The organism is Streptomyces sp. NPDC050806, assembly GCF_055586425.1.
Genome location: NZ_JBVJIF010000002.1, coordinates 398,034 through 454,569, shown reverse-complemented (window position 1 = coordinate 454,569; position 56,536 = coordinate 398,034). Strand labels below are relative to the sequence as shown.

Here is a 56,536-nt window from a genome sequence, read left to right as displayed (position 1 = left end):
ACGGAACAGCACGGTCACCGAGGCCGGAAAGGTGATCCCGACCGTCGTGGACGGGACCGCCGGCGGCGGTGTACCGGTGTTGCTCGCCCGCCGCGCACTGCCTCCCATCCGGACTTTAACCGTCGGTGCAGGAATTTCACCTGCTCAACCGGCCGCTGGCTGCGGACGGGTCGCGGACTGTAACCGCCGGTTCGGACTTTCACCGACCCCGGAGTGCGCTGCGTATGTCAGTACCCCTCCAGTCTGCCACGTCTGATCGTCGGCCATACAGGGGCACACCTGTGGGCTGACTCACACCGCGTGGCGGGGCGTGTACGCACCGGACCCGGGAGTTCCCCACGCGTTCCCGGGGAGTTCTTACGGTGACAGACCGCGCCCCGGCGCGGTCGAATGACAGAACAGTCTCCGGGAGGAGCGGGCGATGACGACGTTTCTGGTGACCGGCGGTACGGGGACCCTGGGACGGGTCGTGGTGGACCGGCTGCTGGCCGATGGACACACCGTGCGGGTGCTCAGCCGCCGGCCGCACACCCGGACGGAAAACCCCAGGCTGCGCTCGTACGCCGTCGATCTGCGCAACGGTGTCGGGCTCGCGGACGCGACGGCCGGCGCCGAGGTGATCGTGCACTGCGCGTCGACGCCGGCCGGGGGTGACCTGGACGCGGCCGGACAGTTGGTGGACGCGGCGCGGACGGCGGGCGTACGGCATCTGGTGTACATCTCCATCGTCGGCGTGGACCGGGTGCCGTTGCGCTACTACCGCACCAAGCGCGAAGTGGAGCGGCTGCTGGCGGAGTCGGACGTGCCGTGGACGGTGCTGCGGACGACGCAGTTCCACGATCTGGTGCTGCGGCTGGTGAAGGCCGGCGCGCGGTCGCCGGTGCTGCCGGCCCCGGCGGCCGTACGAGTCCAGCCCGTCGACGTCCGCGAGGTGGGCGCGCGGCTGGTGGAGCTGGCGTACGGGGAGCCGGCCGGGCAGGTCCCCGAGATGGGCGGCCCCGAGGTGCTCGACGCCCGTGAGCTGGTCGGTCTCACGCTGCGCGCGGGCGGGCGGCGCCGCCTCGTGCTGCCGGTGCTGCTGCCCGGCGCGACGTACCGGGCGCTGCGGGCGGGCGGCAACCTCGCCCCCGACCACGCGGTCGGCAAGATCCGCTACGCGGACTTCCTGGCCGAACGCGGCGGACACGTACCGGGATTGCGCGTGGTGGGGACGGGCGACGCGTCGGACGGCTGAGCGCCCGGCGGTCAGTTCTCCGACCGGTCGGGTTCCGAGGGCGGCCAGGGCCCCGTGGGGTCGTCGATGACGACAGCCGCGAGGTCGCGCAGGCGTATCTGTCGTGCCCGCGCGTAGGTGCGGAGCATCTCGAAGGCGTCCTCCGTGGAGAGGCCGAGCCGGCCGGAGAGGATGCCCTTGGCCTGCTCGATCGGGATCCGGGACGAGAGGGCCTGCTGGAGCTGGCCGGCCCGGGTGTGGCAGTCGGTGAGCGTCCGCTGGAGCAGCAGTCCGGTGGTGGCGGCGCTGGCCAGGCTCTGGGCGCGCTGCCGCTGGTGCGCGTCCAGCGTCCCCACGTCGCGGCGGTAGAGGTTGATGACCCCGACGGCACCGTTGTGGTGGCGCAGCGGTTCGGCCCACATGGCCCGGTAGCCCGCGGCCCTCGCCCGCACGGCGAGTGCGGGCCAACGGCGTTGCCGGGCGGTGAAGTCCGCGACGTGGTGGGGACGGCCGGTGCGCACGGCTTCCATGCACGGCCCCTCCGCGCTCTCGATCTCGTACAACTCCACGCTGCGGAGCACCTCGTGGGAGGTGGCGGTCACCTCGACGGTCTCCCCCGGGGGGCCGGCACGCCTTCCGTCCTTCGGCGCCGCCGGGGCGACCAGGATGACGCCCACGGCATCGACGGGCAGCAGGGCGAGGCAGTGCGTGACCAGGCGGCGCGAGAGCGGGCCCGGCGTGCCGCCGGCACGCACCTGGATCAGGTTGAGCAGGGCCTGGGCCAGGGTTCGTTCCTGCTCGCCGTGGGAATCGGGGTCGGAATCGGGCATCGGAGAATCCTGGGGGTGAGCAGGGTCCGGGCAGGGGATTGACGGCAGCCTCACCAGATCCCGACGGAGCCCGCTTCCACCCGGTTCAACGTGCTTCATGGTGCCCCTCGTCCTGGCGTGAGATGCTGCGGTCGACAGCACTTCAAAATCCGGTGCTCCAGTGATAGCGCGGCAGGCTGGCCGCCTCCTGCACGCCGGATCAACGCCGGATCAACTCCGCCGAGCCACGCGGGAACGCCGTTGCCGTCACCTTCCGGGCCCCTCCGGTCCAGCGCCACCCCGGGCAGCGTGCCCGCCACGCGCCGGCCGGTGGTCGCGCTGATCGAGGACGAGCCCGACCTGGTCGCGATGTCCCGGGCCTACCTGGAACGCGAGGGCTTCGCCGTGGTGAGCGCGTCCGACGTCCGGACGGCCCGTGCGGTACTGCGCTGCCATCCGGTCGACCTCGCGGTGCTCGACCTGGGGCTGCCCGACGGCAACGGCCTGGACCTGCTGCGCAGTATGCGCGACGAGGACGGGCCGCCGGTGATCATCGTGACCGCGCGCGGCGAGGAGACCGACCGGGTGCTCGGCCTGGAGCTGGGCGCCGACGACTATGTGGTCAAACCGTTCTCGCAGCGTGAACTGGCCGCCCGCGTCCGGGCCGTACTGCGCCGCACCACGCCCCGTGAGGACAAGGGAAAGGCCGAGCGACGGCCCGTCCTCCGGCTGGGCGACCTCATCGTGGACACCGGCGCGCGGCAAGTGCGCAGCGTGGGCGGCCCGATCGCCTTCACCCCGCGCGAGTACGCGCTGCTGGAGTTCCTCTCGGCCTCCCCCGGCCAGACCTTCTCCCCCGGCCAGCTGCTGGCACGGCTGTGGGAGGGCGCCGACTGGCAGGACCCGGCCACCGTCACCGAACACGTCTACCGCGTACGGCGCAAGCTGCTGGCCGCCGGCGTCGGGGCACCGCAGATCACGACGGTTCGCGGGTTCGGCTACCGGCTGGACGTGGTGGACGACCCGCCCCGATGACCCACCCGCACTCCGCACGAGGTGACATGCCATGGCCCAGGGGCCCGACCGGGACGGCGCCGCTCGCGGCGATGCCGCGTCGCCGGACTATCACGCGCTGTTCGACGCAACACCCTCGCCCTACCTGGTCCTTGATCCCGACCTGCGCATCGTCGAGGTCAACCGGGCGTACCTGGCCGCCACCGTCACCGAACGCCGGTCCCTCCTCGGCCACCCGATCTTCGAGGTGTTCCCCGACAACCCCGCCGACCCGTCGGCGGACGGCGTCCGGAACCTGGCCCGCTCCCTGCGCACCGTCCTGGCCACCCGCCGGCCCGACACCATGGCCATGCAGCGGTACGACATCCCGGCCGGGCCGGGCGGCACCTTCGTGGAGCGGTACTGGTCCCCGGTCAACACCCCCGTCCTGGACGACGCCGGGACGCTCACCCACATCATTCACCGGGTCGAGGACGTCACCGAGTTCGTGCGCCTGCGCCGGGCCGGGCGCCGCGAGCGGCAGGCCGCCGCCGCACAGCAGCAGCGGGCCGACCGGGTGGAGAGCGAGCTGTTCGCCCGCAGCCGTGAGGTGCAGGAGGCGAACCAGCGGCTGCGCGAGGCCAACGAGGCGCTGACCACCGCCGGGGCCGCGCTGCGCGAGCAGCAGGACGCCAAGGACCGGTTCATCGCCACCCTCTCGCACGAACTGCGCAATCCCCTCGCCGCCCTGCAGGCCGCCGGCGAGCTGCTCGCCCTGGACGGCCCGCCCGCGCGCGAGGCGCTCGCCGTTCTCCAGCGGCAGATCACGCACATGGCACGGATGACCGACGACCTGCTGGACGCGACGCGGGCGCTGACCGGCCGGCTGCATCTGGCGTGCGAGCGGCTCGACCTGCGCTCCGTGGTCACCACCACGGCCGAGGACATGCTGCCCGAGTACGCCAGGACACGGCGCAGGCTCCTGGTCGTGGTGCCGTCCGGGCCGGTGCACGTCGCGGGGGACCGCGTCCGGCTCGCGCAGCTGACCGCCAATCTGCTCAGCAACGGCCGCAAGTACACCCGGCCGAACGGCAGGGTGGAGGTCGAGCTGGAGACGGTGGCCGACTCCGATACGGCGGAGGCCGGCCACGCCGTGCTGACCGTGCGCGACGACGGCATCGGGTTCGATCCGGCCGCCGCCGACACCCTCTTCGACGCCTTCGTGCGCGCCGTCCCGGCCTCGGACACCACGACCGGCGGGCTCGGGCTCGGCCTGCCGATCGTCCGCGGCATCGCCGAACTGCACGGCGGCACCGTACGGGCGTACAGCGACGGGCCCGGCAGCGGCGCGTGCTTCCGCATCCGACTGCCGCTGGCCTCGCCCACGTTCCTGCCCGAGCGCCCGCCCGACGACGGGGAAGCGGCCCTCCGCCGCCCGCCGCTGCGCATCCTGGTGATCGAGGACAACGTCGACCTGGCCACCGGCTACCGCGCCCTGCTGGAGCGGGGCGGCGACCGTGTGACGCTGTGCCACACCGGCGCGGAGGGGCTGGCCGCCGCCCATGCCCTCCCCTTCGACCTGGTACTGAGCGACCTGGCACTGCCCGACGTGCACGGCCACGACCTCGCCCGCAGGCTGCGGGGGGCGCTGCCGGCCGACCGCACGCGGCTGATCGCGGTATCGGGCTTCAGCCAGCAGGCCGACCGTGACGGGTCGGCCCGTGCCGGGTTCGACGCGCACCTGGCCAAGCCGCTGAGCCTCGCCGCCCTGGATCGCCTCCTCACCGGCTGGGCCGCCGATCCGTCCCCGTGGCCGCAACAGGAAACGTCCGGGCCCCCGCCACCGTGAACCGCCCCGGCACGGTTCAGCGCGCCGCGCCCTCCGGGGCGAACAGATCGTCCTGCGCCGCGTCCTTGGCGGCCAGCACGGCGCCGCGCAGCACGGCACGGCCGCCGACCGTGCCCGCGCGCACCTCGGTGTGCAGCGGTGACATGCCGGCCGCGCGGGCGGCCACCCGCGTGGCGAGCGCCGCGCCGCCCGCCCGGCCGATCTCGCCGCCGAGCACGACGCAGCCGGGGTCCAAGAGGGCGGTCACCGCGGCCACGCCCACCGCGATCCGCCGCGCCAGCGCGTCGAGGAAGTCCGCGCCGGCGGGCCCCGCGGCCACCGCGGCGCGGACGACGCGCTCGGCGGCCGGCGCCTCGTCGTCGGTGCCGGATCCCGGGTCGCTCCCGGCTCCCGGCCCGGCGGGCACGCCGGCGAATCCGTACTCCCCCGCCAGCTCGACGATCGCGCCGGAGGCGGCCAGCGAGTGGAAGCCGCCGTCGCAGCCGGTGGCGCTGGGCAGGGCCGGCGTGCCGGGCACGGGCAGGAACCCGATCTCACCGGTGCCTCCGGAGGCACCGCGGCGCAGCCGGCCGTCGAGCACGACCGCTGCGCCCACTCCGTGGCCCAGCCACAGCAGGACGAAGGTGTCCCGGTCCCGGGCCGCGCCGTCCCGCCGTTCGGCGATGGCGGCGAGGTTGACCTCGTTCTCCAGGAGCAGCGGTACGCCGAGCCGGTCGCGCAGCCCCGCGACCAGCGCTCCGTGCCAGGAGGGCAGCGTTCCGGTGCCGGTCAGCCGGCCGGTGGCGGGGTCCACCAGGCCGGGTGCGCCGACCGCGACGGTGTGCGGCCGGACCCCGCCCGCGCGCTCCAGCGCCCGGTCCAGTGCGGCGTACGCGCAGGCCAGCGCCTCCTCCGGCGCGGCGTCCCCGGCGACCGGCACGGACTCCTGTGCGCGGACGGTGCCGAGCAGGTCGGCCACGGCGACGGTGACGCCGTGCGTGCGGACGTCGATCCCGGCGAGGTGGGCGCGGCCGGCGACGATGCCGTAGAGCCGGGCGTTGGGGCCGCGGCGGTCGGCACCCGCCTCGCCGACGACCTCGATCAGCCCGGCGCCGCCCAGCCGGTCCACGAGGTCGGCGACCGTCGGCCGGGACAGGCCGGTCCGCTCCTTGAGCTGATGGGCCGTCAAGGGGCCTTCGGATTCGAGGAGCTGGAGCGCGAGGCGGTCGTTGATGGCCCGCGCGGTGCGCGGCGACGCCGTACGGGACCGGGCCCGGGGGACGGTTCCGGCCGGCGTACGGCCGGGTCGCGCGGTGGTGTCAGGCATGGCGGAATCCTTCCAGACCGAACTCCCCGAAATATTCGGCGGTTAATAGGCAGGGATCCTGATAGTTTCATCGCCATGCCAGCCAACGGTGGTTCCCCCACGGCAGTCCCGCCTCCTCAACTGCGCCGCGCACGCTGGTCGGTGGCGCTCGTCTTCCTCGTGCACGGCGCGGTGACCGGCAACTTCGCCACCCGCGTCCCCTGGATCCAGGAGCACACCGGGGTCAGCGCGGGGCAGCTCGGGCTCGCGCTCGCCTTCCCCGCGATCGGCGCGTCCCTCGCGATGCCGCTCGCGGGCCGGATCAGCCACCGCTTCGGCGCCCGTACGGCACTGCGCGGCCTCCTGGCGCTGTGGACCCTCTCCCTCACGCTGCCCGCAATCGCCCCGAACCTCTACGCACTGTGCGGCGCACTGCTGGTCTACGGGGCCACGGCCGGAATGTCGGACGTCGCGATGAACGCGCTGGGCGTGGAGACCGAGACCCGGCTGGACAAGTCGATCATGTCGGGGCTGCACGGCATGTGGAGCGTGGGAGCGCTGCTGGGCTCGGCGGCCGGTACGGTCGCGGCGCACGCCGCCGTCGACGCCCGCGTCCACCTCGCGCTCGCCGCGGGCGCGCTGACCGTGCTGGGCGCGGCCTTCTGCCAGGGCGTACTGGACCTGCGCAGCACCCCGGACGAGCATCCGCCGCCGCGGTTCGCGCTGCCGCCGAAGTCCGCGCTGATCATCGGCGCCATCGGCTTCTGCGCCGTGTTCGCCGAGGGCGCGAGCCTGGACTGGTCGGCGGTCTACCTGCGGGACGTACTGGGCACGTCGGCGGGGCTCGCGGCCGGGTCGACGACCGCCTTCGCCTGCACGATGGCGGTGGCCAGGCTGGCGGGCGACCACGTGGTGGCGCGCTTCGGGGCCGTGCGAACGGTGCGGGCCGGCGGCGTGCTCGCCACGGCGGGCGGGCTGCTGATCGTGACGGCCCAGCACCCGGTCATGGCGATGGCGGGCTTCGCACTGATCGGGCTGGGCATCGCGGTGGTTGTGCCACTGGCGTTCGCGGCGGCGGGCCGCAGCGGCCCGGCGCCGAGCCAGGCCATCGCGGGCGTCGCGACGATCACGTACACCTCGGGGCTGATCGCGCCCTCCGCGATCGGCTCGATCGCCCAGGCCACCTCGCTGACCGCCTCCTTCGCCCTGGTCACGACGCTGGCCCTGGGCCTGGTGCTGGGCGCGGGCGTACTCCGCGCACCGGAGCGCCGCGCCTCGGTCAGCTCGGCCACGTTCGACCTGAAGGGGTCCTGACGGGCGGCCCGGGGGTCCTGACGAGCGGCTCAGGGGTCCTGGCGGGCGGCCCAGGGGTCCTGACGAGCGGCTCGGGGCGCGCCGCTCCGCGGACTTCGGCCGGTCCGTGCGGCGCCGTGCGGCGCCGCGGACTGCGGTCGGCCCGAGCGGTGCCGTGCGGCGCTGCTCCGCTCCGCGCCCGTGCCGCGCTCAGCTCGCGTCGGGCAGGGCCTCCGGGCGGGCCAGCTTGCGGGCGACCGCGCGGGCCTCGTCGGTCCAGGGCGCGGGCCGCAGGGTCTGCGCGTCGACGCGGACCAGGATGCGGTGGCCCTGCGCGTACGTGGTCGCGCCGTCCGCCGAGCAGACCCGGAAGCCGTAGGTGAGGCTGGTCCGGCCCAGCTTCTCGACCCACAGGTGGGCGGCGAAGGTGCCGGGACGGGTGATCGGCGCCTCGTAGGAGACGCGCATCTCCTTGATCACGTTCGCCATGTCGCCCGCGCTCGCCCAGTCGCCGGTGAACCCGAAGCCGTGCGAGTGCCAGTACGCGCCCCAGGCCCGCTCGACGAGCAGCGGGAAGCGCGAGTTGTGGAGCATGCCGAGCGCGTCGAGGTCGTCGAAGTGAACCGTCACGGGGACCAGCTCGCCGTACGGGAGGGTCTCGGCGGTATACGGGGCGGCGTCGCTCACGGTCGTACTCCTGGTGCTGCGGTGCGGTGCGGTCGGACGGGGGTGGTCACGCCCGGAACCGGTGCGGCGGGACGTGACCGGCGCGCCCGGAGCCGGGTCGGCGGGCCATGGCCGCGCGCCCGGAACCGAGGCGGTCGAATGCATTCATCGAATGCATTCAAAAGTTGAACCATCTCATCGTAAGCATGCGCTTAGACTGCTTCCGCCCCCGGGCCGCGTGACCGATTCCATGCGCGGCCAATCCGGACCGTAACCGGAGGAAGCGGACCCGGCCCGCACTAACATTGGCCGGTCACCGCCGGTCGGTGGCCTCACGACGACTTGACGAGAAGACGAGAACGGGAGCTTCCATGGGCCTCGGCGTGCGCTGGACCCTCCACGGAGACGGGCGCACCCCCGCGCCGGGAGCCGTGGTCAGACCCGACGAGCGGCTGTCCTGGCCGCGCACCGCCGGCCTCGGCGCGCAGCACGTGGTGGCCATGTTCGGCGCCTCGTTCGTCGCTCCGGTCCTCATGGGCCTGGACCCGAACCTCGCCATCATGATGTCCGGCGTCGCGACGATGATCTTCCTGCTGGCGACGCGCGGCCGGGTGCCCTCCTATCTCGGGTGCAGCCTCTCCTTCGTGGGCGTCGCCGCCGTCATCCGGGCCCAGGGCGGTACGAGCGCCACCGTGACCGGCGCGGTCCTCGTGGTCGGCGCGGTGCTGTTCCTCATCGGGCTGGCCGTGCAGCGGTTCGGCGCGCGGATCATCCACGCGGCGATGCCGCCCGTCGTCACGGGCGCGGTCGTCATGCTGATCGGCTTCAACCTCGCCCCCGTGACCGCGAGCACGTACTGGCCGCAGGACCAGTGGGTGGCGCTGCTGACCATGCTGTTCACGGGGCTGGCCGTGGTCTGCCTGCGCGGCTTCTGGTCGCGCATCGCGATCTTCCTCGGGCTGATCTTCGGGTATCTCGTCTCCTGGCTGTTCGACCTGGTCTTCGGGATGATCCACTCCCAGAACGGCGCCGGGAAGGTCACCGATCACTGGCGGCTGGACTTCTCGGCCGTCGGCAAGGCCGACTGGGTGGGCCTGCCGTCCTTCCACGGACCGAGCTTCCAGTGGTCCGCGATCCTGGTCGCGCTGCCGGTCGTCATCGCGCTGGTCGCCGAGAACGCCGGGCACGTCAAGGCGGTCGGCGAGATGACCGGGGACCCGCTCGACGACAAGCTCGGCACCGCGATCTCCGCGGACGGCGCCGCGTCCGTGCTCTCCACCGCGCTCGGCGGCCCGCCCAACACCACGTACTCCGAGAACATCGGCGTCATGGCGGCCACCCGCGTCTACTCCACCGCCGCCTACTGGGCCGCCGCCTGCTTCGCCCTCCTCTTCGGACTCTGCCCGAAGTTCGGCGCGGTGGTCGCCGCGATCCCGGGCGGCGTGCTCGGCGGCATCACGGTCATCCTGTACGGCATGATCGGCCTGCTCGGCGCGCAGATCTGGGTCCACAACAAGGTCGACCTGCGCAATCCGCTCAACCTCGTCCCCGTGGCCGCGGGCATCATCATCGGCGTCGGCGGCGTCAGCCTGAAGATCTCCGACAACTTCGAGCTGAGCGGCATCGCCCTCGGCACGATCGTCGTCCTCTCCGGCTACCACGTCCTCCGCGCCCTCGCCCCGGCACACCTCAAGACGCAGCAGCCACTACTGGACGAGGGGACGTCGGCTTACGACGAGGAGACGTCGGCCTACGACGAGGAGACGGCCGGGGGCAGCGGCGGGGAGAAGGGCACGGACCAGGGCAGGGACCAGGGCACGGCCTAAGGCAGGGACCAGGGCACGGCCTAAGGCAGGGACTAGGCACGGTCTAGGCACGGACTGGGAGCGGCACGGACAAGGGCACGGCCCAGGAGCGGCGCGCCCGGAATCGCCTCTGCCGGGCGAGCAGCGTCGCAGTGGTTCCTTGCGGGGCGGCGTCGTGGCAGTCCATTGCGGGGCGAACATCGCGGTAGCCCTCATGCGGGGCGGTGTCGCGGAAGTGCCATGCGGGGCGGCGTCGCGGCAGTCCCTTGCCGGGCGGCGTCGTGGCAGTCCCATGCGGGGCGGCGTCGTGGCAGTCCCATGCGGGGCGGCCTCGCAGTAGTCCCTTGCCGGGCGGTGTCGCGGTAGTCCCCTGCCGGGCGGCGCGCATAGAGGTGCAGCTCTCGGAGGCCCCCACCAGGGGGTTACCCAAGCGGGCAGCCGGCGAAGCACACCGGCCCGGCGGACCACATCCGCCGGGCGACGGCCCCGGCGCGGCGACGGCCCCGGCGCGGCGACGGCCCCGGCGCGGCGACGGCGGCGCGGCAGCGGCAGCGGTACGGCCGTGACAGCAGCGCAGCGGCGACGGCGGTACGGCCGCCACAGCAGCGCGGCCGTGACGTGCGGCCGCGTCCCCGCGGCGGCGTCACCCCCGCAGCGGCGTCAGCAGCAGCTGGCCCACCAGGCCGACGCCCGCGTCGAGGCGCTGCGTGAATTCCTCCACCACCTCCGGCAGGCCGCGCATGGTCCACAGCGCGCGGGCCGCCGTCCACGCGCCGTCCCGCGCCGCCTCCAGGCTCCACGAACCGGCCAGGTGGGTCAGCGGGTCGGCGATGTCCAGCAGGTCGGGCCCCGGCATCAGCCGCTCCCGCACCCGTTCCTCCAGGCCGATGAGGACCCGCCCCGCGCGGTCGAAGTCGGCCTCCAGCGCGGCCGGTTCGCACCCCAGTGCCCGGCAGGTGTCCACCAGGGCGAGCGCCAGGTCGTGCCCGATGTGCGCGTTGATCCCGGCCAGCGCGAACTGGAGCGGCTCGACGCCGGGGTGGCAGCGCAGCTGGAACAGCGGGCGCCAGCACGCCGGCGGACGCAGCCCGGCCGTCACGGCGTCCACCGCGCTCAGGTACCGCAGCGCGAACCGCACGTCCAGCTCGGCGGCCGCGCCCGCGTCCCGGAAGCCGCCCGCCCCGATCTGCCGCCCGACCTCCTCGGTGACCTGCAGGTACACCCGGTTGAAGACCGCGACGCCGTCGCGCGGCGGCAGTGTCGCGTCCAGCGCGCGCATCCGCGCCACGATCCGCGCCACGCCCGCCGTCACGCCTGTCGGCTGCATCGTCGTCATGGCGATCAGCCTGGCAGGGGCGGGCGGGCAGCAGGGACGGCGCGGTGGGGCGTGACCGGATCGGGCTAAAGCCCTGGCCGGACCTTCACCGGCCGTGCACGCCGGTGCCACGCGCCATCGCGCCCCCCGACGCCGGAACTCCCGCGCCGGTGGCGGACGTTGATCGCACATAACCCGCCGGCGAACCGGATCCGAAGGAGCACGGTATGACTGTCCGACTCGGACTGAGCCTCCCGCAGATGCGCCAGTACGACCTCGGCCGCGACGTGCCGGACGTGGCGCGCGCCGCGGAACAGACCGGTTACGAAAGCCTCTGGGTCTTCGAGCGCGTGCTCTTCCCCGAGCCCGCCACCCAGGGGCTGTACGGCATACCGGGCCTGCCCTGGCCCGATCAGTACCGCTCGGTGGCCGATCCCCTGGTGACGCTGACGCTGGCCGCCGCGGCCACGGAGCGGGCCCGGCTGGGCACGAGCGTGCTCATCGCCCCGCTGCACGTCCCGTTCCAGCTGGCCCGGAGCCTCGCCTCGCTGGACGCGGCGAGCGGCGGCCGGGTGATCGCCGGGCTCGGCACGGGCTGGTCCCTGGACGAGTACGCGGCGGCCGCGGTGGCCCCGTTCGAGAAGCGCGGCAAGGTGCTGGACGAGCTGCTGGACGTGTGCGAGGCGGTGTGGGGCCCGGATCCGGTGGCCTACGAGGGCGAGCTGACGACGATCGCTCCGTCGGAGGTCGGCCCCAAGCCGGCCCGGCCGATCCCGGTGCTGCTCCCCGCCAACAGCCCCCGGGCGCTGCGCCGCCTGGTGGACCGGGCGGACGGCTGGATGCCGGTGGGCATGGGCGCGGAGAAGCTGGCCGGGCAGTGGCGGCAGCTGCGGGAGCTGGCCGACGAGCGCGGCCGCGAAGCCCCGTTCGAGAACGTCCTGCGGGTGAACACCCAGCACACGGCGAAGGCGTACGAGGGCCAGGACCGCCTCCCGTTCCAGGGCAGCGTCGCGCAGATCGTCGAGGACCTGGCGGCCCATGCCGAGGTGGGCGTCGGGGAGATCCTGCTCGACCTCCAGGGCCGGGCCCGGGACGCGGAGGAGCTGAAGGATTTGGCGGCGGAGGTGTACGAATCGGCGCGCGCGGCCGGGATATGACCGCAGGGGGAGCTGCGCGGCGGCAGCTCCCCCTGTCCCCTCCGTCCCCGGGTCCGGGACTCCCCCGCCGGTCGGCGGCCGGGCGGTCGTCGGGTGGTCAGTCCTCCGGCAGCTCGACCGGGGCGATCTCGTCGTACACGTCGCCGGGGCCCGGGTTGGTGGCGTCCGTGCCGCCGCCGAGGTGGTGCATCACGCCCCACACGGCGTTCAGCGCGGTCTGCACGGCGCCCTCGGCCCAGCCGGCGGTCCAGGAGATGTCGTCACCGGCCAGGAAGATGCCGCGCTTGTCCTCGGGAAGGAGGTCCTGCATGAAGTGCGTGAACAGGCGGCGCTGGTAGCGGTAGTGGCCCGGCAGGTTGGCCTTGAACGCGCCCATGAAGTAGGGCTCGTTCTCCCAGGACACGGTCACGGGGTTGCCGATGATGTGCTTCCGGATGTCGACCTTCGGATAGATCTCCGAGAGCGACTTGAGCATGACCTCCATGCGCTCGTTGGCGTCCAGCGGCAGCCACTTCAGGCTGTCGTCGCACCAGGTGTAGGAGAGACAGATGACGGCGGGCTGGTCGGGCCCGTTGTCGAGGAGGTACGTCCCGCGGGTCATCCGGTCCGTCAGCGTCATCGACATGACGTCGCGGCCCGTCTCCTCGTCCTTGTCCAGCCAGAACGGCCGGTCGACGGGCACGAACAGCTTGGAGGACTCCATGTAGTGAGTGCGCTCCATCGCCGTCCAGTGGTCGATGGGGAACAGTGCGTCGTCGCACTCGATCTTTGACAACAGCATCCAGGACTGCGCGGTGAAGACGGCCGCCCGGAAGGTGCGGATGTCGCCGGAGGCGTCGGTGACGGTGATCCGGTTGCCGGCGGTGCGGTGCAGCCGGGTGACGGCCGGGCGGGGCGCGCCGTCGTGCAGGGAGGACAGCGAGGTGCCCTGCGCCCAGTGCACGATCTTCGCGGGCTCGCGCTCCCACAGTCGCAGCGGGAGCTGCTGGCTGCCGCCGACGATGCCGCGGTGGTGGTCGTCGGCCTCGGTGTAGACGACGCGGAGGATCTCCAGGATGGAGTTGGGGAAGTCGGTGTCCCAGCCGCCGGTGCCGAAGCCGACCTGGCCGAAGATCTCCCGGTGCCGGAAGGACTTGAAGGCGCTGGAGTCGCAGAGGAAGCCGTAGAAGGTCTGGTTGTCGAGCTTCTCGACGAGCTTGGCCCAGATCTCCCGGATGCGCGGTACGTCGCGCTCCCGGAGGGCCTGGTTCATGTCGGAGAAGTCGGCACCCTCCTCCAGGCAGGTGTTCCAGGCCTCGGCCACCTGGCGGTAGACGTCGGGCAGGTCGTCGACGGTCTCGGCGTAGTGCGACTCGCCCTTGAGGTCGACGACGGTGGAGGGGGTGTCGGGCGCGAGCGGGTTCGGGAACGGCTGCGTCTCCAGCCCGACCAGGTCGATGTAGTGCTGCAGCGCCGTGGAGGACGGCGGGAAGCGCATGGCGCCCATCTCGGCGGTGAGCGAGGAGTCGCAGCCCTCGAAGCCGACCGTGCGCAGCCGGCCGCCGATCCGGTCCGCCTCGTAGACGACGGGCTTGAGGCCCATCTTCATCAGCTCGTAGGCGGTGACGATGCCGGAGAGGCCGCCGCCGATGACCGCGACCTCGGTGCCGTGCTCGGTCGCGGGTATCTGGCCCAGCCCCGCCGGGCTCGCGAGGAAGTCGTCGTACGCGAAGGGGAAGTCCGGCCCGAACATGGTGATCGGCGGCAGGGGGTACCCCCGGCCGACGGCTGGGGGAGCTTCGGTGTGCTGGACGGCGGTGGGCACCGTGGACGTCATGAGGGCGGGACTCCTTGCAAAACCATGCGGAACGGGAGAAAGGGGGCAGGCGAGGGCCGGGCCGGGGCAGCCCCCGGCCGGACGGCCGGCAGGCGGGGCGGGCGGGGCCGGGCTCAGCCCAGGGAGCCGTACAGCTCCGGGCGGCGGTCCTTCAGGTACGTGTTGGCCTCGCGGGAGGCCGCGAGGAAGCCGGGGGCGACATCACCGAGGACCGTCTCCTCGCCGCGGCCGGCGCGGGCCCGCACGACCCCGTCGGGCCCGGCCAGCGTGGAGAGCCCGACGAACTCGAACTCGCCCTCCGGACCGGTGCGGTTGACGTAGGCGATGTAGAGCTGGCTCTCGAAGGCACGTACCGGGATCAGCGACTCGGCGACGAACTGGTACGGGTGCATCTGGGCGGTGGGCACCACCAGGAAGTCGGTGCCGGCCAGCGCGTGGGCCCGGACGTTCTCCGGGAACTCCACGTCGTAGCAGATCATGAGGCCGATCCGGACGCCGGCCAGCTCGGCCTGGACGACGGGCCGGTCGCCGGGGGTGAACATCTCCTGCTCGAAGCAGCCGAAGAGATGCGTCTTGCGGTAGTTCGCGAGCCGAGTGCCGTCCGGGCCGATCAGCTGGACGGAGTTGTACACCGTCCCGCCGTCGCGCTCCGGGTAGCCGTAGGCGACGGCGATGCCGTGCTCGGCGGCGATCCGGGCGATCTCGTCGGCGCTCTCGCCGTCGGCGGGCTCGGCGAGCTCACGCACGCCCGAGCCGATGGCGTAGCCGGTCAGGTACAGCTCCGGGCAGGCCAGCAGCCCGGCGCCGGCCGCGGCCGCGTCCTCGGCGGCCCGGTCCAGCGCCTTGAGGTTGTACGCCACATCGCCGGGCCGTCCCGAACTCTGGAGCAGGGCGGTGCGCAGCGCAGACATGGGACCCCTCGAATGGTGCGTACGGGCTTTCGGAAGACGTAATGACGGTACGGTCCGCGGCGCAAGTGGTACAAGGCTGCACCATTGCGCTTCACGTACCGATGTGTTGCGCCTTCGGAGCCCGTTCCGGCGATTCGTTGCGCCTTGCCGCGCACAGCCGTGGCGTCGGGCCCCTGCGGGACGGGAGCGTCAGACCGGGGAGCCGGAGGTGAAGCGCCGCAGGAGGGGCGAGAGCACCAGGACGGACTTGGTCCGCTCGACGAAGTGCTCGCCCGCGATCCGTTCGAGGACCCGCTCGAAGTGCCGCATGTCGGCGGCGAAGACCTGCACGAGGGCGTCCGCCTCACCGGTCACAGTGGAGGCGGACGCCACTTCGGGATAGCGCGCGAGGCCGCGGTGAATGGCCTCGGGCGAGGTGTTGCGACGGCAGTACAGCTCGACGAAGCCCTCGGTCTCCCAGCCGAGCACCGCCGGGTCCACCCGCACGGTGAACCCGGTGATCGCTCCGTCGGACCGCAGCCGGTCCACCCGGCGTTTGACGGCCGGCGCGGAGAGCCCGACCTCCTGGCCGATGTCGGCGTAGGAGCGGCGGGCGTCCTCCGCGAGGGCGTGGACGATGCGTTCGTCGAGGTCGTTCAGTCGCACGAGGGGTGGTTCACTTCTGGTCGGTGGCCAATCGGGAGCGGCGCATGCCGTAAGCGAAGTAGAACACGAGACCGGCCACCATCCAGACTCCGAACACCACCCAGGTGACCACGTCGAGGCTGCCCATCATCCAGAGGCACAGCACGAAGCCGATCACGGGGAAGAGCGGCGACAGCGGCGTACGGAAGGACCGCGGCATGTCGGGGCGGGTCTTGCGGAGCACGATGACCGCGACGTTGACCAGCGCGAACGCGAAGAGCGTGCCGATGCTGGTGGCGTCCGCCAGCTGGCCCAGCGGCACGGCCGCGGCCAGGATGCCGCAGAACAGCGAGACGATCACGGTGTTGGCGCGGGGCGCGCCGGTCTTCGGGTGGACCTTGGAGAAGACCTTGGGCACCAGGCCGTCGCGGGACATCGCGAAGAGGATGCGGGTCTGGCCGTAGAGCACGGTCAGCACGACGGACGCGATGGCGACGACGGCGCCGAAGGCGAGCAGCACGGCCCAGAAGCTCTGGCCGGTCACGTCCTTCATGATCCCGGCGAGCGCGGCCTCGGTGCCGGAGAACTTCTGCCACGGCAGCGCACCCACGGCGACGGCCGCGACGAGGCAGTACAGCGCGGTGACGATGACCAGCGAGAGCATGATGGCGCGGGGCAGGTCGCGCTGCGGGTTCTTGGCCTCCTCGCCGGCCGTGGAGGCGGCGTCGAAGCCGATGTAGGAGAAGAAGAGGGTGGCGCCCGCGGCGCTGACACCGGCCATGCCCAGCGGCATGAAGGGGGCGTAGTTCCCGGCCCGGATGCCCTGGAAGGCGACGCCGCAGAAGAGCAGCAGCGCGGCGATCTTCACGGCGACCATGATGGCGTTGGCCCGGGCGCTCTCCTTGGCGCCGCCCAGCAGGAAGACCATCGCGAGCAGCACGACGAGCAGGGCCGGCAGGTTGAAGATGCCGCCGTCGCCGGGCGGTGCGGCGATCACTTCGGGGATGGTGAAGCCGAGCGTGCCGGACAGCAGCTCGTTGAGGTACTGCCCCCAGCCGACCGCGACCGCGGCCACCGAGACGCCGTACTCCAGGATCAGGCACCAGCCGCAGACCCAGGCGACCAGCTCGCCGAGCGTGGCGTACGCGTAGGAGTACGAGGAGCCGGAGACCGGGATGGTGCCGGCCAGCTCGGCGTAGGAGAGCGCCGAGAAGAGCGCGGTGATGCCCGCGATCACGAAGGAGATGATGACGGCGGGGCCCGCGTCCGGGACCGCCTCGCCCAGCACCACGAAGATGCCGGTGCCGAGCGTGGCGCCGATGCTGATCATCGTCAGCTGCCACATGCCCAGGGAACGGCGGAGGGTGCCGCCCTCGCCGTGGCCTGCATCGGCCACCAGGTTCTCGACGGGCTTGCGCCGCATCAGGGTGCCGAGCGGCCCGGGGCGGGACGGAGGCTGCTGCGGCTGGGGGTCGCTGCCCTGAGGGGCTGCGCCGTGGTCCAACACTGGGGTGGCTCCTTTTTCGCTGCCGACCAGGCGGCGGTGACCGCGGCGGGCCCGCACACGGGCAGCACGAAGCAACCCGCACGGGAACCGCCGAGCGGACGGTCCCCGCCACTCCACGTAACTAACTTGCCTGACCTTAAGGCCCGCGCGTGACCTGCCGTAATGCGGGTTCTTTGCGCATTCGCGCATGATCCTTGCGCACCGCGCTCCACGGCGGCCATTTGTTGCGCGGCAGCGGCGTGTTGAGGCCGTGGAATCGAAGGAAGGCGCCGGCGGCCGTACGGCCGTACGGGCACGGAAGAGAGCGATCTCACTCGGTGACGGCGCCGCGCGGACGCGAACGGGCCCGGCCCCGCGCGAGGTGCGCGCGGGGCCGGGCCCGTGAGAGGCGTCGAGTGCGCCCGCTACCAGCTGTTGTGCAGCGGCTTGCCCTCGGCGTAGCCGGCGGCGCTCTGCACGCCGACGACGGCCTTCTCGGCGAACTCCGCGAGGTTCGAGGCGCCCGCGTAGGTGCAGGACGAGCGCACGCCCGCGATGATCGAGTCGATCACGTCCTCGACGCCGGGCCGGGCCGGGTCGATGAACATCCGGGAAGTGGAGATGCCCTCCTCGAAGAGGCCCTTGCGGGCCCGGTCGTACGCCGACTCCTCGCTGGTGCGGTTGCGCACCGCGCGGGCCGAGGCCATGCCGAAGCTCTCCTTGTAGAGCCGGCCGTCGGCGGTCTGCTGGAGGTCGCCGGGCGACTCGTACGTACCGGCGAACCACGAGCCGACCATGACGTTGGACGCGCCGGCGGCGAGCGCCATGGCGACGTCGCGCGGGTGCCGGACGCCGCCGTCCGCCCAGACGTGCTTGCCGTACTTCTTCGCCTCGGCGGCGCACTCCAGGACGGCGGAGAACTGCGGGCGGCCCACGCCGGTCATCATGCGGGTGGTGCACATCGCGCCCGGTCCGACACCGACCTTGATGATGTCGGCGCCGGCCTCGATGAGGTCGCGGACGCCGTCGGCGGCGACGATGTTGCCCGCCACGATCGGGACCTGCGGGTCCAGCGCCCGGACGGCCCTGACCGCGCTGATCATGGATTCCTGGTGGCCGTGCGCGGTGTCCACCACGAGGGTGTCCACGCCGGCGGCCAGCAGCGCCTTGGCCTTGCCCGCCACGTCGCCGTTGATGCCGACGGCCGCGGCGATGCGCAGCTTGCCGTCGGCGTCGGTTGCCGGGGTGTACAGGGTCGCGCGCAGCGCGCCCTTGCGGGTGAGGATGCCGACCAGCTGGCCGTCCTTGCCGACCGCGGGGGCGAGCTTGCGGTTGGCGGCGTCGAGCCGGTTGAACGCCTCGCGGGGGTCGATGTCGGCGTCCAGGACCAGCGGGTCCTTGGACATGACCTCGGCGACCTGGGTGAAGCGGTCCACGCCGGCCAGGTCGTGCTCGGTGACGATGCCGATGGGGCGGCCGCCCTCGACGACGATGCCCGCGCCGTGCGCCCGCTTGGGCAGCAGGGACAGCGCGTCGGCGACGGTCGCGATCGGCGAGAGCACGATCGGGGTGTCGAAGACCAGGTGCCGCCGCTTGACCCAGCTGACGACGTCGGTGACGACGTCGATCGGGATGTCCTGCGGGATGACGACGAGGCCGCCGCGGCGCGCCACCGTCTCGGCCATCCGGCGGCCGGCGATCGCGGTCATGTTCGCCACGACCAGCGGGATGGTGGTGCCCGTTCCGTCGGGCGAGGAGAGGTCCACGCCCTGCCGGGAGCCGACCGCGGAGCGGTTCGGCACCATGAACACATCGTCGTACGTCAGGTCGTACGGCGGCTTCAGATCGTTCAGAAATCGCATGCTAACTCTCTCACCTGCGGTTGTGCTTCGGTAGCGGGCGGGGAGTCAGCACCGGTCCGGTGGCGGGTACGGCTGTGCCGGCAGCGGATCAGGCATCAAGCTCCTAGTCCATCATCGCCGATCGGGCACCGGATTGACGAGCCTCGGCCGCCGTTCGGGCAGGTTCTGTGTCATCACCCGACCGGCGCTCTCATCGGCTGTGGTTTCGCCCGAAATTGTGGCCGTGAAGGTAAACCCTGTGCATACGGACTGCTCGCGGAGCGACACGCTCCCGTACCGTGCCGTGATGATCAGAAAAGCACTCCTCGCGTCGGGCATCGCCGGCGTGTCCCTCGCGACCGTCGCGGCCACCGTCGCCTTCGCCGACGGCACGGAGCGGCCGGCCGCCGCGAAGTCCGGGTGGCAGAAGGTCGGCGACGGGATGACCGGCGGCGTCAGCGGGCTGGCCGTCGCCGGGTCCGAGCACGGCCGCATCGACACGGTCGTGGCGCGGGACAACAAGGAACCGGGCCAGGCCCGGCTCTCGGCCGTACGGCTGGAGCACGGCCACGCGCCCGTCGTACGGGACCTGAAGTGGGCCGGGAGCGAGGTGCCCAAGGACCTGGAGTCGCTGGACGCGGTGCCCGGCCGGCCGGGCGAGTACACCACGCTGAGCAGCGGCGACAGCGGCAAGTTCCGCCCGACGGTCTACGGCCTGAAGGTGAGCGGCGGGACGGCGACGGTCCGCTGGTCGGCCGCGCTGCCGGGCACCGGGCACTACAAGGGCGACGACACGCAGAACTACGAGGCGTTCGCCGTCCACCGGGACCGGGCCACCGGGAAGGACGTCGCCGTCTGGGCGACCCGGGGCAGCAACGGCACCGCTTCACAGGTGCGGGCGGCCGTACTGCACCCGTCCGCCTCCGCCGCGAAGACCGTGTTCTCGCACGTCACCGACCCGGTCGCGTTCCGCGCGCCGTGGCCGGCACAGGACGAGGTACGGCACATCAGCGACGTGAAGATCGCGTCGGACGGGACCGTGCTGCTGTCCGCCGCGCAGGACCCGAACAAGAACTCCGGCCCGTTCAGCTCTGCGGTCTTCGAGGCCGGCCGGCTCACGGTCGGCAAGGGCCGCCCCGAGCTGAAGCTGAGCAAGCCCAAGGAGCTCCGCCGGTACACGACGGCGGACAACCGCAAGATCGAGGCGGTCGCCCTGCTGCCCGGCAACCGGGCGCTGTGGGGCACGGACGACGAGGACTTCGGCGGCTCGGTGCTGCTGGACCACGTCGCGGACTGACCCGTTCCGGACGACCGGCCCGTTCCCGACGGCGGGCCCGCGGCGTAACGCACCGGAAACGCCGCCTCGGCAGAATCCCCGCCATGAAGATCGAACAGGTGGCCTGGGAGGACCCGGACGCGGCCGTGCTGCGGGCCCGCCAGCGGACGGAGATCGCCGAGATCTACGGGACCCCGGACAGCGAACCCGGGGTCCCGCCCTCGGCGGCGGACATCACCGCGTTCTTCGTCGCGTACGAGGACGACGGCACGCCGGTGGGCTGCGGCGGGCTGCGCGACCTCGGCGACGGGACCGGTGAGGTCAAGCGGATGTACGTGGTGCCGGACCGGCGCGGCACGGGCGCCGCCCCGGCGGTCCTGCGCGCCCTGGAGGAATGGGCGCGCGGCCGGGGCTGGGACCGGCTCCGGCTGGAGACCGGCGACCGGCAGGACGCCGCGGTGCGCTTCTACACCCGCGCGGGGTACACCCGCATACCGAACTTCGGGGCGTACGCGGGAGTGCCGTCGTCGTGGTGCTTCGAGCGGGCGCTGTAGCGCGGTCCGTTACGGCCGCTCAGCGGCGGGCCGTCGCCGGGCCGCCCGCGTCGCGGGTCAGCAGCACGGCCAGCCCGGTGTCGGTGTCCCGCCAGCGGGCCACCGCGTCCGCGAGGACCGACTCCGCCACGCGCCACTCGTCGGGCTCGGCGGCGGCGTACCCCTGCCAGGCCCGTACGGCCAGCAGCCGGCCGCCGTGCTCGGCGGGCCACCAGGACAGGTCCGCGAGACAGTCGGCGAGCGCGTCCCAGTTGGCTCCGAACCAGGACGGCAGGCGCAGCGCCGCCGCGGCGCGCGTCATGAACTCCGCCTTGTCGGTGACGCCTTCGAGGTCCAGCACCGTGCCCTGCCAGCCCGCCGCCAGCGCGGCGTCCAGCGCTTCCTGCACGGGCCGGCCCGCGGGCCAGGACAGCACGCCCGGCAGCGTCCGTCCGTCGAGCACGGCGGACAGCGACCTGGGCACGCCGTCCTTCTCGGTGCGGGCGCCGTCGCGCGGGCCGGCACCCTGGCCGGGGACTCCGGGGGTATCGGGCATGCCGTGATGCTGTCACAGCCCCGGCCGCGGCGCCGGACGAACGGCCGCCGTACGGATCACCTCGTACGGCGGCCGGGGCGGCCCGCCGGCGTCGGTCAGGAGCCGTCCGGGTCCGCGCGGTCCAGGGCCGGGCGCGGCCCCGGGTCGGACTCCAGCAGGAGGTGGTCGGCGGCGGCGGTGTCCGTGACCAGGCTCGTGACCAGGCCGGACTTGAGGACCGCGCCGATGGCGTGGGCCTTGCGGTGCCCGCCGGCGATCGCGACCACCTCGGGGATGCGGCGCAGCCGGTCGGCCTCGACCGTGATGCAGCGCTCCCCCAGGTCGCGGCCGATGCGCCGGCCCTCGGCGTCGAAGAGGTGCGCCGACATCTCGGCGGCGGCGCCGAGCGAGGCGTAGTGCTCGCGCTCGCCCTCCGAGAGCATGTCGTACACCGTCGAAATGCCGGGCGCCCAGGAGCCGATGGAGACGCAGGCGACGGTGACCTTGTCGAAGTAATCGAACGCCCGCGCGATACCCGTCTGGCCCCGCAGCGCCGCCGCTGTGGCCGAATCCGGCAGCAGCATCGGCGCGTAAATGGGGTGCGCCTCGCCGCCGGAGACATCGGCGGCACGGCGTACCGCCTCCACCGAGCCGCGGTCGGCGGTGCCCGCGTCGTACACACCGGTCAGCTGGACGACCGTGCACGGCGGCAGCCGGTGCAGCGCCGAGGCCATGTGGATCGTCGCCCGGCCCCAGGCGAGGCCGAGCACGTCGCCCTCGGTGACCAGCTCACCGAGCAGGTCGGCGGCGACCTCACCGAGGTTCTCCGGGTCGGGCGCGTCGTCGGAGTCGGCGGCCGACTCCACGACGACGGCGTGCCGCAGGCCGTACCGGGCGCGCAGCGCGTCCGAGCGCTCGGCGTCCAGTTCGGCGGGGACCCGGATCTCGATCCGTACCAGGTCACGCTCCAGTGCCGTCTCCAGCACCCGCGCGACCTTGAAGCGGCTGACGCCGAACTCCTCGGCGATCTGGATCTTGGATTTGCCCTCGAGATAGAACCGGCGGGCCATGGCCGCAGCCTGCACCAGCTCGGCGGGGCCCATCCCGGAATGTGGGCGGCTGGCAACCACGAAAATCTCCCCTACTGCGCACCTGATCGACTCTGCGCTCATCCTTCCAGAAACCCGAGGTCGGCGTGGACCGTGACCGCTCGGTCCGCGATGAACGCTGCGTGGCCGCGAGGTCAACCCCCGTCGCCCCGCGGCGCCGCCCCGGGCGGGCCGCGCCGTGCGCGCGGCCCCGGCCGCGTCAGTGCGCGCAGCCCCAGCCGGCCGCCGCGGTGGCGGCGTCGGCCTTGTCCCGCAGGTCACGGACGGCCTTCGCCGGATCCTCGGCGCCGTACACGGCCGAACCCGCGACGAAGACGTCGGCACCGGCCTCGGCGCAACGCTCGATCGTCTTCGCGGACACCCCGCCATCCACCTGGAGCCACATCTCCAGGCCGTGCTTGGCGATCAGCGCGCGGGTGCGGCGGATCTTCGGAAGCATGATGTCGAGGAACGCCTGCCCGCCGAAGCCCGGTTCAACCGTCATGATCAGCAGCATGTCGAGCTCGGGGAGCAGATCCTCGTACTGCTCGACGGGCGTGGCGGGCTTCAGGGCCATCGAAGCGCGCGCGCCCTTGGCCCGGATCTCCCGCGCGAGGCGGACCGGCGCGGCCGCGGCCTCGGCGTGGAAGGTGACCGAGCCGGCCCCCGCCTCGACGTACTGCGGGGCCCAGCGGTCCGGCTCCTCGATCATCAGGTGGCAGTCGAGGGGGGTGTCGGTCGCCTTCCGCAGCGACTCCACGACGGGGACGCCGAGCGTCAGATTGGGCACGAAGTGGTTGTCCATGACGTCGACATGGAGCCAGTCCGCGCCCTCGACGGCCTTCGCCTCCTCGGCGAGCCGGGCGAAGTCGGCGGACAGAATGCTGGGGTTGATCAAGGCCATGCCACCTAGTATGTCGTGACCGCGGCGACAACCATAAGCGGGTCAAGGACGCGGACCACCGCCGTCCCGCACGGCACGCTCCCGGTCGGCCGCGCGACGGCCCACGGCGGCCAGCAGCCGCTCCCGGTGCCCGGCGTCGGCGGCCAGCGCGACCCCCGTCCAGGCCATGGCCACGGCGCCGTCCAGTACCGCACGGTCCGCGCCCGCCGAGGTGCCGGCAGCGGCGAACTCCTCCGTGTGCTGCCGGGCGCCGCCGGTGTCGTAGCCGATCATCGGGTGGATCGTGGGCAGCAGGTGCGAGACGTTGCCCATGTCGGTGGAGCCGGTGCGCTGCGGCGCGCGGCCGACGGTACGCCCCAGGGCCTCGGCGGCCCCCGCGTACAGCTCGGCGACGGTGGTGTCCTGCCGCAGGTCGGCGAAGTCGTGCCCGTGCGGCTCCACGCGCAGTTCGGTGCCGGTGGCCAGCGCGCCCGCCTCGAAACAGGCGCGTACCCGCTCCTGCAGCGCGCGCAACTGCTCCAGCGTGGGCGACCGCGCCTCGTACCGTGCGGCGGTCCTGGCGGGTATGACGTTGGCGGCCTGCCCGCCGTCGGTGACGATGCCGTGCACGACGCTCTCCGGGGGCAGCTGCTGGCGGAGCAGGCCGAGCGCGGTCTGGGCGACGGTGAGCGCGTCCAGCGCGTTGCGGCCGTCCCAGGGCGCTGCCGAGGCGTGTGCGGCGCGGCCGGTGTACGTGAGGTTCCAGGAGCTGATGGCGAGCGAGCCGTTGCCGACGGTGTCGGCGTCGTTCGCGTGCACCATCATCGCGACGGCCACGTCGTCGAAGAGCCCGTGCTCGATCATGTCGACCTTGCCGCCGCCGTCCTCCTCGGCCGGGGTGCCGAGCAGCTTGACGGTGATGCCGAGGTCGTCGGCGACGGCGCCGAGCGCGAGGGCCGCGCCGAGCGCCGCGGTGCCGTTGACGTTGTGCCCGCAGGCGTGGCCGATGCCCGGCAGCGCGTCGTACTCGGCGCACACCCCGATCACCAGGTCGCCGCTGCCGCGCACCCCGGTGAAGGCGGTGGGCAGCCCCGCGACGCCGCGTTCGACGGCGAAGCCGGCCCGCTCGGCGAGCCCGGCCAGCGCAGCGGCCGACCGGTGCTCCTCGTAGGAGAGTTCGGGGTCGGCGTGCAGCCGGTGGCTGAGGCCGACCAGCTCCTCGCGCCAGGACTCGGCGGCGTCGCGTGCGGTGCGGTGGTGGGCGGTGAGCTTCATCGGTGTGCTCCTTCGGGTGCGGTGGCGTACGGGGCGGTGGCCGGGGCGCGGCGCAGCCCGAGGACGGCGAGCGCGGCGGCGACCCCGGCGACGGCGCACAGCGCCCAGCCGGTGGTGTAGCCGCCGAGGGCGACCCGCCCTGCGGGGCCGGTGTGTGCCGCGAGCGCCGCGCCGAGCACGGCGGATCCGACGGCCGCGCCGAGCGACAGCACCAGTTCGTTGACGCCGGCCGCGGTGGCGGTCTCCTCGGGGGCGACCGCCTCGACGGTCAGCGTGCGGGTGACGGACTCGAAGAGGCCCAGCGCGACGCCGATGAACAGCGACGCGACCAGGTAGTGGGCGAGCGCGGTGTGCAGGGCGACGAGCAGGCCGAAGCCGACGGCCGCGGTGACGCCGGCCGCCGCCACGGTGACCCGCTCCCCCAGCCGCCGCAGCAGTACCGGGCTGAGCGCCGAGGCGGCCACGCTGGCCAGCGTCATCGGGAGCAGCGCCCAGCCGATGGCGCCGGCGTTCAGGCCGATGCCGTAGCCCACGGCGTCCGGCGCCGCACCGAGGAAGGTGGCATTGAAGGCGATCGACCCGATGGTCACCGCCGCGACGCAGAAGGTCACCACGCTGAGCACGGCCACCCGCGGATTGCGGAACATCCGTACGTCCACGAGCGGCTGCGCCACGCGCAGCTCCAGCGCCCACCAGCCGGCCAGCGCGGCCACGCCCACCAGCCCGCAGCCCACGGTCGCTGCCGACGCCCAGCCCCAGGTGGCGCCCTGCGCCAGCGCGAGCACCACGCCGACCAGGCCGACGGTGAGCAGCACGAAGCCGGGTACGTCGAACCGCCGGGCCGCGGGCGCCGTCGCCCCGCCGTCCGGCAGCAGCCACCCGGCGGCCAGCCCCAGGACGCCGGCGCCGACGCCGATCCACAGGCCGAGCCGGGCGTCGCGCGCGCCGACCGCGCCGGCGACGATGCCCGCACAGCCGACGGCCAGGAGCAGGGCGCCCACCAGGACGCCGATGCCGCGCCGGGAGGCCGCCTCGCCCTGCTGGTGGCGGAGGATGCCGATCATCAGCGGCATGAATCCCACGACGCCGCCCTGGAGGGCCGCGCCGAGCGTCAGGAAGGGCAGCGTGGGCCACAGCGCCATGACGAGCGAGCCGAGCACGACCATGACGATCGAGGCACGGAGGAGCCGCCGGTGGCCGAAGCCGTCGCCGAGCCGGGAGAGGACCGGGGTGAGCACGGCGCAGCTCGCCATCTGCACCACGATGATCCAGTTCTGCTGGGCGGTGCCGAAGCCGGCCTGCGCGCCCAGCCCCGGGAGGATCGGCGGCAGGTACTGCTGCGTGGCACCGCTCGCGACCTCGACGAGGGCCATCGAGGCGAGCATGGCGCGGGGGCCGAGCGGGCGTGCGGGTCTGACTGTTCTGTTCATGACAGAGACCTCGGTTCGGGAAACGGCGGTACGCGCTTCAGGGCAGGCCGGAGCGGCGCCCGGAGGCGTACCGAAGGGGGGAGGATTCAGGAATCGGCGCCGGGTCGCGGCAGCCGCGGCACGCTCCCGGCGAGCGCGAGGTCGACCATGACCTCGGCCTGGGAGGCGAGCAGCGCGTCCGCGCGGACCTCGGTACGGAACATCACCGTGCCCGACCACATGTCGATCAGCAGGTCCACGTCGATGTCCGCGGGCAGATCACCCCGGGCCACGCCGCGCTGGACCGCGGCCCGCGCGTACTGCCGTCGCGGCCCCAGCACCTCGGTACGGAAGCGCTCCAGCACGGCCGGGTCGCCGATGGCCGCCCACAGGGACGACAGCAGCCTGCCCCGGCTCTCGCCCACGTCCTGGACGATCTGCGCGAAGAGCATCCGCATCTCGCTGCGGGTGTCCCCGAGGTCGGGGATGTGGTCGACCGCGGCGTTCCGGATCAGCAGCTCGCCGACGAGCGCGGACTTGTTGGCCCAGCGGTGGTAGACCGTCTTACGGGTGACGCCGGCCCGGGTGGCGACCTTCTCGATCGTCAGCTCCGGATACCCCAGCTCCGCGAGCAGCTCGGCCGCGGCGTCCAGGACCCTGCCGTCCAGCTCGGGGTCCTTGGGACGGCCGCCGCGGGCCGCGGGGCGGTCGGCCCCGCCGGGCGTGCCGGCATCGGTCTTCGGGGTACGACGCGAGCTCATGGTGGCACTCCGCAGCGGCAACGGGAGAGGGAGCGGCGGCCAGGGCGCGCCGGCAGGGCAACAACGTATGACCGTCCACGCCCCTGGTCAATACTTCAACGGAAACACTCTGTTCCCTAACCCGGAAACAACAGCCCCACATAGACCCCACAAGCTCCCGACTTCGGGAACAGAGCGTTCCCCAACCCCCTCAGGCCGTGCGGCGCAGCAGGGCCAGGTACATCGCGTCCGTGCCGTGCAGATGCGGCCAGAGCTGGACGTCGGGCCCGTCGCCGAGCGCGGGGACACCGGGCATCAGCGGCCGGGCGTCGACCGGCTCGGCGGCCACCGCGCCGCGCTCCTTCAGCACGTCGTCCACCACCGCGCGGGTCTCCGCCAGATGCGGCGAACAGGTCGCGTACCCGACCACCCCGCCGACCCGTACGGCCCGCAGCGCCTGCCGCAGCAGCTCGCGCTGGAGCGGCGCGAAGCCGTCCAGGTCCTCGGGCCGGCGGCGCCAGCGGGCCTCGGGACGGCGGCGCAGCGCCCCCAGCCCCGTGCACGGCACGTCCACCAGCACCCGGTCGAAGGAGCCGGGCCGCCACACCGGACGCGTGCCGTCCGCGGCGATCACCTCGTACGGCCCCGGGTTGCCCGCCAGCGCCCGCCCGACCAGCCGGGCGCGGTGCGGCTGCTTCTCCGCGGCGAGCAGCGCGGCACCCCGCTCCGCCGCCAGCGCCCCCAGCAGCGCCGCCTTGCCACCGGGCCCCGCACAGGCATCCAGCCACCGCGCGTCGGCACCCTCCACCGGCGCATTGGCCAGGGCCACCGCGACCAGCTGGCTGCCCTCGTCCTGCACACCCGCACGGCCTTCCCGTACGGCGTCCAGCGCACCCGGCTCGCCACCCTCGCTGAGCCGGACCGCGTACGGCGACCAGCGCCCGGGAAGCCCGTTCTCCTCGCCGACCGCGTCGAGCAGCTCCTCGGCGGTGGACCGGCCGGGCCGCGCGACCAGCGTCACCTCGGGCCGCTCGTTGTCCGCCTCCAGCAGATCCTCGATGCCGGCCCGGCCACCGCCCAGCGAGTCCCACAGCGCGGAGACGACCCACCGCGGATGCGAGTGCACCACGCCCAGATGGTCTTCCGGGTCCTCGTCGTAAGGCGGCGCGACCCGCTCCAGCCACCCGTCCAGATCCTCGGCGGCGATCTTCCGCAGCACCGCGTTGACGAACTTCGCGCGCCCGTCCCCCAGCACCACCCGCGCCAGCTCCACGCTCGCGCTGACCGCGGCGTGCGTGGGAATGCGCGTACCGAGCAGCTGGTGCGCGCCCAGGCTCAGCACGTCCAGCACGGGCGGGTCGACCTCCCGCAGCGGCCGGTCCACGCACGCCGCGACGATCGCGTCGTACGTGCCCTGCCGGCGCAGCGTCCCGTAGACCAGCTCGGTGGCCAGCGCCGCGTCGCGCGCGTCGAAGTCGCCGCCCTCGCGCGCCTTGCGCAGCAGCGGCGGCAGTACGAGGTTCGCGTACGCGTCCCGCTCGTCGACCGCGCGCAGGGCCTCGAACGCGAGGATGCGTACGGGGTCCTTCTTCGGCCTCCGATAGGGCTTGCTGCCGGGACGACGACGAGGCTGGTCGCTCACGAGTAAGGTGCTCCGCTGCTGACGAGGATGAATCCCACCCAGCCTACCGTCGCAGCTGATCGCCCCAGCCGCCCTGGATCATGGTCTGGAACGCCCACCCCCCGTCCCGCCTGACCAGCACGTCCGCGTACCGCACCGACTGCGACCGCCCGCCCACGGTGAACACCGCGTCCGTGAACACCACGACGATCCCCGCACTCAGAAAATGCGGCGTACGCGTCGATTCGAACGTCACCCCACCTCCGTCCCCCATCACTTCCGCCATCGTCCGCACGAACTCCGCACGGCTCCACTGCGCCGCGCGGCCGTTCCCGTCCGAGTCGTCACTGACGAGGTTGAGCGGAAAGACGGCCATGTCCGCCATCCCCTCGACGTCCACCCCGGCACTCAACGCGTCGTACCGCGCGAACCACTCCTCGACCTCCCGCAGATCCTGCTCGGTAGGCACGTAACCCGCCGCCTCGGGCACAACGAACTCACCCACAAAGCCCCCTCTAATCAAACTTGACTAGCCACTCGCAACCCATGCCCACCCAACCACCTAGTCAAACTTGAACAATAACCGGACGGCTCAGCCGCCGACCCGCTCCCCGGCCTCGATCCGCACGCCGCGCGCCCAGTCCGCCGCGGCCATCGGCTTCTTGCCCTGCGGCTGCACCCACTGCAACTGCACCGCGTGGCTGCCGGTCCCCACGAACACGGCCTTCTTCGTCGCCTCGATCTCGCCGGGCTCCAGATCCGTACGGTCGGGCAGCGGCGTCACCGCCATCACCTTCAGCCGCTCGCCGCGGAAGAGCGTCCACGCACCCGGCGCGGGGGCACAGCCCCGGACCACCCGGTCCACCCGCAACGCGGGCGCCGACCAGTCGATCTTCGCGTCCTCGACCTCGATCTTCGGCGCGAGCGTGACCCCCTCGGCCGGCTGCGGCACCGCCTTCAGCGAGCCGTCCTCGATGCCGTCCATGGTCGCGGCGAGCAGCCCGGACCCGGCGAACGCCAGCCGCGTCAGCAGATCACCGCTGGTGTCCGTGGCCCGCACCTCCTCGGTCAGCACCCCGTAGACGGGCCCCGAGTCCAGCCCCTCCTCGATCTGGAAGGTGGAGGCGCCGGTCACCTCGTCGCCCGCCAGCACCGCGTGCTGCACGGGCGCCGCGCCGCGCCACGCGGGCAGCAGCGAGAAGTGCAGGTTCACCCACCCGTGGGCCGGAATCTCCAGCGCGGCCTTCGGGAGCAGCGCGCCGTACGCAACGACCGGGCAGCAGTCCGGCGCGATCTCGCGCAGCCGGGCCAGGAAGTCCTCGTCCCGCGGCCGGGCGGGCTTGAGCACCTCGATACCGGCCTCCTCGGCACGCTGCGCGACCGGACTCGCGACGAGCCTGCGGCCGCGCCCGGCCGGCGCGTCCGGCCGGGTCACGACGGCCGCCACCTCGTGCCGGTCCGACGCGATCAGGGCGTCCAGGGCGGGAAGGGCGACCTCGGGGGTGCCGGCGAAGACGAGCTTCATGGGTGGCGTACTACCTCTCAGCGCTGCGGAAGGACACACCAGTCTATGGGGCGTCAGACACGGGGGCGTACGGGTTACCGCGCGCCCCAGCTGAAAGCTCGTACGCCCCCATACCGTGACCCCACCCGGCGCTGTCGCGTTGGTCAAACGACATTGACCACACCGGGCCGCCCAGCCGGTCCACGCATTCATTTTCCGCATCAACGCCGGTTCGAGAGGCTTGTACATGGCCGACCACGCAACCCACGACGCCCAGGCACGCGCCAGTCTCCATCTACTGGTGCGGGACATCGAGCGGGTCCGCCGGCAGGTGGACGCACTGCGTACGCTGACCGCACAGCTCGGCAACGTCTACCGTCCGCGGCGCACCGGCCCGTCCACGGGCTTCGTCGTGTACGGGCGCGCCCCGGCACCCACGGTGCGCCTCGCCCAGGAGCTGCGGGACAGCGTCGAAACGCTCGTCACGGCCGCGGTCGACTTCGACCGCTCGCTCGGCTTCTCGTGGGACGCGGTCGGCTCGGCACTCGGCGTCACCAAGCAGGCGGTCCACCGCCGCTACGGCGTCCGCCGCCCCGCTCCCCAGCCCTCGGCCGACGCCCAGGACACCTCCCGCGCCACCGAAGCCACCCCCCGCCCGGTCTCCGTGGCCCCCGCCATGCCGCCCGCTTCCGTCCCCGCGGCCCGCGCCATGCCGACCCACCCCACCCAGGACCGCCCCAACGCCTTCCCGGGCCCCCGCAACGGCTGACGGCCGCCGGCCTGTAGCCCGTTCCGTACGCCGACACGACACGGGCCATGGCCACCGCGAGCACCACAACGCACCGCATTTTCTCCCACCAACGGGAGGGGGTGGGCCGCAGCGGGTGGGGGTTCGGACGTAAAGCGAAGCAGTCCGAACCCCCACTCGCGGAGGCCCGCCACCGCACCCAGTACACCCCAGCCCGTCCGGCGTTTGAGGACAACCGTCACCGGGCGCACCCCGACGAAACGGCCCCGCTGGTCACCCACCGTCGCCCCGCCACCGCGTCACCGCGTCACCCAAGATCCAACGGATCAACCCGAACCCGCACAGCGGCCCCCTCCCGCCGCACCATCCGCGCGGCCCAAGCGCCCTTCAGGGCGCCCACCATCGCCGCCCCCTCCCCCGGCGGCACCCGGACCAGCACCCGCTCCCACTCCTCGCCCACCGGCGGATCCCCCACCCGCCGCGGACGCCCCGCGCCCGGAACGGGCAACGGCACCGGCCCCAGCACCTCCGCCGACGGCGGCAACGCCGCCCCCCGCACCAGGTCGGCGACGTCCTCGGCCCGCCCCGTGACCGAAGCCATCCGCGACACCGGCGGAAACCCCAGCTCCGCCCGCTCCGCGAGCTCCCGTACCGCGTGCCCCACCGGGTCCCACCGCACCAGCGCCTGCACAGGCCGCAGCGTGGGCTCCCCGGTCACGACGACGGTGCCGCCCTCCTCCGCCCCGCGGACCAACGCCCCCGCGCCCAGCCAGCGCCGCAGCGCCTCCTCCCCGGCCCGCAGGTCGGGGCGGTTCAGCAACGCCCACCCGTCCAACAGCAGCGCGGCGGCGTAACCGCCCGCCGCGACCGGCTCCGCACCGGGCGTGGAAACGACGATGGCCGGCCGGTCGGGCACGGTGTCCAGCACATGGTCCCGGCCGGACGTCCGCACCGGCACCCCGGGAAACGCCCGCCCCAGCTCCTCCGCCGTCCGCCGCGCGCCCACGACCTGGGCCCGCAGCCGCGCGTTCCCGCACTCCGCACAGTGCCAGTCCGGCGCCTGCTGCCCGCACCATGCGCAGCACAGCGCCGCGTCCTGGTCCCGCGCCTCCAGCGGCCCCACGCAGTGCCGGCAGCGCGCGGGCTCACGGCACCGCGCGCACGCCAGCCGGGGGACATACCCCCGCCGCGGGACCTGGACCAGCACCGGGCCGCGGGCCAGCCCCGCGCGCGCCGTCTGCCAGGCCAGCGAGGGCAGTCGCGCCGCGCGCGCCGCCTCGTCGCGGGCGGTCTCCGCGTCACCGATCGTGCGGACCAGCGGCGCCGCGGCACGCACCTGATCGCGCCCGGCCTCCAGGGACCGCGCCCAGCCGTTCTCCACGAGCTGCGCGGCCTCGACCGTGCGCCCCAGGTCACCGATGAGGCATGCCGCCTTCTCGTGCACGGCGCGCAGCAGCAGCACGTCCCGGGCGTGCGGGTACGGCGCGTGGTCGTCGCTGTGGGCGGTGTGCCCGTCGTCCCAGAGCGCGACGAGCCCGAGGTCCGCCACCGGTGCGTACATCGCCGCGCGCGTGCCGACGACGGCCCGCACGGCGCCGCGGCGTATCGCCAGCCAGCGGCGGTACCGCTCCTCCGGCCCGGAGTCCGCCACCAGGAGGGTGTGCATCCCCCGGCCCACCAGCTCGGTCAGCGCGGCGTCGACGCGCGCGGCCGACCGCCCGTCGGGCAGCACGACCAGCGCACCCCGCCCCGACGCCAGCGTCGCCGCCGCCGCGGCGGCCAGCTCCCACGGCCAGTCCGGACCCGGCAGCGCCGTCCACACGGCCCGGGGCGAGCCCCCGCGCGCGAGCGCGTCGATGAACCCGGGTCCGTCGGGATACCGCTCCCAGCTGGCCAGCGCGGGCACCGGCGGCGGAGGCGGCGGCGCCGCGAAGCGCTCCGCCTCGGGCTTGGCGTGCCGCGGCGGGATGGCGAGCTGCAGTACGTCGGCGAGCGAGCCGGCGTACCGGTCGGCCACCGCGCGGCACAGCGCCAGCAGCTCCGGCGTCAGCACCGGCTCCGGCGAGACGACCTGGGCGAGGGCCGCCAGCGGGCCGCGGTAGTCGGACTCGGCGATGCGCTCGACGATGTACCCGTCGAGGAGGCCGCCGCCCTCCCGCCGGCCCTCGCGCACCTTGCCCGTGCCCGCGCCGAACCGGACCCGGACCCGGACGCCGGGCTGCGCCTCCTCGTCCATGGCGGCGGGCACGGCGTAGTCCCAGAGCTTGTCGAGGTGGACCGGGCCCTTGTCCACCAGGACCCGCGCCACCGGCCGCTCCTTGGCCAGCTCGGCGCCCCGCCAGGTCCGCGGCCTGGCCTTGGGCGCCTTCTTCTTGGCCTGCCGGACGGTCTCCCGGATCAGCGCCAGCTGCTCTCCCTGCTCGCCGGCCCCCGCCCCGTTCTCGCTGCTCACACCCTCAGTCTTAGCAGACCCCACCGACAGTGGCCGCCGCCCGCAGGGCAACGGGGCGGGCCGGAAACGCCTCCGGGCCCGTACCGCGCGACGGCGGTACGGGCCCGGAGGCGTGAAGCGACGAAAAAGCAGAGCCTCAACGGCTCACGGCCTTACAGGCCCACCGCCTTGCGCAGGGCGTCCACGCGGTCGGTGCGCTCCCAGGTGAAGGCGTCCAGCTCGCGGCCGAAGTGGCCGTACGCGGCGGTCTCGGCGTAGATCGGGCGGAGCAGGTTCAGGTCGCGGATGATCGCGGCCGGGCGGAGATCGAAGACCTCGCTGATGGCCTGCTCGATCTTCTCGACGTCGACGGTGGCGGTGCCGAAGGTCTCCACGAAGAGACCGACCGGCTCGGCCTTGCCGATCGCGTAGGCGACCTGGACCTCGCAGCGCTGGGCCAGGCCCGCGGCCACGACGTTCTTCGCGACGTACCGCATGGCGTACGCGGCGGAGCGGTCGACCTTGGACGGGTCCTTGCCGGAGAAGGCGCCGCCGCCGTGCCGGGACATGCCGCCGTAGGTGTCGATGATGATCTTGCGGCCGGTGAGACCCGCGTCACCCATCGGGCCGCCGATCTCGAAGCGGCCGGTCGGGTTGACCAGCAGGCGGTAGCCCTCGGTGTCGAGCTTGATGCCGTCCTCGATCAGCTCGTTCAGCACGTGCTCGACGACGAACTCGCGGATGTCGGGAGCGAGCAGCGAGTCCAGGTCGATGTCCGAGGCGTGCTGCGAGGAGACGACCACGGTGTCCAGGCGGACCGCCTTGTGACCGTCGTACTCGATGGTGACCTGGGTCTTGCCGTCGGGGCGGAGGTAGGGGATGGTGCCGTTCTTCCGCACCTCGGACAGCCGCTTGGACAGGCGGTGCGCGAGGTTGATCGGGAGCGGCATCAGCTCCGGGGTCTCGTCGCAGGCGTACCCGAACATCAGGCCCTGGTCGCCGGCGCCCTGCTTGTCCAGCTCGTCCTCGTCGCCCTCGACCCGCTTCTCGTAGGCGGTGTCGACACCCTGGGCGATGTCCGGGGACTGCGCGCCGATCGATACGGAGACACCGCAGGAAGCGCCGTCGAAGCCCTTCTTGGAGGAGTCGTAACCGATCTCCAGGATCTTGTTCCGCACGAGGGTGGGGATGTCGGCGTAGGCCTTCGTGGTCACCTCACCGGCGACGTGCACCAGGCCGGTGGTGATCAGCGTCTCGACGGCAACCCGGGAGGAGGGGTCCTCCTTCAGGAGCGCGTCGAGGATGGTGTCGCTGATCTGGTCAGCGATCTTGTCGGGGTGGCCCTCGGTGACGGACTCCGAGGTGAAGAGGCGGCGGGACACATCGCTCCCTGGGGTTGCAGCGGCTGCTGTCTGATCATTGACGGACCGGCCGAGAGCTGCGCTCGGCGCGATCCACGGCCAGTTTATCGGTCGGAGGTCCCGTTCGGGCACGCAGTCTCGTTCTGTGGATGCGCCGTGACCAGGGACACCCTGTCAGCGGGTCGCGGAGCACCACCCAACGGCAGGCCACGACAAGGGGTTTTACCGTGGCGCGTGGGCCTGAATGGACTCATCGAGTGATCAGGAAATTCGTTCGGCGACCAGGTCCCAGACCGTGTCGGCCAGCGCTTCCTTGGGCCCGTGGGGCACCGGGGTCTCCGTACCGTCGGCGGCCAGCACGACCGCCTCGTTCTCGGCGGAACCGAAGGTCCTGTGCTCCCCCACCTCGTTGACGACCAGCAGGTCACAGCCCTTGCGGGCGAGTTTCCTGCGGCCGTTCTCCAGGACGTCGTCGGTCTCGGCGGCGAAGCCGACGACGATCTGTCCGGGACGCGCCCGGTCGGCGGAGATCTCCGCGAGAATGTCCGGATTGCGGACCAGGTCGAGCGGCGGCTGCTCCACGTCGTCCTGCTTCTTGATCTTGCCGGGGGCGTACTGGGCCGGGCGGAAGTCGGCCACGGCCGCCGCCATGACCACCGCGTCCGCGTCGGCCGCCGCCTTCAGGACCGCCTCACGCAGCTGCACGGCCGTCCCGATGCGGACCACGTCCACGCCCGCCGGGTCCGGCAGGCCGGTCTCCGCGGCGACCAGCGTGACCCGGGCGCCGCGCGCCACGGCCGTACGGGCGAGCGCGTAGCCCTGCTTCCCGGAGGAACGGTTGCCCAGGTAGCGGACGGGGTCCAGCGGCTCACGGGTGCCGCCCGCGCTGATCACGACGTGCCGGCCGGCGAGATCCGTGGTGACCGCCTCGGGGCCGCGAGCCAGCACCCGGCGGCAGACCTCGAAGATCTCGGCCGGGTCGGGCAAACGGCCCTTGCCGGTGTCGACGCCGGTCAGGCGGCCCACGGCGGGCTCGATCACGATCGCGCCGCGGCGGCGCAGCGTCGCGACGTTCTCCTGCGTGGCCGGGTGCTCCCACATCTCGGTGTGCATGGCGGGGGCGAAGACCACCGGGCAGCGGGCGGTGAGCAGCGTGTTCGTCAGGAGGTCGTCGGCGAGGCCGTGCGCGGCCTTGGCCAGCATGTCGGCCGTACAGGGAGCCACCACGACCAGGTCGGCGCCCTGCCCGATGCGGACGTGCGGTACCTCGTGGACCGACTCCCAGACCTCGGTGGAGGCCGGGTTCCCGGAGAGCGCGGCCCAGGTGGCCTCGCCCACGAAGTGCAGCGCGGAGTCCGTCGGCACCACGCGGACGTCGTGCCCGGACTCGCTCAGCCGCCGCAGCAGCTCGCAGGCCTTGTACGCGGCGATCCCGCCGCTGACTCCCAGGACGACCTTGGGCTTGTCCATCGTCTTCGCTGCTCCCCGAGCCAGGGCGCCCATGCGCCGAACGCTTTCCCGTACACGGCGGTGTACGTACCCATGACACACCAAGGGTCCGGCAGCGCGGCTGCCGGACCCTTGGTCCATGAAACTTTTCGCCGGAGCGGGCCCTTACTGGGCCGGGCCCTCCACGGCCTCGGAGGTCAGCAGACCCGCGTTGATCTCGCGCAGCGCGATGGAGAGCGGCTTCTCGTGGACGTGGGTGTCCACCAGGGGGCCGACGTACTCGAGCAGGCCCTCGCCGAGCTGCGAGTAGTACGCGTTGATCTGGCGCGCACGCTTCGCGGCGTAGATCACGAGGCTGTACTTCGAGTCGGTGGCCTCGAGAAGCTCATCAATCGGCGGGTTGATGATGCCCTCGGGCGTGGTGATGGAAGAGGACACTCTCTGCCTTCCGAAGGTGTGATCAGGGAATTTCCGGAAAACCCGCGGCATCTGAAAAGAGCGCGAAGATCATTCTCCGGAGTTATTCAGCATCAAGGCTAGCAGCTCACGCGAGACGTCCTCGACGGAGGTGTTGACGAGCGTCTCGTCGAACTCCTTCTCCGCCGCCAGCTCGACACGCGCGGCCGCCAGCCGGCGCTCGATCACCTCGGGCGACTCCGTGCCGCGGCCGGTGAGCCGGCGGACCAGCTCCTCCCAGCTCGGCGGGGCCAGGAAGACCAGCCGCGCCTCGGGCATGGACTCGCGGACCAGCCGGGCGCCCTGGAGATCGATCTCCAGCAGGACCGGCTCACCCGCCGCCAGGTGGTCCAGGACCGCCTGGCGGGGGGTGCCGTAGCGATTGCCCGCGAATTCGGCCCACTCCAGCAGCTCGCCATTGGCGATCAGCTTGTCGAACTCCTCGTCCTCGACGAAGAAGTACTGGACTCCGTGGCGCTCTCCCGGACGCGGCTTACGCGTGGTGGCCGAGACCGAGAGCCACACCTCGGGGTGGACCTTGCGCATATGGGCGACGACCGTGCTCTTGCCGACCCCGGAGGGGCCGGAGAGCACGGTCAGCCGCGGTTGTCTGTCCGGGGTTGCCGGGGTCGCCCCCCGGGAGACTGCAGAACTCATGCAGCAATTATTCCAGCTTCCGGGCAGTGCCCCGGCACTAGCTCGCTGCGCTGCTGCCGAACTCACGCTCGAGTGCCGCGATCTGGTTGGAGCCGAGACCGCGCACACGCCGGCTCTCGGAAATGCCCAGCTTCTCCATGAGCTGCTTGGCGCGGACCTTGCCGACGCCGGGCAGGGACTCGAGCAGTGCGGAGACCTTCATCTTGCCGATGACGTCATTCTCCTGGCCCTGCTTGATGACCTCATGGAGGGAGGCACCGGAGTGCTTGAGCCGATTCTTGACCTCGGCGCGCTCCCGGCGAGCCGCGGCGGCCTTCTCGAGCGCAGCTGCGCGCTGTTCAGGGGTAAGGGGCGGAAGAGCCACGCCTACGTCACCTCGGATGTAGAACTGTCGGATACGGACCGGTGTGGAACCTAGTCGCCCCGCACCTGCGGAGCAACGAACAACGCGCTTACGTGCGGTGCTCTCGTCGGAGACTAGCGGGCGAGGGCGCCAGAGTCAGCGAGAACAGACGAAAAGTCCTGGTCAGCCTCTGCCGACCAGGACATTTCGGGACCAAAGTACCGGCTGAAGTGCCGGTCGCTGCCATTAACCGACCGCTGCGGCCACATCCGCGGCCGTCCGAGCCGCCGCATCGCGCAGACCTGCGACGTCCGGACCGTGACGGAGAACACCCCGGCTGACGCTCGGCACCACATTGCGCACGGCGTCCCCGAAGACCTTCGGCAGGTCGGCGGGGGTCGCCCCCTGGGCCCCGATGCCGGGTGCCAGGAGCGGCCCGTTAACGGCGAGGTCGTACGCGGACAGATCGCCCAGCGTCGCGCCCACGACGGCGCCGAAGGAGCCCAGCGGTTCGGCGCCGGCGTTCTCGGCCTTGAGGTGGGCGAGCATGGTGGCCGCCACGGTCGAGCCGTCGGCCCGTACCGCGTGCTGCACCTCCTGGCCCTCGGGGTTGGAGGTGAGCGCCAGCACGAAGAGGCCGCAGCCGTTGTCCTTGGCCAGCTCCACTGCGGGCTTCAGCGAGCCGTAGCCCAGGTACGGGCTGACGGTGAGCGCGTCGGAGAAGAGCGGGCTGTCCTTGCCGAGGAAGGTCTCGGCGTACGCGGCCATCGTGGAGCCGATGTCGCCGCGCTTGGCGTCCATCAGGACCAGCGCGCCCCGCTCCCGGGCCTCGGCGACGGCCGTCTCCAGGACGGCCAGGCCGCGGGACCCGAAGCGCTCGAAGAACGCGGCCTGCGGCTTGAAGACCGCGACGGTCTCGCCGAGCGCCTCGACGACGGTACGGGTGAACCGGGCCAGGCCCGCCACGTCGTCGTTCAGGCCCCAGTCGGCGAGCAGCGAGGCGTGCGGGTCGATGCCGACGCAGAGCGGCCCGCGCTCGTCCATGGCGCGGCGCAGACGGGCGCCGAAGGGCTCCGCGGCGAGCCCCCGGGAGTCCTGGGAATTCATGAGGTCACCTTCTTGTGCTCGGCGCCGACGGCCTCGGCGAGCGTGGCGTACGGGCTGTTGCGCAGGCGTGCGGCCAGGCCCTTGTGCATGGCGCGGCACCAGAACGGGCCCTCGTAGATGAAGGCGCTGTAGCCCTGCACGAGGGTGGCGCCGGCCAGGATGCGCTGCCAGGCGTCCTCGGCGTTCTCGATGCCTCCCACGCCGATGAGGGTGATGCGGTCGCCGACGCGGGCGTACAGGCGGCGCAGCACCTCCAGGGAGCGCTCCTTCACCGGGCGGCCGGAGAGCCCGCCGGTCTCCTGGACGAGCGCGGGGTCGGACGTCAGGCCCAGGCCGTCGCGCGCGATGGTGGTGTTGGTGGCGATGATGCCGTCCAGGCCCAGCTCCACGGCGAGGTCGGCGACCGCGTCGACGTCCTCGTCGGCCAGGTCGGGGGCGATCTTCACCAGCAGCGGGACGCGGCGCCCGGTGACGGTGCGGTCGGCGGCCTCGCGCACCGCGGACAGCAGCGGGCGCAGGTGGTCGACGGCCTGAAGGTTGCGCAGCCCTGGGGTGTTCGGCGAGGAGACGTTGACCACGAGGTAGTCGGCGTGGCCGGCCAGCCGCTCGGTGGAGGTGACGTAGTCGCCGACCGCCTCGGACTCCGGCACGATCTTGGTCTTGCCGATGTTGACGCCCAGCGTCGTCCTGAAGACGGCCTTGCGGGCCGCCAGCCGGGCCGCCACGGCCGCGGAGCCCTCGTTGTTGAACCCCATGCGGTTGATCAGCGCGCGGTCCTTCACGAGGCGGAAGAGGCGCTTCTTGGGGTTGCCGGGCTGCGGCTGCGCGGTGACGGTGCCGATCTCGACGTGGTCGAAGCCGAGCATCGTCATGCCGTCGATCGCGACGGCGTTCTTGTCGAAGCCGGCGGCGAGCCCGAAGGGGCCGTGCATGCGGCGCCCGAGGGCCTCGACGCGCAGCTCCTTGTGGCGCGGCGCGAGGGCGGCGGCCACGAAGGTCCGCAGGACCGGAATGCGCGCGGCCAGCCGGATCCAGCCGAAGGCCAGGTGATGTGCCTGCTCGGGGTCCATCCGCTTGAAGACGAGCTGGAAGAAGAACTTGTACATGGTGATGTCCTCGGAAAGGCCTGGTGGGCCGCTTGAGCTCATGAAGAGGGGGACACCGTTCGCGGTGTCCCCCTCGTTCGGCCGGCTGCTTAGTCGCGGGCTGCCGTCAGGTGTTCGGCGTGCTCCTGGAGGGAGCGCACGCCGACCTCGCCGCGGGACACCGCCTCGATGCCCTGCACGGCGGCCGCGAGGGCCTGGACCGTGGTCAGGCAGGGCACGGAGCGGGCCACCGCCGCCGTACGGATGTCGTAGCCGTCCAGGCGGCCACCGGTGCCGTACGGGGTGTTGACGATCAGGTCGACCTGGCCGTCGTGGATGAGCTGGACGATGGTCTTCTCGCCGTTCGGGCCCTCGCCCTCGGACTGCTTGCGCACCACGGTGGCGTTGATGCCGTTGCGGCGCAGCACCTCGGCGGTGCCGGAGGTGGCGAGCAGCTCGAAGCCGTGCTGGACCAGCTCGCGGGCCGGGAAGATCATCGCGCGCTTGTCGCGGTTGGCGACGGAGACGAACGCGCGGCCCTTCGTGGGCAGCGCGCCGTACGCGCCGGCCTGCGACTTGGCGTACGCCGTGCCGAAGACCGAGTCGATGCCCATGACCTCGCCGGTGGAGCGCATCTCCGGGCCGAGGACGGTGTCCACGCCGCGGCCCTGCATGTCGCGGAAGCGCGACCAGGGCATCACGGCCTCCTTGACGGAGATCGGCGCGTCCATCGGGAGCGTGCCGCCGTCGCCGGTCTTCGGGAGCATGCCCTCGGCGCGCAGCTCGGCGACGGTCGCGCCGAGCGAGATGCGCGCGGCGGCCTTGGCGAGCGGTACCGCGGTGGCCTTCGAGGTGAAGGGCACCGTACGGGAGGCGCGCGGGTTGGCCTCCAGGACGTAGAGGATGTCGCCGGCCATCGCGAACTGGATGTTGATCAGTCCGCGGACGCCGACGCCCTTGGCGATGGCCTCGGTGGAGGCGCGCAGCCGCTTGATGTCGAAGCCGCCGAGGGTGATCGGGGGCAGCGCGCAGGCGGAGTCGCCGGAGTGGATGCCGGCCTCCTCGATGTGCTCCATGACGCCGCCGAGGTAGAGCTCCTCGCCGTCGTAGAGCGCGTCGACGTCGATCTCGATGGCGTCGTCGAGGAAGCGGTCGATCAGCACGGGGTGCTGGTCGATGAGGCCCGCGTGCCGCTCCAGGTACTCGCCGAGCGACGGCTCGTCGTAGACGATCTCCATGCCGCGGCCGCCGAGGACGTACGAGGGCCGGACCATGACCGGGTAGCCGATCTCGGCGGCGATCTTCTTGGCGTCGTCGTACGAGAAGGCGGTGCCGTACTTCGGGGCGGGCAGCCCGGCCTCGGTGAGCACACGGCCGAAGGCGCCGCGCTCCTCGGCGAGGTCGATGGCCTCGGGCGAGGTGCCGACGATCGGTACGCCGTTGTCCTTCAGGGCCTGCGCGAGGCCCAGCGGGGTCTGGCCGCCGAGCTGCACGACGACGCCCGCGACGGGGCCGGCCGCCTGCTCGGCGTGGACGATCTCCAGCACGTCCTCGAGGGTCAGCGGCTCGAAGTACAGCCGGTCGGAGGTGTCGTAGTCCGTGGAGACGGTCTCCGGGTTGCAGTTGACCATCACGGTCTCGTAGCCCGCTTCGCTGAGCGCGAAGGAGGCGTGGACGCAGGAGTAGTCGAACTCGATGCCCTGGCCGATGCGGTTCGGGCCGGAGCCCAGGATGATCACCGCGGGCTTCTCGCGGGACGCGACCTCGGTCTCCTCGTCGTAGGAGGAGTAGAAGTACGGCGTCTTCGCGGCGAACTCGGCGGCGCAGGTGTCGACCGTCTTGTAGACCGGGCGGACGCCGAGCGCGTGCCGGACCTCGCGGACGACGTCCTCGCGCAGCTCCCGGATCTCGGCGATCTGGGCGTCGGAGAAGCCGTGCCGCTTGGCCTCGGCGAGGATCTCGGGGCCGAGCTTGTCGGCGGCCGCGATCTCGTCGGCGATCTCCTTGACCAGGAAGAGCTGGTCGACGAACCAGGGGTCGATCTTCGTGGCGTCGAAGACCTCCTGCGGGGTGGCCCCGGCGCGGATCGCCTGCATGACGGTGTTGATCCGGCCGTCGGTCGGGGTCTGCGCCGTGGCCAGCAGCTCGGCCTTGTCGCCGGGCTCGCCGGTGAAGGCGAAGGAGCTGCCCTTCTTCTCCGTCGAGCGCAGCGCCTTGTTCAGGGCCTCGGTGAAGTTACGGCCGATCGCCATGGCCTCGCCCACCGACTTCATGGTGGTGGTGAGGGTGGCGTCGGCGGCCGGGAACTTCTCGAAGGCGAAGCGCGGCACCTTGACCACGACGTAGTCGAGCGTGGGCTCGAAGGACGCCGGGGTCTTCTCGGTGATGTCGTTCGGGATCTCGTCCAGCGTGTAGCCGACGGCGAGCCGGGCGGCGATCTTGGCGATAGGGAAGCCGGTGGCCTTGGAGGCGAGCGCGGAGGAGCGGGAGACGCGCGGGTTCATCTCGATGACGATGACCCGGCCGTCCTCGGGGTTGACCGCGAACTGGATGTTGCAGCCGCCGGTGTCGACGCCGACCTCGCGGATGATCGCGATGCCGACGTCCCGCAGGATCTGGTACTCGCGGTCGGTCAGCGTCATCGCCGGGGCGACGGTGATCGAGTCGCCGGTGTGCACGCCCATCGGGTCGAAGTTCTCGATGGAGCAGACGACCACGACGTTGTCGTTCTTGTCGCGCATCAGCTCCAGCTCGTACTCCTTCCAGCCGAGGATGGACTCCTCCAGGAGCACCTCGGTGGTCGGGGAGAGCGTGAGGCCCTGGCCCGCGATGCGGCGCAGCTCCTCCTCGTTGTGCGCGAAGCCGGAGCCCGCGCCGCCCATGGTGAAGGAGGGGCGGACGACGACGGGGTAGCCGCCGAGCTCCTCGACGCCCTTCATGACGTCGTCCATGGAGTGGCAGATGTAGGAACGCGCGGACTCGCCGTGGCCGATCTTCTTGCGGACCTCCTCCACGACCTCCTTGAAGAGGTCGCGGTCCTCGCCCTTGTTGATCGCTTCGACGTTGGCGCCGATCAGCTCGACGCCGTACTTGTCGAGGACGCCCTGGTCGTGCATGGAGATCGCGGTGTTCAGCGCGGTCTGGCCGCCGAGGGTCGGCAGCAGCGCGTCGGGGCGCTCCTTGGCGATGATCTTCTCGACGAACTCGGGGGTGATCGGCTCGACGTAGGTGGCGTCGGCGATCTCCGGGTCGGTCATGATCGTCGCCGGGTTGGAGTTCACGAGGATGACGCGGAGGCCCTCGGACTTCAGGACCCGGCAGGCCTGGGTGCCGGAGTAGTCGAACTCGGCGGCCTGGCCGATGACGATCGGGCCGGAGCCGATGACCAGGACGGACTGGATATCGGTGCGCTTAGGCACGCTGGCCCTCCATCAGGGATACGAAGCGGTCGAACAGGTACGCGGCGTCGTGGGGACCGGCGGCCGCTTCGGGGTGGTACTGGACGCTGAAGGCCGGCTGGTCGAGCAGCTGGAGGCCCTCCACCACGTTGTCGTTCAGGCAGACGTGGGAGACCTCGGCACGGCCGTAGGGGGTGTCGGAGACCTTGTCGAGCGGCGCGTCCACGGCGAAGCCGTGGTTGTGCGCGGTGACCTCCACCTTGCCGGTGGAACGGTCCTGCACCGGCTGGTTGATGCCGCGGTGGCCGTACTTCAGCTTGAAGGTGCCGAAGCCGAGTGCGCGGCCCAGGATCTGGTTGCCGAAGCAGATGCCGAACAGCGGGGTCTTCCGCTCCAGCACGGCCTGCATCAGGGCGACCGGGTGCTCGGCGGTGGCCGGGTCACCGGGGCCGTTCGAGAAGAACACGCCGTCCGGGGCGACCGCGTAGACGTCCTCGGCGGTGGCGGTCGCGGGCAGGACGTGCACCTCGATGCCGCGCTCGGCCATCCGGTGCGGGGTCATGCCCTTGATGCCCAGGTCGATGGCGGCGACGGTGAACTTCTTCGTGCCGATCGCCGGGACGACGTACGTCTCCTGGGTGGCGACCTCGGCGGAGAGGTTCGCGCCCTTCATCTCGGGAGCCTGGCGGACCTTCTCCAGCAGCGTGCCCTCGTCGGGCAGCGCGTCGCCGGAGAAGATGCCGACGCGCATCGCGCCGCGCTCGCGCAGGTGGCGGGTGAGCGCGCGGGTGTCGACGCCGCTGATGCCGACGATGCCCTGGGCGGCCAGCTCGTCGTCCAGGGTGCGGACGGAGCGCCAGTTCGAGGGGGTACGGGCGGGGTCGCGGACGACGTAACCGGAGACCCAGATCTTCTGGGACTCGGGGTCCTCGTCGTTGACGCCCGTGTTGCCGATGTGCGGGGCGGTCATGACGACCACCTGGCGGTGGTAAGAGGGGTCGGTCAGGGTCTCCTGGTAACCGGTCATGCCGGTGGAGAACACCGCCTCGCCGAAAGTCTCCCCCACGGCCCCGTAGGCGCGGCCGCGGAAGCTGCGGCCGTCCTCCAGGACGAGTACGGCGGGAACCTTCGCGGCTCCCCGGGTGGAGGTCGTCATCGTGCGCCTTCCGTTTCGGTGGTCGTGCTGACCAGCGCGTCCTTGCGCTGGATGGTCTCGTCGAGGGCGGTCACCCACGCGGAGTGCTCGGCGGCCCGGTCGGAGCGGAAACCGGAGTCGATCTCCTTCTCGCCCAGCCGCCAGGTGAGCACCAGCAGGCCGCCCTCGGGCAGGACCTTGCCGGCGATGCCCTTGTCCAGGCGGGCGCCGAGCAGGTCGGCGGCGGGGATGAAGAAGTCCTGCGCCCCGGGCCGGACGACGTCCACGCCCTGCTCCGTGAGGGTGACCTCGGCGCGGCTGCGGGTGCCGAGCCCGCGGGCCACGATCCGGTCGAGCCACTGCCCGGCGGTGGTGGAGCCGTGGTACCGGCCACTCATCGTGAGCCGCGGCTCACCGGGCGTGTCCGGGGTCTGCGGCAGCTCGGGCAGGTCGCCCTGGAGCGTGCCGCGCCACTTCCAGCCCTCGCGCATCAGCCAGTACAGCAGCGCGATGAAGAGCAGCAGGCCGACGACCCAGCCGATCCGCGCGGGCCAGTTGGTGACCTCGGCCGACTTCTGCGCGGCGGCCAGAGGGATCAAGATCGAATGAGGTGTCACGCCAGCTTCCCGTCCACGACCGTTGCCCGGCCCCGCAGGAACGTGTGGGTGACACGGCCCGGCAGCTCGCGGCCCTCGTACGGGGTGTTACGGCTGCGGGAGGCGAACCCTGCGGGGTCCACAGCTCCACGGTAAGCGGAATCGACCAGGGTGAGGTTGGCGGGCTCGCCTGCCGAGACGGGACGGCCGTGGCCCTCCAGGCGGCCGATGACCGCGGGGCGGGCGGACATCCGGTCGGCGACCTGCGCCCAGGTCAGCAGTCCGGTGTCGACCATCGTGTGCTGCACCACGGACAGCGCGGTCTCCAGGCCGACCATGCCCATGGCCGCCGCGCCCCACTCGCAGTCCTTGTCCTCGTGCGGGTGCGGGGCGTGGTCGGTGGCGACGATGTCGATCGTGCCGTCGGCCAGCGCCTCGCGCAGCGCCATGACGTCGCGCTCGGTGCGCAGCGGCGGGTTGACCTTGTAGACCGGGTTGTACGTGCGCACCAGCTCGTCGGTGAGGAGCAGGTGGTGCGGGGTGACCTCGGCGGTCACGTCGATGCCGCGGGACTTGGCCCAGCGGATGATCTCGACGGAGCCGGCGGTGGAGAGGTGACAGATGTGCACGCGGGAGCCGACGTGGTCGGCGAGGAGCACGTCCCGGGCGATGATCGACTCCTCGGCGACGGCCGGCCAGCCGCCCAGCCCCAGCTCGGCGGAGACGATGCCCTCGTTCATCTGGGCACCCTCGGTGAGGCGGGGCTCCTGGGCGTGCTGGGCCACGACGCCGTCGAAGGCCTTCACGTACTCCAGGGCGCGGCGCATGATCACCGCGTCGTCGACGCACTTGCCGTCGTCGGAGAAGACCCGGACGTTGGCGGCGGAGTCGTGCATGGCGCCCAGCTCGGCGAGCTTCTTGCCCTCCAGACCGACCGTGACGGCGCCGACCGGCTGCACGTCGCAGTAGCCGGACTCCTTGCCCAGCCGCCAGACCTGCTCGACGACGCCGGCGGTGTCGGCCACCGGGAAGGTGTTGGCCATGGCGTACACGGAGGTGTACCCGCCGACCGCGGCGGCCTTCGTGCCGGTCAGGACCGTCTCGGAGTCCTCGCGGCCCGGCTCGCGCAGGTGGGTGTGGAGGTCGACCAGGCCCGGCAGCAGGATCCTGCCGTCCGCCTCGACGATCTCGGCGCCCTCGGCGCTCGGCCCGCCACCGCCCGGTAGGGCGATACCAGATGCAGTCACCTCGGCGATGGTCTCGCCGTCGATCAGGACGTCCTGCGCGTCGCCACCGAGGACCTTCGCGCCGCGGATAAGGATCTTGCCCATGGTTACTTGCTCTCCTCGGTGCGAGTGCTGGTGGTCGTGCTGGTCGTGAGGGCGGGCTCGTTGCCGCCCAGCAGGAGGTACATGACCGCCATCCGGATGCTGACGCCGTTGGTGACCTGCTCCACGGCGGTGCAGCGCGGCGAGTCGGCGACCTCGGCGGTGATCTCCATGCCGCGGTTCATCGGGCCGGGGTGCATCACGACGGCGTGCTCGGGCATCCGGGCCATCCGGTCGCCGTCCAGGCCGTACCGGCGGGCGTACTCCCGCTCGGTCGGGAAGAACGCGGCGTTCATCCGCTCGCGCTGGACGCGCAGCATCATGACCGCGTCGGACTTGGCGACCACGGCGTCCAGGTCGTACGAGACCTCGCAGGGCCAGGTCTCCACGCCGACCGGGACGAGGGTGGGCGGCGCGACGAGCGTGACCTCGGCGCCCAGCGTCGTCAGCAGGTGGACGTTGGAGCGGGCGACCCGGCTGTGCAGGATGTCGCCGACGATCGTGATGCGGCGGCCGGCCAGGTCGCCCTCGCCGCCGGCCAGCCGGCGGCGCATCGTGAAGGCGTCCAGCAGGGCCTGGGTGGGGTGCTCGTGGGTGCCGTCGCCGGCGTTGATCACCGAGCCGCCGATCCAGCCGGAGGTGGCCAGGCGGTGCGGCGCGCCGGAGTCGTGGTGCCGTATGACGACGGCGTCGGCGCCCATCGCCTCCAGGGTCAGCGCGGTGTCCTTCAGCGACTCGCCCTTGGAGACGGACGAGCCCTTGGCGGAGAAGTTGATGACGTCAGCGGAGAGGCGCTTGGCGGCGGCCTCGAAGGAGATCCGCGTACGGGTGGAGTCCTCGAAGAAGAGGTTGACGACGGTGCGCCCGCGCAGGGTGGGCAGCTTCTTGATCGGCCGGTCGGCGACCCGGGCCATCTCCTCGGCGGTGTCGAGGATCAGGACGGCGTCGTCGCGCGAGAGATCGGCGGCCGAGATGAGGTGACGCTTCATCCGGTTTCTCCGTGAGTGAGGCAGGTAAGCGGAAATGTCCGCCGAGCGGGCATGGCTACGCGCACCCGGGCGCACCCGGGGCGTACGGGAGGCCTAGCGCTCGGCGGCCTGTGCGGTCGGAGCCTGCTTGTCCTGCTTGACGCCGAGCAGCACGGCGTCCCGGCCGTCCTCCTCGGCGAGCTGGACCTTGACCGTCTCGCGCAGCGACGTGGGGAGGTTCTTGCCGACGTAGTCGGCGCGGATCGGCAGCTCGCGGTGGCCGCGGTCGACCAGGACGGCGAGCTGCACGGCGCGCGGCCGCCCGATGTCGTTCAGGGCGTCCAGGGCCGCGCGGATCGTGCGGCCCGAGAAGAGCACGTCGTCGACGAGGAGGACCACACGGCCCTCGATGCCGTCACCGGGGATGTCGGTGCGCGCGAGCGTACGGGCCGGACCCAGGCGCAGGTCGTCGCGGTACATCGTGATGTCGAGCGAGCCGACGGGGACCGCGCGACCGGTGATCTCTTCGAGCTTGGCGGCGAGCCGGCGGGCGAGGAAGACGCCGCGGGTGGGAATGCCGAGCAGGACCACATCCTCGGCGCCCTTGGCGCGCTCCACGATCTCGTGGGCGATGCGGGTCAGCATGCGCGCGATGTCCGGGCCTTCCAGAACGGGGCGCGCCGGAGTCGCAGGTGTTGCGTCCATACGAAACGGACCTCCTTCTCCGCCTCACGGGACGGACCTTAAAGGACGTCGGATTTACCGCATTCACGGTACCAGGGACCCGAACATCGACCGTAAGCACCCCCGACGGTCAGCGGTATGCCTCATTCGGCTTGACGAAGCCAAATTACGCTGCGTAACCTCACAGTGAGTTACCAGCCGCGCGGCCGAGCCGCATATCGAGACAGCTGTCTGGGGAGCTTTATGTCCAGCGAATACGCTAAACAGCTCGGGGCCAAGCTCCGCGCCATCCGCACCCAGCAGGGCCTCTCCCTCCACGGTGTCGAGGAGAAGTCCCAGGGCCGCTGGAAGGCCGTGGTGGTGGGTTCGTACGAGCGCGGCGACCGTGCCGTGACCGTGCAGCGCCTGGCCGAGCTGGCGGACTTCTACGGCGTGCCGGTCCAGGAGCTGCTTCCGGGCACGACCCCGGGCGGTGCCGCCGAGCCGCCGCCGAAGCTGGTGCTGGACCTGGAGCGCCTCGCCCACGTCCCGCAGGAGAAGGCCGGACCGCTGCAGCGCTACGCCGCGACGATCCAGAGCCAGCGCGGTGACTACAACGGCAAGGTGCTCTCGATCCGCCAGGACGACCTGCGCACGCTGGCGGTCATCTACGACCAGTCCCCCTCGGTCCTCACCGAGCAGCTGATCAGCTGGGGCGTCCTGGACGCCGACGCGCGCCGCGCGGTACAGCACGAGGACATCTGACCCTCGGCCACTGAGCAGAAACGACACGCCTCGGGGCGGGAGCCGCTTGCTCCCGCCCCGAGGCGTCTTCGTGGGCGGCCGCCGCTCACTCCGCCGTCCGGTACAGCCGCCCGATGACCTCGGGCAGCAGGCGTTCGGTGAGCCGGGGCGGCATCGCCTGGAGCACCGCGAGCACCGGCGCCATCCGCTCGGGCAGCGCCCCTGACCTGCCGATTCCGGCCAATTCGAGCGCCATGTCGACCTCCTCGGGGGTCAGCGCCTCCGGGTCGAGCGCGGCAGCGGCGGCCCGCAGCTCCGGGCTCACCACCGCCGGGCCGCGCTGCCGCGCCCGCGCCACCGCCGCCGCGAGCGCGTCCAGCAGCCGCGCGACGCTCTTCTCCCCCGCCACCGCCGCCGTGACCGTCAGATGGAGGGTCGCGGGCGAGGCCCCGTACGCCGGCTGCGGCTGCAGGTACCAGCCCGCCTCCCGGATCTCGTCGGCCACGACGAAGACGTCCAGGGCGGGCTCGTCCGCCGTCACCGCGATCAGCGAGGCGTCCGGCGGCCCGAGCACCCGCAGGCCGTCCAGGGCACCGATGCCGCGCACCAGGTCGCCGGTCGCCCGGTGCACCCGCCGCGACAGCTCCGTGTAGCCGTCGGTGCCGATGTGCCGCACCACGGCCCAGGCGGCGGCCAGCAGCCCCGCGGACTTGGTGCCCTGGAGCGTGGCGTTGACGACGGGGTAGCCCGGCCAGGAGGCGTGCGCGAACCAGCCGTGCCGGCGCAGCTCCGCGTCGCGCAGCAGCAGGACCGACGCGCCCTTGGGCGTGTAGCCGTACTTGTGCAGGTCCACCGAGAGCGAGCTGACGCCCGGTACGGACAGGTCGAAGGGCGGCACCTCCGGCGCGTCGCCGGCCCGCCGCAGGTGGCCCAGGTACCAGCCGCCGATGCAGGCGTCGACGTGGCAGAGGACCCCGCGCGCGGCGGCGGCCGCCGCGACCTCGGCCACCGGGTCGATCACCCCGTGTGCGTACGAGGGCGCGGAGACCACCACCAGCGCCGTGCGGCCGGTGAGCGCCGCGGCGACGTCAGCGGGGCGCACCCGGTGGGTGGCCGGGTCGACGGGGACGGTTACTGCGCGCAGTCCGAAGAGGGCGGCCGCCTTGTGGAAGGCGGCGTGCGCCGTCTCGGGGAGGAGCACTTCGGGCGCGTCGACCCCGCGCGTCCGGCGCGCGTGCTCACGCGCCGTGAGCACGGCCAGGAGGCAGCTCTCCGTACCGCCGCTGGTGAAGGTGCCGGCGGTGGCGGCGGTCCCGCCCAGCAGCCGGGAAGCGGCGCCCACGAGGTCGTTCTCCAGCGCCACGACGCTCGGGAAGGCCGTCATGTCCAGGCCGTTGACCCCGGCGAAACGGGCGTGAGCGGCGGCCGCCAGCTCCTCGGTGCCGGGCAGCCCGGAGTCGTAGACGTACGCCATGGTCCGGCCGCCGTGCACGGGCAGGTCGGCGGCGCGCAGCGCGTCCAGGCGGGCGAGGAGGGTGCCGGGAGCGTCCCCGGCGGCGCGGTGTGCGAGGGATTCGGACATCCGGCCGAACGTAGAGCAGGCCCCGCAACGGCACCAGGCCCGGGCGGAAGAAAACTCTTCCGTCGCCGGGCCCGGTGGACGCGTGCGGAGCCTTGGATGCCGGGCGTCAGCCCCGGCGCAGGCTCGGCTTCATGTCCTTCAGACGGCCGAGCATGCCGTTCACGAAGGACGGCGAGTCGTCGGTGGAGAACTCCTTGGCCAGCTGCACGGCCTCGTCGATCACGACCGCGTCCGGAGTCTCGTCCACCCAGATCAGCTCGTAGGCGCCGAGCCGCAGGATGTTGCGGTCGACGACCGGCATCCGGTCGAGCGTCCAGCCGACCGCGTACTGCGCGATCAGCTCGTCGATCCGCTCGACGTGGTCCGCGTACCCCTCGACAAGCTCAAGGGTGTACTCGTTGACCGGGGGCTGCCGGGGGTCGGTCCGGGCGTGCCGCATCCAGTCCGCGAGCACGGTCTGCACGTCGGCGCCGCGCTGGTCGGCCTCGAAGAGGATCTGGAAGGCGCGCTTGCGGGCCTTGTTACGGGCAGCCACGGTTAGCTGTTCACCCGACCGAGGTATTCGCCGGAGCGGGTGTCGACCTTGATCTTCTCACCGGTGGTGATGAAGAGCGGGACCTGGATGACGTGGTCGGTCTCCAGCGTGGCGGGCTTGGTGCCACCGGTGGAGCGGTCGCCCTGGACGCCCGGCTCGGTCTCCTTGATGGACAGCTCGACCGCGGCGGGCAGCTCGACGTAGAGCACCTCGCCGTCGTGCTGCGCGACGACGGCCTCGAAGCCCTCGATGAGGTAGTTCGCGGCGTCACCGACAGCCTTGCGGTCGACCATCAGCTGGTCGTAGGTGTCCATGTCCATGAAGACGAAGTACTCGCCGTCCATGTACGAGAACTGCATCCCGCGCTTGTCGACGTTGGCCGTCTCGACCTTCACGCCGGCGTTGAAGGTCTTGTCCACCACCTTGCCGGAGAGCACGTTCTTCAGCTTGGTACGGACGAAGGCCGGGCCCTTGCCGGGCTTGACGTGCTGGAACTCGACAACGGACCACAGCTGGCCCCCTTCGAGCTTGAGCACCATGCCGTTCTTGAGGTCGTTCGTGGATGCCACGGTTGCGGTATCTCCTGGACTGCAGGTGGTGGGGACCCGGAAGACGCAACGCACGCTCCGGGCCGTCAAGGCTCAGAGGGCGAGCAGCTCCTTGGTCGTGATCGTGAGTAGCTCTGGCCCGCCGTCCGCCTCGGGGCGGACGACGAGTGTGTCGTCGATCCGGACACCGCCGCGGCCCGGGAGGTGAACCCCGGGATCGACAGTGACCGGCACGCAAGCGTCCAGTTTACCCATGGCCGCAGGTGACAGCTGAGGGTCCTCGGCGATTTCGAGCCCCACGCCGTGTCCGGTCCATGGTCCGAGCCCCTCTTCGTGCCCCCCTGAGGCCAGCACCTGCCGCGCCGCGCGGTCCACTTCGCGGCACTCCACGCCGGGCGCGAGCGCCTCCCTGCCTGCCCTCTGGGCTGCGAAGACGAGGTCGTACAGCTCGATCTGCCAGTCCGCCGGCGTGGTGCCGATGACGAACGTACGGCCGATCTCGCAGCGGTAGCCGCGGTAGTCGGCACCCAGGCTCACGGTGAGAAAGTCACCCTCCTCGACCCGTCGGTCGGTGGGCGGATGACCCGGGCGGCCGGAGTTCGGCCCGGTGGCAACGGAGGTGGCGAAGGCCGGGCCGTCCGCGCCGTGGTCGACGAGCCGGCGCTCCAGCTCCAGCGCGAGATGGCGTTCGGTGCGGCCCACGAGGATCGACTCCAGCAGCTCGCCGAGCGCCTGGTCGGTGATCTCGGCGGCGATGCGCAGGCAGGCGATCTCGTCCTGGTCCTTCACCAGCCGCTGCGCCTCCACGGCACAGCCCAGGTCCGCCAGGCGCAGGCCGGGCGCCACGGAGCGCAGCGCGCGGTGCCGGGCCACGGTGAGGTGGTGCTCCTCCACGGCGAGCGTCTCGGCCCCGGCCTTCGCGGCGAGGTCGGCGGCGGCGACGGTCGGGTCGCCCGTGTGCGCGGGCAGCAGGCTGATCCGGAGGTTTTCGGCCGGCCGCCCCTCCGACGGCTCGCCGGTGGGTGCGGTGGGGCAGAGCAGCGTGTCGTCGCCCTCGTGCAGCAGCAGCGCCGCTCCGCGGGGCGCGCAGCCGGTGAGGTAGCGGATGTTGGCGGGGCTCGAAACGAGCGCCGCAGCGGTGTCGGTCGCGCCCGCGCCGGTGCCGGCCGCGGCATAGCGGTCACGCAACCGGGCGCGTCGGGTTGCGTACATGTCTGGCATGTACCGAGCGTACGAGTACGCCGGGAGTCGCGCGCTTTGAGCGCGTCTGTGGGAGTTTCCTGCCCGGTGGGTCCGGCCCGGCGGGGTGCGGGCGGTCGCGGCCTTACGGGGCGGCCGCCCGCGGGGCAACCGGGCCGGCCCCCGTCACCAGGCCGGCGGGCTGGCCAGGCTGCGGGCCACGACCTCGTCGAGCATCCGGGCGGTGGTGGCGACGTCGTGCTGCGAGTTGTCGATGATCGGCAGACCGGAGCTGTACCAGCCGGCCATCCGCCCGTGGATGCGGGCGACCTCCTCGTCGGTCAGCCGGCGGTTGCCGCTGCGCTGGGCGTTGCGTTCGAGCACGATCTCCAGGCCCGGCAGGAGGACGACGGGCAGCAGCCCCGGGCCCACGTGGCGCTTCCAGCCGCCCAGCCCGACCACCGGGCGGTCGGGGAAGACGGCGTCGTCGAGGATGCAGGAGATGCCGTTGGCGAGGAAGTTGCGCGCGGCGAAGCCGCAGGTCCGGCGGGCGAGACGGTACTGCGCCTCGGAGTGGTCGTTCCAGCCCTGCTGCGGGTCGGCGAACCCCGCGCGTACCCATTCGCGTACGTCGTCCAGGCTGATGTGCGCGGTGGGGACGCGGCGGATGTCGGCCCAGTGCCGGGCGACGCTGGTCTTGCCGGCGCCCGCGGGGCCGATGAGCAGCACCGCGACGGCGGCGTGCGCGACGTCGGGCGCGGCCGTGCCGGGCGGCGGCGTGGGCAGCGCGACGGGGTTGCCGGTGGGCAGCTGGATGTGGCCCGTGGCGGTCTCGGGCCGCGCCGCCTGCCGGTTCCCGCCCCAGCCGGCCGGTGCGCCCTGCTGCGGGGGCGGTGGACCGGTGGGAGCGCCCTGCGGCGGAGGCGGGGGGCCGGTCGGCGCGCTCTGCGGCGGAGGGGGCGGGCCCGTGGGAGCGCCCTGCGGCGGAGGCGGTGCGGCCGGTGCCGGGGGCCGCTGCGGCCCGGAGGGTATGGAACGGGCCTGGTGCTCGGCCCAGGCGCCGGCACTGCCCGGCAGATGCGGCGGTGGCAGCGGAGCCCCCCCTGGGTGCTGCATCCGGTGGCTCTCCGTCTCGTGGGGTGAGGTGGTGGGTCGTCAGGCCCGGGTTCTACCGAACGGTACTGCCCCCAACTACCGTTGGGGGAACCCCCGCCCGGCCGTGGTTGTGGCAACGGCCGGGGGCGGTGGGAAGTGCCCGGCGGGCGTCAGGCGGCGATCTCGGCGTGCGCCGCGAGGAGCATCGCCGGGTCCGGGCCCTCCAGCACGGTCGGCTTCGCCAGCCCGTCCAGCACGATGAAGCGCAGCAGGTCGCCCCGGGACTTCTTGTCCACCTTCATCGTCTCCAGCAGCTTGGGCCACTGGTCGCCGCGGTAGGTCAGCGGCAGGCCGACGGCGCCGAGGACGGTGCGGTGCCGGTCGGCGGTCGCGTCGTCCAGCCGCCCGGCGATCCGGCCCAGCTCGGCGGCGAAGACCATGCCCACCGAAACGGCGGCGCCGTGCCGCCAGTTGTACCGCTCGTTCTTCTCGATGGCGTGGGCGAGCGTGTGACCGTAGTTGAGGATCTCCCGCAGGCCCGACTCCTTGAGGTCGGAAGAGACCACCTCGGCCTTGACGCGGATGGCACGTTCGAGCAGCTCGGCGGTGTGCGGCCCGTCGGGGCGCTTCGCGGCCTCCGGGTCGCTCTCGATCAGGTCCAGGATGGCCGGGTCGGAGATGAAGCCCGCCTTGATGACCTCGGCCAGGCCCGAGACGTAGTCGTGCACCGGCAGCGAGTCCAGCGCCGCGAGATCGCACAGCACGCCGGCCGGCGGGTGGAAGGCGCCGACGAGGTTCTTGCCCTCGGCGGTGTTGATGCCCGTCTTGCCGCCCACGGCCGCGTCCACCATGCCCAGCACGGTGGTCGGCACGGCGATCCAGCGGACCCCGCGCAGCCAGGTGGCCGCGACGAAGCCCGCGACGTCCGTGGTGGCGCCGCCGCCGACGCCCACCACGACGTCGGTGCGGGTGAAGCCGGTCTGCCCGAGCGCCTTCCAGCAGTACGCCGCGACCTCGGCGGTCTTGGCCTCCTCGGCGTTCGGCAGCTGGATCGCGATGGCCTCGTACCCCTGGCCCGCGAGGTCCTCGCGCAGCGCCTCTCCGGTGGCGGCCAGCGCCTCGGGGTGCAGGACCGCGACCCGCTTGGCCTGGTTCCCGATCAGCGAGGGCAGCTCGCCCAGCAGCTGCCGGCCGACCAGCACGTCGTACGGGTCCGAACCGGCGGAGCCGCCGATGTGGATACGAGTGGGTGCGTCGGTCATGCTTTCCTCAGCTCCAATGCGTCAAGGACGGCCTCGGCGACGTCCTCGGGGGTGCGCCCCTCCGTGGACACCACCGCGCGGGACACCTCCATGTACAGCGGCCGGCGCTCGGCCATCAGCTCGCGCCAGCGCTGCCGGGGGTTGACCGCCAGCAGCGGGCGCGGCGCGTCCAGGCCCACCCGCTTCACGGCCTCGGCCACGCCCATCTCCAGGAAGACGACGGGCAGCCCGGACAGCAGCTCGCGGGTGGAGGCGTCCAGGATCGCGCCGCCGCCGAGCGCCAGTACCCCGGCGTGGTCGCGCACCGCGGCGCTCACGGCCTGCCGCTCCAGCTCCCGGAAGTGCGGCTCGCCCTCGTCGATGAAGATCTCCGAGATGGGCTTGCCGGCCCCGGCGACGATGTCCGCGTCGGTGTCCCGGAAGGTGGTGCCCAGCCGCTCGGCGAGCGCCAGCCCGGTGGTCGTCTTGCCCACCCCCATGGGGCCGACGAGCACGACGGCCGGGCCGGTCACCGGCTCGCTCACCGGATGGCCAGGTTGTCGAGGAAGGACCGGACGTTTCGGCGGGTCTCCGCGACGCTGTCGCCGCCGAACTTCTCCGCCACGGCGTCCGCGAGGACCAGTGCGACCATGGCCTCGGCGACGATGCCGGCGGCCGGCACGGCGCACACGTCGGAGCGCTGGTGGTGGGCCTGCGCCGCCTCGCCGGTGGTCACGTCGACGGTGGCCAGGGCGCGCGGCACGGTCGCGATCGGCTTCATCGCGGCGCGGACGCGCAGCAGCTCGCCGGTGGTCAGACCGCCCTCGGTACCGCCGGAGCGGCCCGAAGCGCGCTTGATCCCGTCGTCCGTTGCCAGGATCTCGTCGTGCGCCTGGGAACCCGGCACGCGGGCCAGGTCGAAGCCGTCGCCGACCTCGACGCCCTTGATCGCCTGGATGCCCATCAGGGCACCGGCCAAGCGGGCGTCCAGGCGGCGGTCCCAGTGCACATGGCTGCCGAGGCCGACCGGCACGCCGTACGCCAGGACCTCGACCACGCCGCCGAGGGTGTCGCCGTCCTTGTGGGCCTGGTCGATCTCCGCGACCATCGCCTTCGACGCGTCCTGGTCCAGGCAGCGCACCGGGTCGGCGTCCAGCTTCTCCACATCGGAGGGCTTGGGGTACACGCCGTACGGGGCCTTGGCGGCGGCCAGCTCGACGACATGGCTGACGATCTCGATGCCGGCCGTCTCCTTGAGGTAGGAGCGGGCCACGGCACCCAGCGCGACGCGGGCCGCGGTCTCGCGCGCCGAGGCGCGCTCCAGGATCGGGCGGGCCTCGTCGAAGCCGTACTTCTGCATGCCGGCCAGGTCGGCGTGGCCGGGGCGGGGACGGGTCAGCGGGGCGTTGCGGGCCAGCTCGGCCAGCTCGGCCTCGTCGACCGGGTCGGCCGCCATGACCTGCTCCCACTTGGGCCACTCGGTGTTGCCCACCATGACCGCGACCGGCGAGCCCAGGGAGAGGCCGTGCCGCACGCCACCGAGGAAGGTGACCTCGTCACGCTCGAATTTCATCCGGGCACCGCGGCCATAGCCGAGCCGGCGACGGGCCAGGGCGTCCGCCACCATCTCCGTGGTAACGGGGACGCCGGCCGGAAGGCCCTCCAGCGTCGCCACCAGTGCGGGGCCGTGCGACTCCCCCGCCGTCAGCCAGCGCAACCTGCTCAACGGTGCTCCTCGTGTACTGCGCGTACGTTCTTCCCCTGATCCTCCCACGACCGGCCCGGCGGCCGGCGCCCAGTCCAGGGAGCGGACCGCCACGTCCGCCGTCCTGCCGGGCCTCCGGCCGGATACCGCCCCGGCCGGCGGCGGGTCAGCGAGAGGCCAGCGCCGCCTCGCCGGCCTTGCGCATCGCGGCCAGCGGGGCCCGCTCGCAGCCGGTCATCCGCTCGACCTGGAGTA

General features: G+C 72.6%; 51 protein-coding genes and 1 riboswitch (1 of these 52 running past the window's edge). Of the genes, 10 read left to right on the top strand and 41 right to left on the bottom strand.

The features are described 5' to 3' along the window. Nucleotides 1–90: 90 nt before the first annotated feature. A riboswitch (FMN riboswitch) is annotated at nt 91–221 on the bottom strand. 200 nt (nt 222–421) lie between these two features. After that, nucleotides 422–1,234, top strand: coding sequence for an SDR family oxidoreductase (locus ACZ6WH_RS07495; protein WP_469726711.1), 813 nt, complete (start codon nt 422–424; stop codon nt 1,232–1,234). 11 nt (nt 1,235–1,245) lie between these two features. On the opposite strand, the gene ACZ6WH_RS07490 is transcribed toward ACZ6WH_RS07495, so the two are convergent. Next, nucleotides 1,246–2,043, bottom strand: a complete 798-nt coding sequence (locus ACZ6WH_RS07490) for a GAF and ANTAR domain-containing protein (RefSeq protein WP_469726709.1) — start codon at nt 2,041–2,043, stop codon at nt 1,246–1,248. A gap of 288 nt (nt 2,044–2,331) precedes the next feature. On the opposite strand from ACZ6WH_RS07490, the gene ACZ6WH_RS07485 reads away from it, so the two are divergent. Together ACZ6WH_RS07485 and ACZ6WH_RS07480 are read left to right on the top strand one after the other, a co-directional pair. Then, nucleotides 2,332–3,057 carry a response regulator transcription factor gene (locus ACZ6WH_RS07485; RefSeq protein WP_469726707.1) on the top strand — a complete coding sequence of 242 codons (726 nt, stop codon included), beginning with the start codon at nt 2,332–2,334 and terminating at the stop codon, nt 3,055–3,057. 31 nt (nt 3,058–3,088) lie between these two features. Further along, nucleotides 3,089–4,864: an ATP-binding protein gene (locus ACZ6WH_RS07480; RefSeq protein WP_469726705.1), complete on the top strand. Its 1,776-nt coding sequence runs from the start codon at nt 3,089–3,091 to the stop codon at nt 4,862–4,864. 16 nt (nt 4,865–4,880) lie between these two features. Here the strand turns inward: ACZ6WH_RS07480 and ACZ6WH_RS07475 are convergent, their stop codons facing one another. Further along, nucleotides 4,881–6,170, bottom strand: coding sequence for an ROK family transcriptional regulator (locus ACZ6WH_RS07475; protein WP_469726703.1), 1,290 nt, complete (start codon nt 6,168–6,170; stop codon nt 4,881–4,883). A gap of 75 nt (nt 6,171–6,245) precedes the next feature. On the opposite strand from ACZ6WH_RS07475, the gene ACZ6WH_RS07470 reads away from it, so the two are divergent. After that, nucleotides 6,246–7,463, top strand: coding sequence for an MFS transporter (locus tag ACZ6WH_RS07470; RefSeq protein ID WP_469726701.1), 1,218 nt, complete (start codon nt 6,246–6,248; stop codon nt 7,461–7,463). 189 nt (nt 7,464–7,652) lie between these two features. Here the strand turns inward: ACZ6WH_RS07470 and ACZ6WH_RS07465 are convergent, their stop codons facing one another. After that, nucleotides 7,653–8,129, bottom strand: a complete 477-nt coding sequence (locus ACZ6WH_RS07465) for an acyl-CoA thioesterase (protein ID WP_432851757.1) — start codon at nt 8,127–8,129, stop codon at nt 7,653–7,655. Nucleotides 8,130–8,479: 350 nt separating this feature from the next. On the opposite strand from ACZ6WH_RS07465, the gene ACZ6WH_RS07460 reads away from it, so the two are divergent. Then, nucleotides 8,480–9,934 (top strand): uracil-xanthine permease family protein, encoded by a 1,455-nt coding sequence (locus ACZ6WH_RS07460; RefSeq protein ID WP_469726698.1) that lies wholly within the window; start codon nt 8,480–8,482, stop codon nt 9,932–9,934. 622 nt (nt 9,935–10,556) lie between these two features. Here ACZ6WH_RS07460 and ACZ6WH_RS07455 read toward each other — a convergent pair. Then, the gene (locus ACZ6WH_RS07455) at nt 10,557–11,249 is read right to left on the bottom strand and encodes a DUF5995 family protein (protein ID WP_469726696.1); all 693 of its coding nucleotides are present in this window, start codon (nt 11,247–11,249) and stop codon (nt 10,557–10,559) included. A 206-nt stretch (nt 11,250–11,455) separates the two neighbouring features. On the opposite strand from ACZ6WH_RS07455, the gene ACZ6WH_RS07450 reads away from it, so the two are divergent. After that, nucleotides 11,456–12,385: an LLM class F420-dependent oxidoreductase gene (locus tag ACZ6WH_RS07450; protein ID WP_469726694.1), complete on the top strand. Its 930-nt coding sequence runs from the start codon at nt 11,456–11,458 to the stop codon at nt 12,383–12,385. A gap of 97 nt (nt 12,386–12,482) precedes the next feature. On the opposite strand, the gene ACZ6WH_RS07445 is transcribed toward ACZ6WH_RS07450, so the two are convergent. The 5 genes from ACZ6WH_RS07445 to ACZ6WH_RS07425 form a co-directional block, all read right to left on the bottom strand. Further along, nucleotides 12,483–14,201, bottom strand: coding sequence for a flavin monoamine oxidase family protein (locus ACZ6WH_RS07445; protein ID WP_469726692.1), 1,719 nt, complete (start codon nt 14,199–14,201; stop codon nt 12,483–12,485). A gap of 113 nt (nt 14,202–14,314) precedes the next feature. Continuing rightward, nucleotides 14,315–15,112: a carbon-nitrogen hydrolase family protein gene (locus ACZ6WH_RS07440; protein WP_469726690.1), complete on the bottom strand. Its 798-nt coding sequence runs from the start codon at nt 15,110–15,112 to the stop codon at nt 14,315–14,317. Nucleotides 15,113–15,301: 189 nt separating this feature from the next. Then, nucleotides 15,302–15,757, bottom strand: coding sequence for an Lrp/AsnC family transcriptional regulator (locus ACZ6WH_RS07435; protein ID WP_432851767.1), 456 nt, complete (start codon nt 15,755–15,757; stop codon nt 15,302–15,304). A 10-nt stretch (nt 15,758–15,767) separates the two neighbouring features. Beyond that, nucleotides 15,768–17,243, bottom strand: a complete 1,476-nt coding sequence (locus ACZ6WH_RS07430; RefSeq protein WP_469726689.1) for an amino acid permease — start codon at nt 17,241–17,243, stop codon at nt 15,768–15,770. Nucleotides 17,244–17,647: 404 nt separating this feature from the next. Then, nucleotides 17,648–19,084 (bottom strand): GuaB1 family IMP dehydrogenase-related protein, encoded by a 1,437-nt coding sequence (locus ACZ6WH_RS07425; protein WP_469726687.1) that lies wholly within the window; start codon nt 19,082–19,084, stop codon nt 17,648–17,650. Between the two features lie 286 nt (nt 19,085–19,370). On the opposite strand from ACZ6WH_RS07425, the gene ACZ6WH_RS07420 reads away from it, so the two are divergent. Both ACZ6WH_RS07420 and ACZ6WH_RS07415 read left to right on the top strand, forming a co-directional pair. After that, on the top strand, nt 19,371–20,360 hold the full coding sequence (locus tag ACZ6WH_RS07420) for a hypothetical protein (RefSeq protein ID WP_469726685.1): 990 nt from the start codon (nt 19,371–19,373) through the stop codon (nt 20,358–20,360). 83 nt (nt 20,361–20,443) lie between these two features. After that, nucleotides 20,444–20,893, top strand: coding sequence for a GNAT family N-acetyltransferase (locus ACZ6WH_RS07415; protein ID WP_432851773.1), 450 nt, complete (start codon nt 20,444–20,446; stop codon nt 20,891–20,893). Nucleotides 20,894–20,912: 19 nt separating this feature from the next. On the opposite strand, the gene ACZ6WH_RS07410 is transcribed toward ACZ6WH_RS07415, so the two are convergent. From ACZ6WH_RS07410 to fmt, 9 genes are all read right to left on the bottom strand, one after another. Next, nucleotides 20,913–21,428: a barstar family protein gene (locus tag ACZ6WH_RS07410; protein ID WP_469726684.1), complete on the bottom strand. Its 516-nt coding sequence runs from the start codon at nt 21,426–21,428 to the stop codon at nt 20,913–20,915. A gap of 95 nt (nt 21,429–21,523) precedes the next feature. Continuing rightward, entirely contained in the window at nt 21,524–22,510 is a 987-nt protein-coding gene (locus tag ACZ6WH_RS07405; protein WP_469727208.1) for a sugar-binding transcriptional regulator, read from the bottom strand. A 205-nt stretch (nt 22,511–22,715) separates the two neighbouring features. After that, the gene (gene rpe / locus ACZ6WH_RS07400) at nt 22,716–23,399 is read right to left on the bottom strand and encodes a ribulose-phosphate 3-epimerase (RefSeq protein ID WP_361562241.1); all 684 of its coding nucleotides are present in this window, start codon (nt 23,397–23,399) and stop codon (nt 22,716–22,718) included. Between the two features lie 42 nt (nt 23,400–23,441). Continuing rightward, the gene (locus tag ACZ6WH_RS07395; protein ID WP_469726682.1) at nt 23,442–24,653 is read right to left on the bottom strand and encodes a M20 family metallopeptidase; all 1,212 of its coding nucleotides are present in this window, start codon (nt 24,651–24,653) and stop codon (nt 23,442–23,444) included. Further along, nucleotides 24,650–26,083, bottom strand: coding sequence for an MFS transporter (locus ACZ6WH_RS07390; RefSeq protein ID WP_469726680.1), 1,434 nt, complete (start codon nt 26,081–26,083; stop codon nt 24,650–24,652). The genes ACZ6WH_RS07395 and ACZ6WH_RS07390 overlap by 4 nt, the downstream gene beginning before the upstream one ends. A gap of 86 nt (nt 26,084–26,169) precedes the next feature. Further along, nucleotides 26,170–26,823: a TetR/AcrR family transcriptional regulator gene (locus tag ACZ6WH_RS07385; protein WP_469726679.1), complete on the bottom strand. Its 654-nt coding sequence runs from the start codon at nt 26,821–26,823 to the stop codon at nt 26,170–26,172. Between the two features lie 190 nt (nt 26,824–27,013). Beyond that, a complete protein-coding gene (locus ACZ6WH_RS07380; protein WP_469726678.1) occupies nt 27,014–28,444 on the bottom strand; it encodes an RsmB/NOP family class I SAM-dependent RNA methyltransferase in 1,431 nt (476 codons plus the stop codon). A 43-nt stretch (nt 28,445–28,487) separates the two neighbouring features. Next, a complete protein-coding gene (locus tag ACZ6WH_RS07375; protein ID WP_469726676.1) occupies nt 28,488–28,928 on the bottom strand; it encodes a nuclear transport factor 2 family protein in 441 nt (146 codons plus the stop codon). Between the two features lie 87 nt (nt 28,929–29,015). After that, complete coding sequence (fmt, locus tag ACZ6WH_RS07370; protein WP_469726675.1) at nt 29,016–29,948, bottom strand: methionyl-tRNA formyltransferase; 933 nt, start codon at nt 29,946–29,948, stop codon at nt 29,016–29,018. A gap of 226 nt (nt 29,949–30,174) precedes the next feature. On the opposite strand from fmt, the gene ACZ6WH_RS07365 reads away from it, so the two are divergent. After that, complete coding sequence (locus tag ACZ6WH_RS07365) at nt 30,175–30,696, top strand: hypothetical protein (RefSeq protein ID WP_469726673.1); 522 nt, start codon at nt 30,175–30,177, stop codon at nt 30,694–30,696. 286 nt (nt 30,697–30,982) lie between these two features. Here ACZ6WH_RS07365 and ACZ6WH_RS07360 read toward each other — a convergent pair whose 3' ends face one another. The 14 genes from ACZ6WH_RS07360 to pyrR form a co-directional block, all read right to left on the bottom strand. Then, nucleotides 30,983–33,127: a primosomal protein N' gene (locus tag ACZ6WH_RS07360; protein ID WP_469726672.1), complete on the bottom strand. Its 2,145-nt coding sequence runs from the start codon at nt 33,125–33,127 to the stop codon at nt 30,983–30,985. A gap of 152 nt (nt 33,128–33,279) precedes the next feature. After that, a complete protein-coding gene (gene metK / locus ACZ6WH_RS07355) occupies nt 33,280–34,488 on the bottom strand; it encodes a methionine adenosyltransferase (protein ID WP_432851787.1) in 1,209 nt (402 codons plus the stop codon). A 240-nt stretch (nt 34,489–34,728) separates the two neighbouring features. Further along, entirely contained in the window at nt 34,729–35,937 is a 1,209-nt protein-coding gene (gene coaBC, locus ACZ6WH_RS07350; protein WP_469727207.1) for a bifunctional phosphopantothenoylcysteine decarboxylase/phosphopantothenate--cysteine ligase CoaBC, read from the bottom strand. A gap of 144 nt (nt 35,938–36,081) precedes the next feature. Next, nucleotides 36,082–36,354 carry a DNA-directed RNA polymerase subunit omega gene (gene rpoZ / locus ACZ6WH_RS07345; RefSeq protein ID WP_030610454.1) on the bottom strand — a complete coding sequence of 91 codons (273 nt, stop codon included), beginning with the start codon at nt 36,352–36,354 and terminating at the stop codon, nt 36,082–36,084. Between the two features lie 69 nt (nt 36,355–36,423). Then, complete coding sequence (gene gmk / locus ACZ6WH_RS07340) at nt 36,424–37,029, bottom strand: guanylate kinase (protein ID WP_361562230.1); 606 nt, start codon at nt 37,027–37,029, stop codon at nt 36,424–36,426. A gap of 37 nt (nt 37,030–37,066) precedes the next feature. Beyond that, nucleotides 37,067–37,393 (bottom strand): integration host factor, encoded by a 327-nt coding sequence (locus ACZ6WH_RS07335; RefSeq protein WP_052868108.1) that lies wholly within the window; start codon nt 37,391–37,393, stop codon nt 37,067–37,069. 225 nt (nt 37,394–37,618) lie between these two features. Continuing rightward, the gene (pyrF, locus tag ACZ6WH_RS07330) at nt 37,619–38,479 is read right to left on the bottom strand and encodes an orotidine-5'-phosphate decarboxylase (RefSeq protein ID WP_469726671.1); all 861 of its coding nucleotides are present in this window, start codon (nt 38,477–38,479) and stop codon (nt 37,619–37,621) included. Continuing rightward, nucleotides 38,476–39,585, bottom strand: coding sequence for a quinone-dependent dihydroorotate dehydrogenase (locus tag ACZ6WH_RS07325; protein WP_469726670.1), 1,110 nt, complete (start codon nt 39,583–39,585; stop codon nt 38,476–38,478). The genes pyrF and ACZ6WH_RS07325 overlap by 4 nt, the downstream gene beginning before the upstream one ends. Nucleotides 39,586–39,674: 89 nt before the next feature. Further along, nucleotides 39,675–42,983, bottom strand: a complete 3,309-nt coding sequence (gene carB, locus ACZ6WH_RS07320; RefSeq protein ID WP_432851790.1) for a carbamoyl-phosphate synthase large subunit — start codon at nt 42,981–42,983, stop codon at nt 39,675–39,677. Continuing rightward, a complete protein-coding gene (carA, locus tag ACZ6WH_RS07315; protein ID WP_469726668.1) occupies nt 42,976–44,118 on the bottom strand; it encodes a glutamine-hydrolyzing carbamoyl-phosphate synthase small subunit in 1,143 nt (380 codons plus the stop codon). The genes carB and carA overlap by 8 nt, the downstream gene beginning before the upstream one ends. Then, nucleotides 44,115–44,714 (bottom strand): PH-like domain-containing protein, encoded by a 600-nt coding sequence (locus ACZ6WH_RS07310; RefSeq protein ID WP_469726666.1) that lies wholly within the window; start codon nt 44,712–44,714, stop codon nt 44,115–44,117. Before ACZ6WH_RS07310 ends, carA begins: the two co-directional genes overlap by 4 nt. After that, nucleotides 44,711–46,024: a dihydroorotase gene (locus tag ACZ6WH_RS07305; protein ID WP_469726665.1), complete on the bottom strand. Its 1,314-nt coding sequence runs from the start codon at nt 46,022–46,024 to the stop codon at nt 44,711–44,713. The genes ACZ6WH_RS07310 and ACZ6WH_RS07305 overlap by 4 nt, the downstream gene beginning before the upstream one ends. A gap of 2 nt (nt 46,025–46,026) precedes the next feature. Beyond that, on the bottom strand, nt 46,027–47,010 hold the full coding sequence (locus ACZ6WH_RS07300) for an aspartate carbamoyltransferase catalytic subunit (RefSeq protein ID WP_469726663.1): 984 nt from the start codon (nt 47,008–47,010) through the stop codon (nt 46,027–46,029). 93 nt (nt 47,011–47,103) lie between these two features. After that, on the bottom strand, nt 47,104–47,694 hold the full coding sequence (pyrR, locus tag ACZ6WH_RS07295) for a bifunctional pyr operon transcriptional regulator/uracil phosphoribosyltransferase PyrR (RefSeq protein ID WP_361562222.1): 591 nt from the start codon (nt 47,692–47,694) through the stop codon (nt 47,104–47,106). Between the two features lie 222 nt (nt 47,695–47,916). Between pyrR and bldD the strand changes: the two genes are divergently transcribed. Continuing rightward, nucleotides 47,917–48,417 (top strand): transcriptional regulator BldD, encoded by a 501-nt coding sequence (bldD, locus tag ACZ6WH_RS07290; protein WP_030610427.1) that lies wholly within the window; start codon nt 47,917–47,919, stop codon nt 48,415–48,417. A gap of 85 nt (nt 48,418–48,502) precedes the next feature. On the opposite strand, the gene ACZ6WH_RS07285 is transcribed toward bldD, so the two are convergent. From ACZ6WH_RS07285 to ACZ6WH_RS07245, 9 genes are all read right to left on the bottom strand, one after another. Next, nucleotides 48,503–49,978 carry a pyridoxal phosphate-dependent decarboxylase family protein gene (locus ACZ6WH_RS07285; RefSeq protein WP_469726661.1) on the bottom strand — a complete coding sequence of 492 codons (1,476 nt, stop codon included), beginning with the start codon at nt 49,976–49,978 and terminating at the stop codon, nt 48,503–48,505. A gap of 106 nt (nt 49,979–50,084) precedes the next feature. Continuing rightward, on the bottom strand, nt 50,085–50,513 hold the full coding sequence (nusB, locus tag ACZ6WH_RS07280) for a transcription antitermination factor NusB (protein WP_361562220.1): 429 nt from the start codon (nt 50,511–50,513) through the stop codon (nt 50,085–50,087). A gap of 2 nt (nt 50,514–50,515) precedes the next feature. After that, nucleotides 50,516–51,082 carry an elongation factor P gene (gene efp / locus ACZ6WH_RS07275; protein WP_361562219.1) on the bottom strand — a complete coding sequence of 189 codons (567 nt, stop codon included), beginning with the start codon at nt 51,080–51,082 and terminating at the stop codon, nt 50,516–50,518. A 72-nt stretch (nt 51,083–51,154) separates the two neighbouring features. Beyond that, nucleotides 51,155–52,273 (bottom strand): aminopeptidase P family protein, encoded by a 1,119-nt coding sequence (locus ACZ6WH_RS07270; protein WP_432864171.1) that lies wholly within the window; start codon nt 52,271–52,273, stop codon nt 51,155–51,157. A 153-nt stretch (nt 52,274–52,426) separates the two neighbouring features. Beyond that, nucleotides 52,427–53,356, bottom strand: a complete 930-nt coding sequence (locus ACZ6WH_RS07265; protein WP_469726660.1) for an AAA family ATPase — start codon at nt 53,354–53,356, stop codon at nt 52,427–52,429. Between the two features lie 149 nt (nt 53,357–53,505). Next, nucleotides 53,506–54,597, bottom strand: coding sequence for a 3-dehydroquinate synthase (gene aroB / locus ACZ6WH_RS07260; RefSeq protein ID WP_432851802.1), 1,092 nt, complete (start codon nt 54,595–54,597; stop codon nt 53,506–53,508). Continuing rightward, on the bottom strand, nt 54,594–55,109 hold the full coding sequence (locus ACZ6WH_RS07255) for a shikimate kinase (protein WP_432864175.1): 516 nt from the start codon (nt 55,107–55,109) through the stop codon (nt 54,594–54,596). The genes aroB and ACZ6WH_RS07255 overlap by 4 nt, the downstream gene beginning before the upstream one ends. Nucleotides 55,110–55,117: 8 nt before the next feature. Next, on the bottom strand, nt 55,118–56,302 hold the full coding sequence (gene aroC / locus ACZ6WH_RS07250) for a chorismate synthase (protein ID WP_469726658.1): 1,185 nt from the start codon (nt 56,300–56,302) through the stop codon (nt 55,118–55,120). Nucleotides 56,303–56,447: 145 nt separating this feature from the next. After that, a protein-coding gene (locus tag ACZ6WH_RS07245; RefSeq protein ID WP_469726656.1) for a shikimate dehydrogenase crosses the window boundary here: on the bottom strand, nt 56,448–56,536 show its 3' portion. 745 nt of this gene lie beyond the right edge of the window; 89 of the gene's 834 nt are visible here — the last part of the coding sequence; the start codon falls outside the window, past its right edge — the gene reads right to left on this strand; its stop codon occupies nt 56,448–56,450.

Coding starts and splice junctions, on each gene's coding strand:
- ACZ6WH_RS07495 (WP_469726711.1), top strand. CDS start 422: ATGACGACGTTTCTGGTGACCGGCGGTACGGGGACCCTGGGACGGGTC.
- ACZ6WH_RS07490 (WP_469726709.1), bottom strand. CDS start 2,043: ATGCCCGATTCCGACCCCGATTCCCACGGCGAGCAGGAACGAACCCTG.
- ACZ6WH_RS07480 (WP_469726705.1), top strand. CDS start 3,089: ATGGCCCAGGGGCCCGACCGGGACGGCGCCGCTCGCGGCGATGCCGCG.
- ACZ6WH_RS07475 (WP_469726703.1), bottom strand. CDS start 6,170: ATGCCTGACACCACCGCGCGACCCGGCCGTACGCCGGCCGGAACCGTC.
- ACZ6WH_RS07470 (WP_469726701.1), top strand. CDS start 6,246: ATGCCAGCCAACGGTGGTTCCCCCACGGCAGTCCCGCCTCCTCAACTG.
- ACZ6WH_RS07460 (WP_469726698.1), top strand. CDS start 8,480: ATGGGCCTCGGCGTGCGCTGGACCCTCCACGGAGACGGGCGCACCCCC.
- ACZ6WH_RS07455 (WP_469726696.1), bottom strand. CDS start 11,249: ATGACGACGATGCAGCCGACAGGCGTGACGGCGGGCGTGGCGCGGATC.
- ACZ6WH_RS07450 (WP_469726694.1), top strand. CDS start 11,456: ATGACTGTCCGACTCGGACTGAGCCTCCCGCAGATGCGCCAGTACGAC.
- ACZ6WH_RS07445 (WP_469726692.1), bottom strand. CDS start 14,201: ATGACGTCCACGGTGCCCACCGCCGTCCAGCACACCGAAGCTCCCCCA.
- ACZ6WH_RS07440 (WP_469726690.1), bottom strand. CDS start 15,112: ATGTCTGCGCTGCGCACCGCCCTGCTCCAGAGTTCGGGACGGCCCGGC.
- ACZ6WH_RS07425 (WP_469726687.1), bottom strand. CDS start 19,084: ATGCGATTTCTGAACGATCTGAAGCCGCCGTACGACCTGACGTACGAC.
- ACZ6WH_RS07420 (WP_469726685.1), top strand. CDS start 19,371: ATGATCAGAAAAGCACTCCTCGCGTCGGGCATCGCCGGCGTGTCCCTC.
- ACZ6WH_RS07415 (WP_432851773.1), top strand. CDS start 20,444: ATGAAGATCGAACAGGTGGCCTGGGAGGACCCGGACGCGGCCGTGCTG.
- ACZ6WH_RS07410 (WP_469726684.1), bottom strand. CDS start 21,428: ATGCCCGATACCCCCGGAGTCCCCGGCCAGGGTGCCGGCCCGCGCGAC.
- ACZ6WH_RS07405 (WP_469727208.1), bottom strand. CDS start 22,510: ATGGGCCCCGCCGAGCTGGTGCAGGCTGCGGCCATGGCCCGCCGGTTC.
- rpe (WP_361562241.1), bottom strand. CDS start 23,399: ATGGCCTTGATCAACCCCAGCATTCTGTCCGCCGACTTCGCCCGGCTC.
- ACZ6WH_RS07395 (WP_469726682.1), bottom strand. CDS start 24,653: ATGAAGCTCACCGCCCACCACCGCACCGCACGCGACGCCGCCGAGTCC.
- ACZ6WH_RS07390 (WP_469726680.1), bottom strand. CDS start 26,083: ATGAACAGAACAGTCAGACCCGCACGCCCGCTCGGCCCCCGCGCCATG.
- ACZ6WH_RS07385 (WP_469726679.1), bottom strand. CDS start 26,823: ATGAGCTCGCGTCGTACCCCGAAGACCGATGCCGGCACGCCCGGCGGG.
- fmt (WP_469726675.1), bottom strand. CDS start 29,948: ATGAAGCTCGTCTTCGCCGGCACCCCCGAGGTCGCCCTTCCCGCCCTG.
- ACZ6WH_RS07365 (WP_469726673.1), top strand. CDS start 30,175: ATGGCCGACCACGCAACCCACGACGCCCAGGCACGCGCCAGTCTCCAT.
- coaBC (WP_469727207.1), bottom strand. CDS start 35,937: ATGGACAAGCCCAAGGTCGTCCTGGGAGTCAGCGGCGGGATCGCCGCG.
- gmk (WP_361562230.1), bottom strand. CDS start 37,029: ATGAGTTCTGCAGTCTCCCGGGGGGCGACCCCGGCAACCCCGGACAGA.
- pyrF (WP_469726671.1), bottom strand. CDS start 38,479: ATGAATTCCCAGGACTCCCGGGGGCTCGCCGCGGAGCCCTTCGGCGCC.
- ACZ6WH_RS07325 (WP_469726670.1), bottom strand. CDS start 39,585: ATGTACAAGTTCTTCTTCCAGCTCGTCTTCAAGCGGATGGACCCCGAG.
- carA (WP_469726668.1), bottom strand. CDS start 44,118: ATGACGACCTCCACCCGGGGAGCCGCGAAGGTTCCCGCCGTACTCGTC.
- ACZ6WH_RS07305 (WP_469726665.1), bottom strand. CDS start 46,024: ATGGGCAAGATCCTTATCCGCGGCGCGAAGGTCCTCGGTGGCGACGCG.
- ACZ6WH_RS07300 (WP_469726663.1), bottom strand. CDS start 47,010: ATGAAGCGTCACCTCATCTCGGCCGCCGATCTCTCGCGCGACGACGCC.
- pyrR (WP_361562222.1), bottom strand. CDS start 47,694: ATGGACGCAACACCTGCGACTCCGGCGCGCCCCGTTCTGGAAGGCCCG.
- bldD (WP_030610427.1), top strand. CDS start 47,917: ATGTCCAGCGAATACGCTAAACAGCTCGGGGCCAAGCTCCGCGCCATC.
- ACZ6WH_RS07285 (WP_469726661.1), bottom strand. CDS start 49,978: ATGTCCGAATCCCTCGCACACCGCGCCGCCGGGGACGCTCCCGGCACC.
- ACZ6WH_RS07270 (WP_432864171.1), bottom strand. CDS start 52,273: ATGTACGCAACCCGACGCGCCCGGTTGCGTGACCGCTATGCCGCGGCC.
- ACZ6WH_RS07265 (WP_469726660.1), bottom strand. CDS start 53,356: ATGCAGCACCCAGGGGGGGCTCCGCTGCCACCGCCGCATCTGCCGGGC.
- aroB (WP_432851802.1), bottom strand. CDS start 54,597: ATGACCGACGCACCCACTCGTATCCACATCGGCGGCTCCGCCGGTTCG.